Source organism: Streptomyces sp. NPDC048603 (assembly GCF_043199475.1).
In the GTDB taxonomy this organism is placed as follows: domain Bacteria; phylum Actinomycetota; class Actinomycetes; order Streptomycetales; family Streptomycetaceae; genus Streptomyces.
Window position 1 is genome coordinate 225824 of sequence record NZ_JBICVY010000005.1, and the last position, 57369, is coordinate 283192.

49 protein-coding genes and 1 pseudogene (2 of these 50 only partly in view) are annotated in these 57369 nt (G+C 73.0%); 29 read left to right on the forward strand and 21 right to left on the reverse strand.

Annotated features, from left to right (window positions below; genetic code table 11):
- The 3 genes in view from ACGFQ9_RS13810 to ACGFQ9_RS13820 are tightly spaced (at most 6 nt apart) and all read right to left on the reverse strand, a layout consistent with a single transcriptional unit that may run on beyond the window.
- Window positions 1–430, reverse strand: the 5' portion of a protein-coding gene (locus ACGFQ9_RS13810; RefSeq protein WP_393573962.1) for a hypothetical protein. The gene continues 341 nt to the left of window position 1, outside the view; 430 of the gene's 771 nt are visible here — the first part of the coding sequence; its start codon is at window positions 428–430; its stop codon lies off the left edge, out of view.
- On the reverse strand, window positions 414–1643 hold the full coding sequence (locus tag ACGFQ9_RS13815; protein ID WP_393573963.1) for a hypothetical protein: 1230 nt from the start codon (window positions 1641–1643) through the stop codon (window positions 414–416). The genes ACGFQ9_RS13810 and ACGFQ9_RS13815 overlap by 17 nt, the downstream gene beginning before the upstream one ends.
- A 6-nt stretch (window positions 1644–1649) precedes the next feature.
- Window positions 1650–2165, reverse strand: a complete 516-nt coding sequence (locus tag ACGFQ9_RS13820; protein WP_393573964.1) for a GNAT family N-acetyltransferase — start codon at window positions 2163–2165, stop codon at window positions 1650–1652.
- A 199-nt stretch (window positions 2166–2364) separates the two neighbouring features.
- On the opposite strand from ACGFQ9_RS13820, the gene ACGFQ9_RS13825 reads away from it, so the two are divergent.
- Entirely contained in the window at window positions 2365–2877 is a 513-nt protein-coding gene (locus tag ACGFQ9_RS13825; protein ID WP_393573965.1) for an SgcJ/EcaC family oxidoreductase, read from the forward strand.
- Here ACGFQ9_RS13825 and ACGFQ9_RS13830 read toward each other — a convergent pair.
- Together ACGFQ9_RS13830 and ACGFQ9_RS13835 are read right to left on the reverse strand one after the other, a co-directional pair.
- The gene (locus ACGFQ9_RS13830; RefSeq protein WP_393573966.1) at window positions 2840–4273 is read right to left on the reverse strand and encodes an ATP-binding protein; all 1434 of its coding nucleotides are present in this window, start codon (window positions 4271–4273) and stop codon (window positions 2840–2842) included. The two genes, ACGFQ9_RS13825 and ACGFQ9_RS13830, sit on opposite strands and share 38 nt — an antisense overlap.
- Window positions 4270–4953 carry a response regulator transcription factor gene (locus ACGFQ9_RS13835; RefSeq protein ID WP_393573967.1) on the reverse strand — a complete coding sequence of 228 codons (684 nt, stop codon included), beginning with the start codon at window positions 4951–4953 and terminating at the stop codon, window positions 4270–4272. Before ACGFQ9_RS13835 ends, ACGFQ9_RS13830 begins: the two co-directional genes overlap by 4 nt.
- Window positions 4954–5168: 215 nt before the next feature.
- On the opposite strand from ACGFQ9_RS13835, the gene ACGFQ9_RS13840 reads away from it, so the two are divergent.
- Window positions 5169–5675 carry a SixA phosphatase family protein gene (locus ACGFQ9_RS13840; protein WP_393573968.1) on the forward strand — a complete coding sequence of 169 codons (507 nt, stop codon included), beginning with the start codon at window positions 5169–5171 and terminating at the stop codon, window positions 5673–5675.
- A gap of 49 nt (window positions 5676–5724) precedes the next feature.
- Here the strand turns inward: ACGFQ9_RS13840 and ACGFQ9_RS13845 are convergent, their stop codons facing one another.
- The 8 genes from ACGFQ9_RS13845 to ACGFQ9_RS13880 form a co-directional block, all read right to left on the reverse strand.
- Complete coding sequence (locus ACGFQ9_RS13845) at window positions 5725–6336, reverse strand: TetR/AcrR family transcriptional regulator (RefSeq protein ID WP_393573969.1); 612 nt, start codon at window positions 6334–6336, stop codon at window positions 5725–5727.
- The gene (locus tag ACGFQ9_RS13850) at window positions 6333–7328 is read right to left on the reverse strand and encodes a 3-hydroxybutyryl-CoA dehydrogenase (RefSeq protein ID WP_393573970.1); all 996 of its coding nucleotides are present in this window, start codon (window positions 7326–7328) and stop codon (window positions 6333–6335) included. Before ACGFQ9_RS13850 ends, ACGFQ9_RS13845 begins: the two co-directional genes overlap by 4 nt.
- A complete protein-coding gene (locus tag ACGFQ9_RS13855; protein ID WP_393573971.1) occupies window positions 7325–8515 on the reverse strand; it encodes an acyl-CoA dehydrogenase family protein in 1191 nt (396 codons plus the stop codon). Before ACGFQ9_RS13855 ends, ACGFQ9_RS13850 begins: the two co-directional genes overlap by 4 nt.
- Window positions 8516–8612: 97 nt before the next feature.
- Window positions 8613–9782, reverse strand: a complete 1170-nt coding sequence (locus tag ACGFQ9_RS13860) for an acyl-CoA dehydrogenase family protein (RefSeq protein ID WP_393573972.1) — start codon at window positions 9780–9782, stop codon at window positions 8613–8615.
- Window positions 9783–9892: 110 nt separating this feature from the next.
- Window positions 9893–12019, reverse strand: a complete 2127-nt coding sequence (locus tag ACGFQ9_RS13865; RefSeq protein ID WP_393573973.1) for an acetate--CoA ligase family protein — start codon at window positions 12017–12019, stop codon at window positions 9893–9895.
- Between the two features lies 1 nt (window position 12020).
- On the reverse strand, window positions 12021–12212 hold the full coding sequence (locus ACGFQ9_RS13870; RefSeq protein WP_393573974.1) for a ferredoxin: 192 nt from the start codon (window positions 12210–12212) through the stop codon (window positions 12021–12023).
- On the reverse strand, window positions 12209–13570 hold the full coding sequence (locus tag ACGFQ9_RS13875) for an NADH-ubiquinone oxidoreductase-F iron-sulfur binding region domain-containing protein (protein ID WP_393573975.1): 1362 nt from the start codon (window positions 13568–13570) through the stop codon (window positions 12209–12211). Before ACGFQ9_RS13875 ends, ACGFQ9_RS13870 begins: the two co-directional genes overlap by 4 nt.
- A complete protein-coding gene (locus ACGFQ9_RS13880) occupies window positions 13567–14040 on the reverse strand; it encodes a hypothetical protein (protein WP_393573976.1) in 474 nt (157 codons plus the stop codon). The genes ACGFQ9_RS13875 and ACGFQ9_RS13880 overlap by 4 nt, the downstream gene beginning before the upstream one ends.
- Window positions 14041–14785: 745 nt before the next feature.
- On the opposite strand from ACGFQ9_RS13880, the gene ACGFQ9_RS13885 reads away from it, so the two are divergent.
- The 7 genes from ACGFQ9_RS13885 to ACGFQ9_RS13915 all read left to right on the forward strand — a co-directional run bounded on the left by ACGFQ9_RS13885 (window position 14786) and on the right by ACGFQ9_RS13915 (window position 22915).
- Window positions 14786–15952 carry an aromatic ring-hydroxylating dioxygenase subunit alpha gene (locus ACGFQ9_RS13885; RefSeq protein ID WP_393573977.1) on the forward strand — a complete coding sequence of 389 codons (1167 nt, stop codon included), beginning with the start codon at window positions 14786–14788 and terminating at the stop codon, window positions 15950–15952.
- 89 nt (window positions 15953–16041) lie between these two features.
- On the forward strand, window positions 16042–17172 hold the full coding sequence (locus ACGFQ9_RS13890; RefSeq protein ID WP_393573978.1) for a spermidine/putrescine ABC transporter substrate-binding protein: 1131 nt from the start codon (window positions 16042–16044) through the stop codon (window positions 17170–17172).
- Window position 17173: 1 nt separating this feature from the next.
- Window positions 17174–18160 carry an ABC transporter permease gene (locus ACGFQ9_RS13895; RefSeq protein WP_393573979.1) on the forward strand — a complete coding sequence of 329 codons (987 nt, stop codon included), beginning with the start codon at window positions 17174–17176 and terminating at the stop codon, window positions 18158–18160.
- A complete protein-coding gene (locus ACGFQ9_RS13900) occupies window positions 18157–19017 on the forward strand; it encodes an ABC transporter permease (protein ID WP_393573980.1) in 861 nt (286 codons plus the stop codon). The genes ACGFQ9_RS13895 and ACGFQ9_RS13900 overlap by 4 nt, the downstream gene beginning before the upstream one ends.
- 4 nt (window positions 19018–19021) lie before the next feature.
- Window positions 19022–20119 (forward strand): ABC transporter ATP-binding protein, encoded by a 1098-nt coding sequence (locus tag ACGFQ9_RS13905; protein ID WP_393573981.1) that lies wholly within the window; start codon window positions 19022–19024, stop codon window positions 20117–20119.
- Between the two features lie 35 nt (window positions 20120–20154).
- Entirely contained in the window at window positions 20155–21477 is a 1323-nt protein-coding gene (locus ACGFQ9_RS13910; RefSeq protein ID WP_393573982.1) for a flavin monoamine oxidase family protein, read from the forward strand.
- 1 nt (window position 21478) lies between these two features.
- Complete coding sequence (locus ACGFQ9_RS13915) at window positions 21479–22915, forward strand: aminobutyraldehyde dehydrogenase (RefSeq protein WP_393574292.1); 1437 nt, start codon at window positions 21479–21481, stop codon at window positions 22913–22915.
- A gap of 17 nt (window positions 22916–22932) precedes the next feature.
- On the opposite strand, the gene ACGFQ9_RS13920 is transcribed toward ACGFQ9_RS13915, so the two are convergent.
- Complete coding sequence (locus ACGFQ9_RS13920) at window positions 22933–23382, reverse strand: hypothetical protein (RefSeq protein ID WP_393573983.1); 450 nt, start codon at window positions 23380–23382, stop codon at window positions 22933–22935.
- 281 nt (window positions 23383–23663) lie between these two features.
- Between ACGFQ9_RS13920 and ACGFQ9_RS13925 the strand changes: the two genes are divergently transcribed.
- The 8 genes from ACGFQ9_RS13925 to ACGFQ9_RS13960 all read left to right on the forward strand — a co-directional run bounded on the left by ACGFQ9_RS13925 (window position 23664) and on the right by ACGFQ9_RS13960 (window position 35774).
- Window positions 23664–24812 carry a hypothetical protein gene (locus ACGFQ9_RS13925; protein WP_393573984.1) on the forward strand — a complete coding sequence of 383 codons (1149 nt, stop codon included), beginning with the start codon at window positions 23664–23666 and terminating at the stop codon, window positions 24810–24812.
- Window positions 24813–24957: 145 nt separating this feature from the next.
- Window positions 24958–27006: a DNA helicase RecQ gene (gene recQ, locus ACGFQ9_RS13930; RefSeq protein ID WP_393573985.1), complete on the forward strand. Its 2049-nt coding sequence runs from the start codon at window positions 24958–24960 to the stop codon at window positions 27004–27006.
- 73 nt (window positions 27007–27079) lie between these two features.
- Window positions 27080–27490, forward strand: a complete 411-nt coding sequence (locus ACGFQ9_RS13935) for a VOC family protein (RefSeq protein ID WP_393573986.1) — start codon at window positions 27080–27082, stop codon at window positions 27488–27490.
- 192 nt (window positions 27491–27682) lie between these two features.
- Window positions 27683–28927 carry a hypothetical protein gene (locus tag ACGFQ9_RS13940; protein ID WP_393573987.1) on the forward strand — a complete coding sequence of 415 codons (1245 nt, stop codon included), beginning with the start codon at window positions 27683–27685 and terminating at the stop codon, window positions 28925–28927.
- The gene (locus ACGFQ9_RS13945; RefSeq protein ID WP_393573988.1) at window positions 28924–30537 is read left to right on the forward strand and encodes a substrate-binding domain-containing protein; all 1614 of its coding nucleotides are present in this window, start codon (window positions 28924–28926) and stop codon (window positions 30535–30537) included. Before ACGFQ9_RS13940 ends, ACGFQ9_RS13945 begins: the two co-directional genes overlap by 4 nt.
- Window positions 30521–31285, forward strand: a complete 765-nt coding sequence (locus ACGFQ9_RS13950) for a hypothetical protein (protein WP_393573989.1) — start codon at window positions 30521–30523, stop codon at window positions 31283–31285. The genes ACGFQ9_RS13945 and ACGFQ9_RS13950 overlap by 17 nt, the downstream gene beginning before the upstream one ends.
- A gap of 116 nt (window positions 31286–31401) precedes the next feature.
- A complete protein-coding gene (locus ACGFQ9_RS13955) occupies window positions 31402–32343 on the forward strand; it encodes an NAD-dependent epimerase/dehydratase family protein (protein ID WP_393573990.1) in 942 nt (313 codons plus the stop codon).
- A 74-nt stretch (window positions 32344–32417) separates the two neighbouring features.
- The gene (locus tag ACGFQ9_RS13960) at window positions 32418–35774 is read left to right on the forward strand and encodes an aminotransferase class I/II-fold pyridoxal phosphate-dependent enzyme (protein ID WP_393573991.1); all 3357 of its coding nucleotides are present in this window, start codon (window positions 32418–32420) and stop codon (window positions 35772–35774) included.
- A gap of 25 nt (window positions 35775–35799) precedes the next feature.
- Here ACGFQ9_RS13960 and ACGFQ9_RS13965 read toward each other — a convergent pair whose 3' ends face one another.
- The 6 genes from ACGFQ9_RS13965 to ACGFQ9_RS13990 form a co-directional block, all read right to left on the reverse strand.
- Window positions 35800–36387 (reverse strand): ImmA/IrrE family metallo-endopeptidase, encoded by a 588-nt coding sequence (locus ACGFQ9_RS13965; RefSeq protein WP_393573992.1) that lies wholly within the window; start codon window positions 36385–36387, stop codon window positions 35800–35802.
- The gene (locus ACGFQ9_RS13970; protein WP_393573993.1) at window positions 36384–36854 is read right to left on the reverse strand and encodes a helix-turn-helix domain-containing protein; all 471 of its coding nucleotides are present in this window, start codon (window positions 36852–36854) and stop codon (window positions 36384–36386) included. Before ACGFQ9_RS13970 ends, ACGFQ9_RS13965 begins: the two co-directional genes overlap by 4 nt.
- 316 nt (window positions 36855–37170) lie before the next feature.
- Window positions 37171–38325, reverse strand: a complete 1155-nt coding sequence (locus tag ACGFQ9_RS13975; RefSeq protein WP_393573994.1) for an MAB_1171c family putative transporter — start codon at window positions 38323–38325, stop codon at window positions 37171–37173.
- Between the two features lie 56 nt (window positions 38326–38381).
- The gene (locus tag ACGFQ9_RS13980; protein ID WP_393573995.1) at window positions 38382–39110 is read right to left on the reverse strand and encodes a TetR/AcrR family transcriptional regulator; all 729 of its coding nucleotides are present in this window, start codon (window positions 39108–39110) and stop codon (window positions 38382–38384) included.
- 144 nt (window positions 39111–39254) lie between these two features.
- Window positions 39255–39506 carry an EF-hand domain-containing protein gene (locus ACGFQ9_RS13985; RefSeq protein ID WP_393573996.1) on the reverse strand — a complete coding sequence of 84 codons (252 nt, stop codon included), beginning with the start codon at window positions 39504–39506 and terminating at the stop codon, window positions 39255–39257.
- Between the two features lie 244 nt (window positions 39507–39750).
- Window positions 39751–41217 carry an amino acid permease gene (locus ACGFQ9_RS13990; RefSeq protein WP_393573997.1) on the reverse strand — a complete coding sequence of 489 codons (1467 nt, stop codon included), beginning with the start codon at window positions 41215–41217 and terminating at the stop codon, window positions 39751–39753.
- A gap of 611 nt (window positions 41218–41828) precedes the next feature.
- On the opposite strand from ACGFQ9_RS13990, the gene ACGFQ9_RS13995 reads away from it, so the two are divergent.
- The 4 genes from ACGFQ9_RS13995 (at window position 41829) to ACGFQ9_RS14010 (ending at window position 47112) form a co-directional block, all read left to right on the forward strand.
- Window positions 41829–42878: a serine/threonine-protein kinase gene (locus ACGFQ9_RS13995; protein WP_393573998.1), complete on the forward strand. Its 1050-nt coding sequence runs from the start codon at window positions 41829–41831 to the stop codon at window positions 42876–42878.
- A gap of 184 nt (window positions 42879–43062) precedes the next feature.
- Entirely contained in the window at window positions 43063–43620 is a 558-nt protein-coding gene (locus ACGFQ9_RS14000) for a PadR family transcriptional regulator (protein ID WP_393573999.1), read from the forward strand.
- 71 nt (window positions 43621–43691) lie between these two features.
- Window positions 43692–45410: an acyl-CoA dehydrogenase family protein gene (locus ACGFQ9_RS14005; RefSeq protein ID WP_393574000.1), complete on the forward strand. Its 1719-nt coding sequence runs from the start codon at window positions 43692–43694 to the stop codon at window positions 45408–45410.
- A 100-nt stretch (window positions 45411–45510) separates the two neighbouring features.
- Complete coding sequence (locus ACGFQ9_RS14010) at window positions 45511–47112, forward strand: MFS transporter (RefSeq protein ID WP_393574001.1); 1602 nt, start codon at window positions 45511–45513, stop codon at window positions 47110–47112.
- Window positions 47113–47676: 564 nt separating this feature from the next.
- Here ACGFQ9_RS14010 and ACGFQ9_RS14015 read toward each other — a convergent pair.
- A pseudogene (locus ACGFQ9_RS14015) lies at window positions 47677–48963 on the reverse strand (diacylglycerol/lipid kinase family protein); the annotation flags it as partial.
- A 529-nt stretch (window positions 48964–49492) separates the two neighbouring features.
- On the opposite strand from ACGFQ9_RS14015, the gene ACGFQ9_RS14020 reads away from it, so the two are divergent.
- From ACGFQ9_RS14020 to ACGFQ9_RS14055, 8 genes are all read left to right on the forward strand, one after another.
- Window positions 49493–52219: a LuxR C-terminal-related transcriptional regulator gene (locus ACGFQ9_RS14020; protein WP_393574002.1), complete on the forward strand. Its 2727-nt coding sequence runs from the start codon at window positions 49493–49495 to the stop codon at window positions 52217–52219.
- 114 nt (window positions 52220–52333) lie between these two features.
- Window positions 52334–52531 carry a hypothetical protein gene (locus ACGFQ9_RS14025; protein WP_393574003.1) on the forward strand — a complete coding sequence of 66 codons (198 nt, stop codon included), beginning with the start codon at window positions 52334–52336 and terminating at the stop codon, window positions 52529–52531.
- Window positions 52532–52598: 67 nt separating this feature from the next.
- A complete protein-coding gene (locus tag ACGFQ9_RS14030) occupies window positions 52599–53969 on the forward strand; it encodes a hypothetical protein (protein ID WP_393574004.1) in 1371 nt (456 codons plus the stop codon).
- A gap of 20 nt (window positions 53970–53989) precedes the next feature.
- Entirely contained in the window at window positions 53990–54775 is a 786-nt protein-coding gene (locus tag ACGFQ9_RS14035) for a YhjD/YihY/BrkB family envelope integrity protein (RefSeq protein ID WP_393574005.1), read from the forward strand.
- Window positions 54776–54851: 76 nt separating this feature from the next.
- Window positions 54852–55265: an SHOCT domain-containing protein gene (locus tag ACGFQ9_RS14040; protein WP_393574006.1), complete on the forward strand. Its 414-nt coding sequence runs from the start codon at window positions 54852–54854 to the stop codon at window positions 55263–55265.
- An 81-nt stretch (window positions 55266–55346) separates the two neighbouring features.
- Window positions 55347–55751, forward strand: coding sequence for a hypothetical protein (locus ACGFQ9_RS14045; RefSeq protein ID WP_393574007.1), 405 nt, complete (start codon window positions 55347–55349; stop codon window positions 55749–55751).
- Window positions 55752–55812: 61 nt separating this feature from the next.
- A complete protein-coding gene (locus tag ACGFQ9_RS14050) occupies window positions 55813–56223 on the forward strand; it encodes an SHOCT domain-containing protein (RefSeq protein ID WP_393574008.1) in 411 nt (136 codons plus the stop codon).
- A gap of 204 nt (window positions 56224–56427) precedes the next feature.
- Window positions 56428–57369, forward strand: the 5' portion of a protein-coding gene (locus ACGFQ9_RS14055) for a M4 family metallopeptidase (protein WP_393574009.1). Its footprint extends 111 nt past the window's final position; 942 of the gene's 1053 nt are visible here — the first part of the coding sequence; the start codon lies at window positions 56428–56430; its stop codon lies off the right edge, out of view.

Consider the following 57369-nt stretch of genomic DNA (forward strand, 5'->3'; position numbering starts at 1 on the left):
CCTTCGGTTCGAAGACCAGTGCCCTCGGCGGGCCCGCTTCGGGACGCCGGTAACAGGAGAAGACGGCGATGAACGACTCGTCGGCCAGATCGAGGGCCTGGTCGGAATGGCTTCCCATCTTCCTGTAGGCGTTCGTGTAGCTCTCGATGAGGGCATTGTTGAAGCCGGCCGGAAGTCCGGCGCGTTCCTGGATCCGCCGCGCCAGCCGTTCGTGCACCGCCCGGAAGCGCTGCGCCGGGCCGCCGTACCGGGCGGTGGTGCGCACGAGAGGCACATCACCCGCCTCGTCGATCCTGGTGAGCACGGCGCTTCGCCGGCCCTTTCCCACGTCTTCCCAGTGAGCCGACGCGGACAGCTCCGCGAAGAGGTTCTCCCCGGCCGGCAGAGCGCACGAGAGGATCTCGGACGAGACCTCAGATCCGGGGGGCAATGTAGTCTCCCGTGTTCATGCTGAAGAGGAATTCATCGCCGTAGTCGATGAAGGAGGAGGTCCTGTTCTCCTCGGCGTACAGCCTGCGCAGCTCGTCCATGCCGGTCGGTGCGGGTTCCTGCAGCTTCACCAGGCCTCCGGCCGTCCGGATGAACGTGTGGCCGTTCTTGTGGACGGCTTCGGTGCTCGAACAGCGCACCACGTACCCCAGGCGGGTCGGGAGCAGTCCGGCGTTCAGCGCCGAGGGCCGGATCTCGTGCGTGTACAGGCGGTTGGTGGACAGCGGCATGAAGAACACGGAACCGGGGTGGAGGGTCAGGGTGAACTGCGGGGGGAGCGTGACCCCGTCGCGTGCTGCGGCCGGCTCTTTGAGGCGGAAGCGGAGTCTGGTCAGTCCGCTGACACCCTTCACGCCGTGGTCGAAGGCGTCTTCGGCCAGGGGCTGGAGTCGGTCGAGCCCGTCGTAGAAGGTGCAGAAGGCCATGATGCCGTTGACGGGCATGTCCTTGGTCTTGTCGGCATGGGCCGAGATCCTGGCCTTGGACTGCTTGCGCTCGGCGGTGGCGAGGGTGTTGTGGTAGATCTGGGCGAGGACGTGATTCAACGGTGCGTGGTTCCGGAAGACGGCGGCGGCTTCCCGGTTGAGATCCTCGACGATACGCGTGTCGGTCGCGCGAAAGGTCTCGGTCGGGCCCGAGAGGTTCGTGGAGCACCGGAGCAGGCGGAAGCGAAGTTCGTCACCGTTCCGCGTGACGGGCGTCAGATAGATTCCGCTGCGGTGGGCCGTTCCGGGCTTGGTGGACTCCGTCAGGGACTGGAACGCGTGCTCGGCACGGATCCGTCCGAAGTGATCGGCGTCGAGGCCGAAGAAGCGGCGGTAGTACACGCCGACGCCGTGTACGCGGACGGGCACCCGGCCGAGGCCGACCGGAGTCCAGGGTCCGCCGACATCCCCGCGGTAGCCGTGTGACAGTTCCCGTACGACGAACACCCGGTCAGCGGCGCGCAGTTGGCGGCTGCTGATCCCCGATGTGTCGCCACACAGGTAGACGGTCTTCCGCGCGAGGTCGAACGAACCGGAATCAAGTTCCTCCGGGGTGATCACAGACCCGAAGAAGTCCCTGACCAGGGTGTTGTCTTGCAGCGTCGAAGACGCAACCAAGACGTTGTTCGCATCCTCGATGAGGGCTTCCGGCAGCTCTGCTGTGTACATCGGACGTCACCTGTCGGTCGCAGTCAGTCGGCAGGCCAACACGCGGGTGGTGCTGCCGTCCTCCTCTTTGATGTCCCGGACGTGCTCGAATCCGATTCTGCGCAGCAGAGTCATCGAGGCCTCGTTCGGCGCGGCCACGGTGGCATACACCGTGGTCAATCCGAGGGTGTCGAAGCCATGGGTGACGATCGACTCTGCCAGCTCGGTCCCCAGGCCGGATCCCCATGCCGCCGGCGCCAGAGCGTAGATGATCTCGTGGCCTCCGACGGCATCGGTGTGCTTGATCTCGGCATGCCCGACCAGGAGTCCGTTGCGGCGGACGGCCCAGACGTCGAACAGGTTCTGGGCGTAGACCTTCGTGAAGATCCGTCCGAACAGGGCCCGATCCGCTGCCTCGGAAGCAAGGCCATCACCCATCCACTGCGCCACCCTGGCGTCCTGGAACAGGGCGACGAAGTCCTCTTCGTCCTCGGGAACGTACGGCTCCAGGAGCAGCCGCTCGGTGCGCAGAGTCGGGGTCACGGTTGGCGAAGCTACCCGGGCACCATCCGAGTCGGCAAACCACTTTCGCCTGCGCGGATCGCCGGCTCCGACCGGTGTTGGCGGAGCCTTGGCCGCCTCTTTTCCCTGCCTTGTACGGGGGCTTACCCACCCCCCACAAGAGTGAGTGCATACGAACGCCCGTTCGTTCGACAGTAGTTCACTCGGACAGGGAGCCCCGATGAAGCGTACGTTCCGAACCCGCGCCACGATCGCCGCCGTCGCGGTGACCGCCGCCGGCGCCCTCACCGCCGGCATCGGCGTGGCCCAGGCGGGGGAGAAGGACGGCGGCCGCCACGACCGGACGACGAAGCGGGAGATAGCCGCGCTGTTCGACCAGTGGAACGCGGCCCTGCAGACCGGCGACGCGCGGAAGGTCGCCGACCGGTACGCCCGCGACGCCGTGCTCCTGCCCACCGCCTCGCCGCAGATCCGCACCAACCGCGCGGAGATCACCGACTACTTCGAGCACTTCCTGCAGAAGAAGCCGAAGGGCGAGAAGATCCGCTCCGTGATCAACGTCCTGGACGGCAACTCGGCGCTCGACGCCGGCGTCTACCGCTTCCACCTCACCGACCCCAAGACCGGTGTGACCAAGCCGCTCGACGCCCGCTACACCTTCGAGTACGAGAAGCGGCACGGCAAGTGGCTGATCGTCAACCACCACTCCTCGGTGCTCCCGGCCGAGGGCTGATCCACCGCGGCCCCTCCGCCGCCGCCCGCAGGGCGATCCGTACGCACAGTCCGCCGCCCGGCGCGTCCCGCAGGGTCACGCTGCCCCCGTCGTCCGTCACCAGCTGCTTGACGATGGCCAGGCCGAGACCCGAGCCCGACCGGCCGGTGAGCCCCTGGCCCCGCCAGAACCGGTCGAAGGCGCGGGACTGCTCGGCGGCGGACATGCCGGGCCCCTGGTCGAGCACCTCCAGGACCGCCTCCCCCGCACCGCCCTGCTCCAGCCGGACCGTGATGGTGCCGCCGTCCGGCGACACCTCCAGGGCGTTGGACAGCACGTTGTCCAGCACCTGGTCGAGGTTGCCGGGCCCGGCCAGTACCCGTACCCGGTCGTCCGCCTCGCCGACGAGCACGAGGGTCACCCGGCGCTCGTCGGCGGCCGGCCGCCACACCGCCAGCCGTTCCGCCACCAGCTCCCGCAGGCCCAGCGGTTCGGGCACCGACACCTTCGCCTCGGCGCGCGCCAGCACCAGCAGACCGCTGACCAGCCGGCTCATCCGCACCACCTCGGCGGTGGCATGCTCCACGTCCTCCCGCACGAACTCGTCGTCCACCCCGTCCGCGATGTTGTCCAGCGACAGCCGCAGCGCGGTCAGCGGGGTCCGCAACTGGTGCGAGGCATCCGCGACGAAGATCCGCTGCGCGGCGACCAGGGTGTCCAGCCGTTCCGCGCCCTGGTTGAGCGTCCGGGCCAGGGTCTGCGTCTCCTTCGGCCCGGTGACCGGGGACCGGGCGGTCAGGTCGCCGTCACCGAACCGGCTGGCCATCGCGTTGAGTTCGCGCAGCGGCTTGGTCAGCAGCCGGGCCACCACGGCACCCAGCCCGGCGGCGACCGCCAGCACCCCGACTGCGAGGACCGCCCGGAAGCCCCAGATCCGCCACAGCCGGTCGCTCAGGGCCGCCGTCTCGTAGCGGATCCGCACCGCGCCGGCGATCCGGTCCGTACGCACCGTCCGGTCCCGCGCGTACGCGGGCACGGTCACCGTCAACTGCGGCCCCCACACCCAGCGCGAGCCCCAGTCGACGGTGGTCCGGCCCTGCCGCAGCGCCCCTTCGAACGCCGGATCGCGCGGGTGCGCCGGCAGCGGCAGCGGCGGCAGCGCGCTCCCGTCGGCCGCCACCGCCTCCACCGTCCCCGGGGTCTCGTCGGCGTACGTCTGCGCCATCCGGGCCAGTGCCTGGCGGGCCGGGGCGTCGCCGTTCCCGAGCAGCAGCGCCATCGTCGTCGCCTCGCGCCGTACGGACTCCTCGGTGTCCCCGCGCAGCTGGGAGGTCAGGGTGAACGCCACCGGCACCGTGAACGCGGCCAGCGCCACGCCCACCAGGAGCACGTAGCTGACGATCAGCCGTCTGATCACGCGGAATCCGCCGGCGCCGGGTCGAGGACCAGCCGGAACCCGACCCCGCGCACCGTCTCGATGGCCACCGCCCCGGCGAACTTCCGGCGCAGCGCGGCCACGTGCACGTCCAGCGTCTTGGTCGGCCCGAACCAGTTGGCGTCCCAGACCGCTTCCATGATCTGCTCCCGGGACATGAGCGCCCCCGGCTCCTCGGTGAGGAAGGCCAGCAGGTCGTACTCCTTGGGTGTCAGCGCCACCTCCGCGCCGTCCAGGCGTACCCGGGCCGCCTTGCGGTCGATGGTCAGCCGGGCCCCGTACGCCTGCGGTCCCTGCGGCTCAACCGCCGGCCGCGCCCGGCGCAGCACGGCACGGATCCGGGCGATCACCTCGCGCACGCCGAACGGCTTGGAGACGTAGTCGTCCGCGCCGATCTCCAGTCCCACGACCCGGTCGGTCTCGTCACTGCGCGCACTGATCACGATGATCGGCACGTCCCCCCGCCGCCGCAGCGCGCGGCAGACGTCCAGCCCGTCGGTGTCGGGCAGCCCGAGGTCCAGCAGCACCAGGTCGTACGGGGTGCCGACGCCGAGCGCCGCCGTCCCCGTGGTCACCCACTCCACCTCGAACCCGTACCGCAGCAGGCCGCGCCGCAGCGACTCGGCGACCGGCTCGTCGTCTTCCACCAGCAATACACGCACGGCAAAACCCTAGTTGGAACCTCCAAAGCGGAGTCCGGCGGGCGGCCCCTCCGCCCGGCCGGCCCGGTGCCCCGACCCGCCCGGTACCGGGGGGCGGACAACGGGTGCCGGGCAGCGGACGACGGGGGGCCGGGCGGCGGACGACGGGGTGCCGGGCAGCGGACGACGGGTGTCGGCTGCCGGACGCGCGGGCGCGGTTCCGCTACGCTCGCCGCATGCCGGACCTGGTGATCCTGCGGCACGCCAAGAGCGCCTGGCCGCCGGGCGTGCCCGACCGCGACCGACCGCTCGGCCCGCGCGGCCTGCGGGACGCCCCCGCCGCCGGGCGCCTGCTCGCGCGGTCCGTACCGCGACCGGACCTCGTGCTGTGCTCCCCGGCCCGGCGCACCCACCAGACCTGGGAGCTGGCCGCGGCCGCATTCGCCACCCCTCCGGCCCTCCGCCTCGAACCGCGCCTCTACGCGGCCGCGGCCGAGGAGATCCTCGACCTCGTACGGGAGACCCCGGACGAGGTCGGGACCCTGCTCGTCGTCGGGCACAACCCGGGCCTGCAGGACCTGGTCCTGCTGCTCGCCGGCGGGGACGCCGGTGATGACGCCCTGGACCGCCTGGAGGAGAAGTTCCCCACCTCGGCGGTCGCCGTACTCGGCTGCTCCGGAACCTGGGCCGGCCTCGCCCCGGGCGGCGCGCGGCTGGCGGCCTTCGAGGTACCGCGCGGCTGAGGGCCGGGAGCGCGGAGGCCCCGGCCCCGGCCCCGCACCCGGCCCCGGTTCAGATCTCCGGGAACTCCGGCGGGATCCCGAGCGCCGGGGCGATGGTCCGCCAGATCACCGACCGGGCCGTGGCCAGGTCGACCCGCGGATCGTCCAGCATCACCCGGATGCCGAGCCCGTCGCACAGGGCCAGCACCAGGGTGCCGAGCGCGGCGACGTCGCACGGCCGGAACTCCCCGGAGGCGATGCCCCGTTCCACCGCTCCGGCGACCCATGCGTGCAACTGCTCGTACAGGTCGACGGCGAGGTGCCGGGCCGCCGGATCGCGCTGGGCGCGCACCCACAGCTCCTGCCAGAGCTTCCAGTCCTGCCGGAGCTCCTCGTCCGTCGGCAGCATGCTGCGCAGGATGCGGGCCAGGACGACGGCGGCCGGCACGGAGCCGGTGTCGTCCTCGGTGTCCAGGCCGGTCTGCGCGAAGGAGTGCGTCATCGCCTCGGCGAAGAGCTTCTCCCGGGTGTCGAAGTGGTAGTGCAGCAGGGCCTTCGACACGCCGGCGTGCTCGGCGACCTTGCGCATGCTGATGTTCTCGAAGCCGATGTCGGCGATCACTTCGCACGCGGCCGTGAGGATTCGCTCACGCGTCTCGAGTGCGCGCTCGGCCTTGGTCACGTCGGCTGCTCCCCGTGTCGGCGCCCGTCGGCGGCCGGTTGGATGGCCGGGTGGGTGGACGACGGTGCGGTGGCCCGGTCCGCCGCACCCGTACCCCCATCCTTGCCCATGACGTCCCCCGCACCCCCGTAGCTGTGGAAACCGCGGCCCGTCTTGCGCCCGAGCAGGCCCGCCTCCACCATCCGGGACAGCAGGGGCGGCGGGGCGTGGAGCGGCTCCCCGTGCTCCGCGTACATCGACCGAGCGATGGACCGTACGGTGTCCAGGCCGATGAGGTCGGCCAGCGCGAGCGGCCCCATCGGGTGCGCGCAGCCCAGGGTCATGGCCCGGTCGATGTCCTCGGCGGACGCCGCCCCCGACTCGGCCATCCGCACCGCGGCCAGCAGGTACGGCACCAGCAGGGCGTTCACGACGAACCCCGCCCGGTCCCGGGCGCGCACCACCTGCTTGCCCAGGACCGCCGAGGCGAAGTCCTCCGCCCGGCGTACCGTCTCCTCGCCGGTGAGCAGCGACGGAACGAGCTCCACCAGGGGGAGCACCGGCACCGGGTTGAAGAAGTGCAGGCCGATCACCTGCGCCGGCCGCGAGGTGGCGGCCGCCAGCCGGACCACGGGCAGGGACGAGGTGTTCGTCGCCAGCACGGCGTCCGGGCGCTGCACCGTCGCGTCGAGCCGGGCGAAGACGTCCAGCTTCGCCCGCTCGTCCTCGGCCACCGCCTCCACCACCAGGTCCCGGTCCGCCAGGCGCTCCATATCGGTGGTCACCGTGATCCTGGCGGCGGCGTCCTCCGCCCCGGCGGCGGTCAGCCGGCCGGCCGCCGCGGCCCGGGCCAGCGAACGGGTGATCCGCCGCCGGCCGGAGTCCGCGGCCGCCCGGCCGGTCTCCACCACCACGACCTCCCGTCCGGCGCGGGCGCAGACCTCGGCGATACCGGACCCCATCAGTCCGCAGCCCACGACCCCGATCCGGTCCGTCCCGGACCCGTCGGTCACCGGAGCCCCGTGCCCTCGTCGCTGCCCGGCATCCGCAGGACGCCCGTGCCCCGCTTGACGAGCTCACCCGCGATGATCAGGCGCTGGATCTCGGAGGTGCCCTCCCAGATGCGGTCGACGCGCAGCTCTCGGTAGAGGCGTTCGACCGGGTAGGAGCGGTCGTAGCCGCGGCCACCGAAGATCTGCAGGCAGCGGTCGACGACCCGGCCCGAGGCCTCGCTCGCCGCCAGCTTGGCGATGGCCGCCTTCGCGTGGAGCGTCTTGCGGTCGACCCCTCCCTCGTCGACCTCCCAGGCCACCTGGTGGGTGTAGGCGCGGTTCACGGCGATGTCGACGGCGCAGTCCGCGAGCATGCCCTGCACCAGCTGGAAGTCGGCGATGCGGGACCCGAACTGGCGCCGCTCCACCGCCCAGTCCCGGGCCGATTCCAGGGCCCGCTCGGCGGCGCCGATCGTGCGCGCGGCGATCATCAGCCGTTCCTCGGTGAACCAGGAGCGGGTGATGTCGTAGCCGTTGCCCACCTCCCCGAGCACGGCGTCGCCGGGGACGTGCACGTCGGTGAAGGTGAACTCGGGGTGTTCGTAGACGAACGTGTGCATCCAGCGCGGCACCCGGGTCATCTCCACCCCGGGCGTGTCCTTGTCGACGAGGAACAGGGTCGGTGCCCGCTCCTCCCCGGCCGCCGCGAGCACGATCATGAAGTCGGCGTGGTCGCCGACCGTGACGAACCACTTCTCGCCGTTCAGCACCCAGCCGTCGCCGTTCCGGGTGGCCGTGGTGCGGATGCTCTGCGGGTCGGAGCCGGCCTCGGGCTCGCTCACCGCGTAGCAGTCGCGCCGGCGGCCGCGGATCACCGGCACGAGGTACCGCTCGCGCTGCTCGGGGGTGCAGTGCGACAGGGCGTTGGCCGGCCGCCACACCATGTCCCAGAGCGCGCCGGTGAGCCGGCCGAGCTCCGCCTGGACGATGACCTGCTCCAGGATCGTGAGGCCTGCGCCGCCCCACTCCGCGGGCATGTTGACGGCCTGCAGACCGCTCTCGAGGACGGCGTCGCGGATCTCGGTGTGGGCCTGCGGGGGCAGGCCGTTGTTCTCCTCGCAGTCGGACTCGTACTTCATGACGAACCCGGTGAGTTCGCGGGCCCTGTTCTGGAGCTCCTGCTGGCGGGCGGTGAGACGGAAGTCCATGGGTGTTCCGGGTCCTTTCGGTGGCTCGCGCAGATGTGCGGCTGTGGTCGGCGGGGAAGGCGGGACGGCGGGGGCGGGTGGGGCCCTTCGCCCGGATTCAGCTCGGCAGGGCCAGCACCCGGGTGCCCCGCTTGACGAGCTCGTTGGCGATGATCAGGCGCTGGATCTCGGAGGTTCCCTCCCAGATGCGGTCGACGCGCAACTCGCGGTACATCCGCTCGACCGGGTAGGAGCGGTCGTAGCCGCGGCCGCCGAAGATCTGCACGCACCGGTCGATCACCCGCCCGGCGGCCTCGCTCGCCGCCAGCTTCGCGGTCGACGCCTTGGCGTGCAGGGTCTTGGGGTCGGTGTCCGGCCGGCCGGCCTCCCAGGCGACCTGGTGGGTGTAGGCGCGGTTGACGGCGATGTCGGCGGCACAGTCGGCGAGCATGCCCTGGACGAGCTGGAACTCGGCGATGGGGGAGCCGAACTGGCGCCGCCCGACCGCCCAGTCCCGGGCCAGTTCCAGCGCGCGTTCGGCCGCGCCCACGGTCCGGGCGGCGATCATCAGCCGCTCGTCGGTGAACCACTCCTTGGTCAGCTCGTAGCCGTTGCCGACCCCGCCGAGCACGTCCTCGTCGCCGACGAAGACGTCGGTGAAGGTGAACTCGGGGTGCCCGTTCACCGCGGAGTGCATGAAGCGCGGCACCCGGGTCATCTCCACGCCCGGTGCCTGCTTGTCCACGAAGAACAGGGTGGGTGCCCGCTCCGGGCCGGCATCGGCCTGCACCAGCAGGAAGTCGGCGATGTCACCGCAGGTCACGAACCACTTCTCGCCGTTGAGCAGCCACCCGCCGTCGGTCCGGGTCGCGGTGCTGGTGCCCGACGCGGGGTCGGAGCCGGCACCGGGCTCGGTCACCGCGAACGCGTCGAACCGCTCGCCCCGGATCACCGGCAGCAGGTACTTCTCCCGCTGTGCCTCGGTGCCGTGGGCGAGGACGTTCGCGGGCCGCCAGGGGATGTCCCAGAGGCAGTTGGTGACCTTGCCGAACTCCTCCTCGACGATGACCTGGTCCAACAGGGACAGGCCGGCCCCGCCCCATTCGGCGGGCATGTTGATGGCGTAGACGCCGGCGTCCACGGCGGCCCGGGCGAGTTCCCGGACCGTGTCGGCGGGCAGCGGGCCGCCCGCCTCCTCGGACTGGTCCTCGTAGCGCATCAGCAGCCGTGCGTAGGCGGCGGCACGGGCCTTGAGGGCGGTCTGTTCGGGTGTGTAGCGGAAGTCCATGGTGCTCTCGGTCTCCTTGCTGGGGGAGAGGGCTGGGGGAGAGGGGCAGGGCGGAGGGGACAGGGCGGAGGGGGACAGGGCAGAGGGGGACAGGGCAGAGGGGGTGGGGCTCAGCCCAGGACGGCCCGGGCGTCCAGGGCCAGTGCGCCGTCCGGTCGCACCAGCAGCGGGTTGACCTCCAGCTCGGAGATCTCCGGGTGGGCGGCGGCGACTTCGGTGATCCGCTCGATCACGTCGGCCGCGGCGGCCACGTCCACCGCCGGCCGGCCGCGTACCCCGTCCAGCAGCGCGCCGGCGCGCAGACCGCGCAGCAGGTCCGCCGCCCGCCCGGCCGGTACGGGCGCCAGGGCGAACGCCACGTCGCGCAGGGTCTCGGTGAGCACCCCGCCCAGCCCGACCATGGCCACCGGCCCGAACCGCGGGTCCCGGTCGACGCCGACGATCAGCTCGACCCCGTCCGAGAGATCGGCCATCGCCTCCACCGAGTAGGCGGCGGCACCGAGCCGGACGCGCATCTCCCGGTACGCGGCGAGCAGCGCGGCCCGGTCGGGCAGCCGCAGGGCCACCCCGCCCGCGTCGGACTTGTGCAGCAGGTGCAGCGCCTTGAGCACGTACGGGCCCTCGAACTCCGCGGCCGCAGCCAGCAGTCCGGCCTCGTCGGTGACCTCGCGGGCCGCCGGAAACGGCACCCCGGCCGCGGCCAGCAGCGCCCGTACGCCGTGGTACCCCGGGTCGCCCAGCGGCACGGCCGGGGCGGGCAGCGGCGCGATCCCGGGCGCGGGCGCCGCCGCCCGCCCGGTCATCGCGGCCAGTGCGCGGGCGGCGTCCTCGGTGGCGGCGAACACCGGCACCCCGGCCCCGGCGAGCACCCGGCAGCTCGGCGACCGCGGGTACATCGACTGGACCACCAGCGGCTTCGGCGTGACGGCGAGGTGCGCGACGATCTCCTTGGCCGCCCGGGTCTCGCCCTCCGCGAGCACGGAGCCGCCGGCCGGGCCGCTGCCCAGGCCGCCTCCGGCGGCGGCGTACCCGCCGAAGTAGCCGGTCATCAGCACGGCGTCGACGTCCTCGGCAGCGAGCAGTTCCGCGACCGTGGCGGCGTACGAGAGCGGGTTCTGCTCGCCCATCCCCGCCAGGTCGACCGGATTGCCGACCGCGGACTGCTCCCACAGCACGGTCCGCAGCCGGTCCTGCACCGCTCCGCCGAGCTCCGGTACGCCGAGCCCGGCGTCCTCGGCGGCGTCCGCGGCGACGGCGCCGTGGCCGCCGCCGTCGGTGAAGACCGCCGTCCGGCGGCCGCCCGCGGGCTGCCGCTCGTGCGCGGCGCGCCGGCCGCCGGCCGCGGCACTCAGACCGGCCAGGACCACGGTCATCTCCCGGGGCGTGCGCACGAGTTCGACCCCGGCGTCGCGGCAGGCGGCGGCCACCACATCGGCCGAGGTGGTGAGCGCCCCGGTGTGCGACCGGGCGCTCCGGGCGGAGGCGGTGCCCCGGCCGGCCGTGAGGAGCACCACCGGCTTGCCCGCCGCGGCGGCGGCCGCGGCGAAGGCCCGGCCGTCACCGAAGTCCTCCGCGTACACGGCGATCACCGAGGTGGCCTCGTGGCGGGCGCAGTCCTCGACCAGGTCGACGAGGGTGACGTCGGCCTGGTTGCCGAGCGAGACGAAACGGGAGAAGCCCAGGCCGTGCGGAGCGCCGCGGAGCTGGAGTTCGAGGGCGAGGTTGCCGCTCTGGCTGAGCAGGGCGACCCCGCCGGGAGCGAACCGGTCCGAGGCGAGGTACAGCTCCGTGGTGTTGTCGGCGATGCCCAGGCAGTTGGGTCCGACGAGGACGGCTCCGGCGGCCCGGACGCGCTCGGCGACCGCCCGTTGCCGGGCCAGTCCCGCCGGCCCGGCCTCGGCGAAGCCCGCGGTGATGCCGACGATCGCCCTCGCCCCGCAGGCCAGGGCGTCGTCGACGGCGGCCTCGAAGCCTGCTCCGGGCACGGAGATCACCACGAGGTCGACGGGTTCGCCGATCGCGGCGAGCGAGGTCGCGGCGGTCCGGCCCAGGACGGTGCCGCCGCGCCGGTTCACCAGGTGCACGGGCCGTCTGTCGGGGGCGCGCAGCGCCTGGGAGGCCACCGCGTGGCCGTACTTGGCGGGGTCGTCGCTGGCCCCGACCACGGCGACGGAGGCGGGATCGAACAGGGCGGTGAGGTCGCGGGGGGCCTCGGGGGCGTGCCGGTCACGTCCCATGTCAGCGCTCCACGCGGAGGGCGGAGTTGGGGCAGCTGTCGGCGCAGGCGCGCGCCGTGTCCTCGGCCCCGGACGGGACGGCCACGGTGAGCACCTTCGCGTACCCCCATTCGTCGAGTTCGACGAGCTCGGGCGCGTGCTCCTGGCACAGCCCGTAGCCCTGGCAGCGGGTGGAATCGAGCAGGAGTTTCACGGCTTCGTTCCTTTCGGCGGTGCGATCCGGTCCGCGCGGGCGGCTGATGAGTCCCGCGGGCCGGCGGGTTTCGTCGTCGGGGCGTCGGCCACCGGCGGGACCGGCACGGTGAGCCGGTGTCCGGCGGCAGTGGCCGAACAGGCCGGGCAGGGGGCGTCGAGATGGCCGCGGACGGCGCCGGGGAAGGCGCGCAGCAGGCTGCCGGCGATGCCGGCGGCGGCGTCGAGCAGACCGCAGGCGCCCCGCCCGGGCAGGGCCAGGGACCACCGTTCCAGGTTCCCGGCGGTGCCGGGCCCCGCGGTGCCCGCGGCGAGGGCCCGTACGGCGTCGCGGACCGCCGCCGTACCCGAGACGCAGACGCCGCACTGGCGTGCGCTCTCGGCGGCGAGGTGGTCCACGGCCTCGGCGGCCGCGGTCACCGGGCACGCGTCGGCGGCCAGGAAGCGGACGGCGCCGCAGCCGAGGGCGGTGCCGGCGGCGGCGAGGGCGTCGGGATCCAGGGGGAGGCCGAGGTCACCCGCGCCGACGAGACCGCCGAACAGGCCGCCCATCAGCGCACCGGCCGCGTCCGGGGTGCCGTGGGCCGCTGCGAGGGTGCGCAGCGGGACGCCGTACGGGACCTCGGTGAGGACCGGTGCGGCCGCACCGCCGGACAGGGTGACCAGCGTGGTGCGGGCGATGCGGTCCGCCAGGTCGGGCCGGGCCGCGGTGAGGGCGACCCGGGCGAGGGTCTCGACGTTGGAGACCAGGGTCGGCGCACCGCCGACGCCCCGTTCGTAGGGGCGGGGCGGCTTGGCGGTGGGCAGCGCCGGACCGCCGTCGATCCGGCGGACGGCCGCGGTCTCCTCACCGGCGACATATGTGCGGGGGGTCTCGACGACCTCGACGGGCAGGCCCGGTTCGTGTTCGGCGAGCGCCCGGCGGATCCGGGCACCGGCCACCGGGTCGGAGAGGTAGACGTAGCCGCGGACGGCGCCGGTGACCGCGGCGGCGCGGGCCAGGCCGTCGAGGACCAGGTGGGGACGGGCCCGCAAGAGCCAGCGGTCCTTGACCGAACCGGGCTCGCCCTCCTCGCCGTTCGCCACCACGACCGGGCCGCCGGCAGGCCTGCCCCGCCCGCCGGGCCCGCCGCGTTCGCCCAGCTCCCGTACGGAGCGCAGCTTGACGGCCACGGGGAAGCCGGCCCCGCCGCGGCCGCGCAGACCGGAGGCGGCGAGGTGGTGCAGCAGTTCGTCGGGGGCCGTGGTGGCGGCGTAACCCCCGGCGGCGCGGTAGGCCTCGGCGCATTCCGTCACGCCCGGTGCCGCGCCGAGTACGGGGCCCGGCGGCAGTGCCGTCGGGTAGCGGATCACGGTCACGGTCGGTCTCCTGTCGGGAGGTGGGCGCGCAGGATCCGTACGGCCTCTTCGAGGGCGGCGCGGTCCGCGGCGGTGCGGCCGTATCCCGCTCCGGGGAGGCCGATGAGCATGCGGTGGTGGTCGAGGACGACCTCGCCGGCGAGGAGGGCGGCGGCGGGGTCGCCGGGCCGTGATCCGGCGGCCACGGCGGTCACCAGGTCGGTGACCTCGGCGAGGTAGCGGAGCCAGCTGTGCCGGCTGCCGCGAAGGATCAGGCGTTCCACGCGGCGCCGCTCGGCGTCCGCCAGGTCGGCGGGGGGCGGGGGAGGGGGTGGGGGCGGGACCGGGCGGTGCCCCGGGTCCCCGGGGCGACCGGGATACGGGCCCGGCGGGCGTGCCGGAGCCGCGCGCAGGGCGGCGACCGCCGCCGGCAGTTCCCGTTCCGGTTCGGGCGTGAGCCCGAGCCAGTCCAGACTCCGACGACCGCTCATGCGTGCCTCCGGGGAGGGGGTTGGTGACGCCGACCGGGTGGACCGGCGAGGGGAGACAGGGGGAGGAAGAGAACCGGGAACGGGGACGGGGACGGGGACGGCGACGGCGGCGAGGACGGCGAGGACGGCGAGGACGGAGAGGACGGCGGCGGGCGGGGAGCGCGGCCTCGGCGGTTTGCCCGCTGCCGCGTGGTCGGGCGTTCCCGCGCGACCGGCGCCCCCTTCGGGGACGCATCGCGCACGGACCGGCAGGCACCGAGGTGCGGAAGAGGCCTTGCTGCGGGCGGTGCGGCCGGGCTGTGCCCGTGTCCCGTCGGGACTCGCGCGGACCGGCACGGACCGGCACGGGCCGGGGGTGCGGGCGACGCGGTGCCGGGTGGACCACCGAAGCGCCGCGCGATGCGGATCGGACCGGAGGAGCGGAGCGGATGCGTACGGCCGGACGGCGGAGGCCGGACGCCGGCTGCTTCGGACCGGCGGGTCGACCAGGAGGAACAGGGGGGTCGAACGCCGGCGCAGCGACGGAGAACTCGCTTACTGACCGATCGGTCAGCCTGAATCCAAGCTAGCTGACCGATCGGTCAGTGTACAAGTCTTGACCCGGCGGAAATCAGCCAGCAATCTGGCTGTCCAATCGGTCAGCGTAGTTCCGGTTGCCCGCCGGACCCTGCCTGTCCGCCGCCGGGACGACTCGACATCGAACGCCGACACCGATCGCCGCACCCGCGGCACGGAGGAGTCACCGATGCACTCCAGAGCACCTGCCACACCCTTCGACCAGCCGGGTCGGGAGGCCCCCGAGCCGGCCCCCGCGCTCGCGGCCCGCTACTACACCGATCCGGACACCGCCGCCGCGGAGACCTCCGCCGTCTTCGCCACGTCCTGGCAGCTCGTCTGCCACGAGTCCGACCTGCCGAACCCGGGAGCCCGGCTCGCCGCGACGGTGGCCGGCCGTGAGGTCCTCGTCGTCCGCACCGAGGACGGCGGACTGGCCGCCCACCTCAACGTCTGCCGCCACCGGGGAACCCGCCTGGTCACCACCCCCGAACCGGCCGGCAAAGCGATCCGCTGCCCCTACCACGGCTGGACCTACCGCCTCGACGGGAGCCTCGTCGGCGCCCCGGAGGCACGCCAGATCCCCTGCCTGGACAAGCCGGGCCTCGGGCTGTTCCCGGCCCGCGCCGAGTCCTTCCTCGGCTTCGTCTTCGTCAACCTCGACCTCGACGCCGTACCGCTGGCCGAGAGCTGCGCCGGGCTCGCCGAGGCGGTCGGCCACTACGCCGACGCCGACCTGGTGCCGGTCGGGCGCGACCGGATCCACGACCTGTCCCGCGCCGAGGTCCAGGAGGCCAACTGGAAGGTGGCGGTGGACAATTACCTGGAGGGCTACCACGTCCCGGTGGCCCATCCCGGGCTGATGCGGCTGCTCGACTACCAGGGCTACAGCTGCGAGATCGAGGACTCCTACGTCCTGTTCACCTCGCCGCTGCGCGACAAGCCCTCCTCGAACCGGGCCGAGCGTCTCTACCAGCGCGTCGCCGCCCCCATGCCCGGCCTCGGCGAGGCCGACCGCCGCGTCTGGCGGTACGCGGTGATCTACCCGAACACCCTCATCGACTTCTACCCCGACCACGTGCTCGCCTGGACCGCGATCCCGCGGGCGGTGGACCGGGTGGCCGTGCCCGGCGCCTTCTACACCCGCCGCGGCACCGGCCTGCGCACCCGGCTCGCCCGCCGCCTGAACATGCACATCGGCTGGATCACCAACGACGAGGACGCCGAGCTCGTCGCCCGCGTGCAGAAGGGGCTCTCCACCCCCGGGTTCGAACCCGGGCCCCTGTCCCGGCGCGAGTCGGCGGTCGGCTGGTTCGCCGACCGCATCCGGGCCGACCTCGGCGCCGCGCAGAAGTGAGCCGCCGGCGGCGACACGGTCCCCACGCCGCCGCCCCCGGCCCCGCCGTCCCCCCTCCCCCCCTGCCAGGCCCCTACGGAGAGGACCCCATGTCCCCCGAGGCACTTCCCCTGTCCCGCCGTTCCCTCCTCCGCGCCGGCGGCGCCGCGGCCCTCGGCCTCGCCACGGCCGGCTGCGGATTCGCGTCCTCCGGCGACCCGGCCGCCCGGGCGACCGCGGAGGCCCCGATCGACGTCAAGGTCGACGGCGACCTCGTCTACTTCAACTGGGCCGACTTCGTCGACCCGGCCGTCTTCACCGGCTTCGAGAAGGAGTACGGCGTCAAGGTCGTCCAGTCCAACTACGACTCCATGGAGGGCATGGCCGCCAAAATCAACGCCGGCAACCGCTACGACATCATCTTCCCCACCGCCAAATGGGCCCAGCGCCTGGCCTCGGGCGGCAGGCTCCGCCGCATCGACCACTCCCGGCTGCGCAACGCCGAGGCCGTCTTCGGCGGTTACGGCTACTTCGCCGACCCCTGGTACGACCCCCGCTCCGCCCACACCGTCCCGTTCACCATGTACAAGACCGGCATCGGCTGGCGCCGCGACCGGCTCGGCGACCTCACCGGCTCCTGGGACGACCTGTGGAACGCGAAGGCCAAGGGCAAGGTCTTCCTCCTCGACGACCGCGACGAGGTGCTCGGCATGGGGGCGCTCAAGCTCGGCCTCGACCTCACCACCGGCGACCCGGACCGGCTCGCCCGCGTCACCGACACCCTGCGCACGCTCCGCCCCCACCTGCGCGGTTTCTCCAGCGACAGCTACAACAACCTGCTCAACGGCAACGCCGACATGACCCAGGCGTGGAGCGGCGACATGGCCGCCATGCTCGCCCAGGCGGAGGACCCGTCCGTCTACGGCTTCGAAGTCGCCCGAGAGGGCGCCCCGGTCAACTCCGACTGCTACGCCATCCCGGCGGACGCACGGCACCCCGGCACCGCGATGCTCTTCATCGACTACATGCTCCGCCCGGAGAACGTGAAGCGGAACATCGAGTACATCGGCTATCCCATGCCGGTCCGCGGCACCGAGGACACCTACACCGCGCTCGTCGAGCCGTTCCCCCAGTGCCAGGTCACCGAGGCCGACCTCAAGGCCGACCTCTTCTTCCGCAACGTCACCGCACAGGGCGAACGGGCCCGCGACGCCGCCTGGACCGAAGTGAAGGCCGGCTGACATGCCCCGACCCGAGAGCCCCGCCCCTACCGGCACCCCCGGCCATACCGGCGCCCCCGGCGATACCGGCACCTCCGCCCGGTCCGAGGACTCGCCCGACCCCCACGGCACCGTCCGGCCCGCAGGCACCCGGCGGCAGTCGCAGACCCGCCTGTGGACCTGGCTGCTGCTCCCCGGCACCCTCTGGATGACCGGCTTCCTCGTCGCCTCCCTGCTGCTGGTGGCCACCCTCGCACTGGGTACCACCGACCCCCTCGGCAACCCCCGGTTCGGCCTCAACACCGACAACATCACCGCCCTCGCCGACCCGGCCTACCGCACCGTCCTGCTGCGGTCCCTCGGCTACGCGCTGATCACCTGCGTCATCTGCCTGGCCGTGGCCTACCCGGTCGCGTACGCCATCGCGCTGCACGGCGGCCGCTTCAAGAACCTTCTGATCGCCGCGATCGTCGTCCCGTTCTTCGCCAACTACCTGGTGCGGATGTACGGCTGGTCCGTGGTCCTCTCCGACGACGGACCGCTGCTGAAGGGCCTGCGCGCGATCGGCCTCGCCGACGGCGGCACCAGGATCCTCCAGACCGGGCCCGGGGTCATCGCGGGCCTCGTCTACGGCTTTGTCGTCTTCATGATCATCCCGCTGTACGCGGCCCTGGAGCGCATGGACACCTCCCTGGTCGAGGCCGGACGCGACCTCTACGGCGGCCCGCTGCGGACCTTCCTCCACGTCACCGTCCCCGCCACCCGGCAGGGAGCCGCCGCCGGCTGCGTCCTCGTCTTCCTGCCCGCCATGGGCGACTTCGTCAGCGCCCAGCTCATGGGAGGACCCGACCAGATCATGATCGGCAACCTGATCCAGGACAAGTTCTTCCAGGGCCAGAACTGGCCGCTCGGCTCCGCCCTGACCATGCTGCTGATGGCCGTGCTGTTCCTCGGGATGCTCGGCTACCTGCGGCGCGCCCGCAAGGACGAGGCGGAGGCGGTCCGATGAGCCTCCGCGGTCACCGCAGTCCCCGCAGTCCCCGCGGTCCTCGCCGCGGAGCCGAACGCCGCCCCCGCTTCGCCATCGCCGTCACCGCCGTCTTCTTCGCGCTGCTCTACCTCCCCGTCGGCGTCGTCGTCCTTTTCTCCTTCAACTCGCAGAAGTCCCTCACCGTCTTCGAGGACTTCAGCCTCCGCTGGTACACCGCCTTCCTCCACGACGACCTCCTCCTCGACTCGCTCGGCATGAGCCTGCGCGTCTCCCTGGCCGCCATGGCCGGCTCGCTGCTCCTCGGCGTCGCCCTCGCCCTCGGCCTGGTCCGCAACCGCGGCCGCCTCGGCTCCCTGGCCGGCCTGATCATGCTCGTCCCGCTGATCACCCCGGAGATCGTCACCGGCGTCGCGGCGATGCTCCTCTTCAAGGGAGCGGGCATCACCCTGTCCACCACCACCGTGACCCTCGCCGAGATCACCTTCTCCATCTCCTACGTGACGGTGATCCTGCGCTCCCGCATCGCCGCCCTCAACCCCGAGATCGAGGAGGCCGCGATGGACCTCGGCGCCACCCGCGGGCAGGCACTGCGGCTGGTGACGCTCCCCGCGCTGCTTCCCGGCATCCTCGCCTCCGCGGTGCTGGTCTTCGCCCTGGTCTTCGACGACTTCGTGCTCGCCTACTTCACCACCGGCGTCGACCCCCAGCCGCTCTCCGTGCGCATCTACTCGGCGATCCGGTTCGGCGTACAGCCCACCATCAACGCCGTCGGCACCCTGATGCTGGCCGGATCCATCGGGCTCATCGTCCTCGCGCTCGCCATCCCGCGCCTGTTCGGCCGCCGCGGCGGCCTGGACCTCCTCTCAGGGAAGTGACCCCATGCAGGACCAGCACCAGCACCGGCACCTCCACCCCGCCGTCCGGCTCGACCGGGTCGGCAAGCGGTACGACCGCACCGGCGCCTACGCCGTCCACGACCTCGAACTCGACATCGCCCCGGGCGAGTTCTTCTCCCTGCTCGGTCCCTCCGGCTGCGGCAAGACCACCCTGCTGCGGATGATCGGCGGCTTCGCCGACCCCACCGAGGGCCGTGTCCTGCTCGACGGCGAGGACGTCACCGGCCTGCCGCCGAACAAGCGCAACGTCAACACCGTCTTCCAGAGCTACGCCCTCTTCGACCACCTCTCCCTCGCCGACAACGTGGCCTTCGGCCTCAAACGCCGGGGCGTCCCCCGGCCCGAGATCCGCGAACGGGTCGGCGGCATGCTCGACCTCGTCCAGCTCGGCCACCTCGCCGACCGCAAACCGCCCACCCTCTCCGGCGGTCAGCGGCAGCGCGTCGCCCTGGCCCGCGCCCTGGTCAACCGCCCCCAGGTACTGCTGCTCGACGAACCGCTGGCCGCCCTCGACCTCACCCTCCGCCGCCGGATGCAGGTCGAGCTCAAGCAGATCCAGCGGGAGATCGGCATCACCTTCGTCTTCGTCACCCACGACCAGGACGAGGCGCTGACGATGTCCGACCGCGTCGCCGTCATGAACCGGGGCCGGATCGAGCAGTGCGGCACCCCGGAGGACGTCTACGAGCGCCCCGCCACCACCTTCGCGGCCTCCTTCATGGGCACCTCCAACCTCGTCCCCGGCACCTACCGGTCCGGCGAGGTCCTGCTCGACCAGGGCCCCGCCCTGCCCGTCGGCACCCGGGCCGGCGTGCCCGACGGCAGACGGGTCAACCTCTCCATCCGCCCCGAGAAGATCTGGCTCTCCGACTTCGAACCGGGCATGGCCCGCGCCGCCGGAACCGTCCGGGAGACCGTCTACTCCGGCCCCACCACCACCTACCTCATCGAACTGGCCCCCGGCGTGACGGTCTCCGTCCTCGAGCAGAACACCGTCCGCTCCCGCAGGGAGGACCGGTGGAGCGGCGGCGAACGCGTCGAGATCGCCTGGAAGCCCGAACACTGCCTGGTCCTGGACTGACCCGGCCCCAACCGGCCCCACCGGAGGAACACACCGTGAACCACGACGTCATCGTCCTCGGCGCCGGACTCGCCGGTCTCGCCGCCGCCCGCGACCTGGCCGCGGGCGGCGCCGACGTGCTCGTCCTGGAGGCCCGCGACCGGGTCGGCGGACGCGTCGAGCAGACCGCCCTCCCCGACGGCCGCCTGGTCCAGCTCGGCGGGGAGGTCGCCGGCCGGGCCCACACCGCCTACACCGCCCTGGCCGCCGAACTGGGCCTCACCCTCGTCCCCAGCTACGTCGCCGAGCCCGGCGCCCTCACCCGCGCCACCCCCGAAGGGGTCCATGCCGGCGACCCGCCCGCCTGGTTCGGCCCCGGCGACGACGCCCGTCACCGCAAGGCCACCGCCGCCTTCACCGCGCTCGCCCGGACCGTCGACCCCGACGACCCCTGGTCCCACCCCGACGCCGCCGCCCTCGACCGCCTCTCCGTCGCCGGCTGGCTGCGCGCCGAAGGCGCCACCCCGGCCGTCGTACGCCTGTGGGAGATCGGCCAACTCGCCCTCGCCGACGGCTCGTACGAGCGGACCTCGCTGCTCGCGGCCCTCCGCAAGCACGCCGCCGTACCCGGAACGGGCGAAGGACACTACGAGTACGAGGCGTGGGAGGGCCTGCGCGTGGCCGAGGGATCGGCCACGGTCGCCCTGCGCATGGCCGCCGGGCTCGGCGGGCGGATCCGCACCGGCGCCCCCGTCGAGGCGCTCACCGTCAGCGCCCTGGGCGGCTGCTCCGTACGCCTCGCCGGAGGCGAGACCCTCACCGCCGGGGTCCTCGTCAGCGCCCTCCCCGTCGGACCGTTCCGCCGGATCGCCGTCACCGGCGTCTCCGGGGAGCGCCTCGCCTCGCTGCACCGCCAGCGCCAGGCCGTCGCCGCCAAGTTCGCCGCCGCGTACGGGGAGCCGTTCTGGAGGGCCCGCGGCCGCAGCGGACTCTCCGAGAACGAAGGGGTCCTCGGCAGCACCTGGCCGCAGAGCGAAGGGATCCTCTCCGCCCTCGTGCCGCCCGAGCGCTACGGCGTGCTGCTCGGCATCCCCGCCCCGCTGCGCGCCCCCGAACTGCTCGGCGAGATGGCCCGCCTCTTCGGCGCGGAGGCACACCGGCCGCTCGCCACCCACATCCGCCTGTGGGGCACCGACCCGTGGACCCAGGGCTACGTCACCCAGTGGACCCCCGGCGACGTCACCGCCGTCGGCCCGCTCCACGGCACCCACGAACCGCCCTTCTACGTCTGCGGATCCGACCAGTGGGTGGCCGGATACATGGAAGGCGCGGTACGCACCGGCCGAGCGGCCGCGAAGGAGGCCCTCCGCCGTGGCTGACATCCCCGAGGACCCCACCGCGCCGGCCGGCCCCGCGCGCCCGACCGTCCTGCGGAACCACATCGGCGGCGCCGACCGGCCCGCCGCCTCCGGCGCGACCACGGAGCTGGTGGACCCGGCCACCGGCGAGGTCCACGGCCGCGCCCCCCGCTCCGGCCGCGCCGACACCGACGCCGCCTGCGCCGCGGCGGCCGCGGCGTACGGGCCCTGGTCGCGGACCACCCCGGCCGACCGGCAGCGCGCCCTGCTCGCCCTCGCCGACGCCATCGAGGAGCACGCGGACGCGCTGGTGGCCGCCGAGACCGCGGACACCGGCAAACCGGCGGAGCGGTTCCGGAACGACGAACTGCCCGCCGTCACCGACGCCGTCCGCTACTTCGCGGGAGCCGCCCGCAACCTCCCCGGGGCCGCCGCGGCCGAGTACACCGAGGGCCGCACCTCCCTGCTGCGCCGCGAACCGGTCGGCGTCTGCGCCCAGATCACCCCCTGGAACTACCCGCTGATGATGGCGGCCTGGAAGATCGCCCCGGCGCTCGCCGCCGGCAACACCGTCGTGGTCAAGCCCGCCGACACCACACCCTCCTCGACCGTGCTGCTGGCCCGGATCGCGGCCCGGCACCTGCCGCCGGGCGTGCTCAACGTGGTCTGCGGCGACCGCGACACCGGCCGGGCCCTCACCGCCCACCCGGCCGTCGCACTGATCGCGGTCACCGGCAGCGTACGGGCGGGCCGGGAGATCGCGGCCGCCGCGGCGGACGGCCTCAAACGGGTCCACCTGGAGCTCGGCGGCAACGCCCCGGTCATCGTCCACGAGGACGTGGACGTCGAGGCCACCGCCGAGACCCTCGCCGGGGTCGCCTACTACAACGCCGGCCAGGACTGCACCGCGCCCGCCCGGCTCCTGGTCCACCACCGCGTGCACGACGCGTTCCTCACCGCCTTCGCCGCCGCGGCCCGGAAGCTGCGCCCGGAGGCCGAGGTCGGTCCCCTGAACAGCGCCGACCGGCTCGCCTCGGTCCGCGGCCTGCTGGACCGGCTGCCCGCGCACGCGGAGATCGTCAGCGGCGGCGCCCGCGTCCCGCGCCCCGGGTGGTTCCACGAACCCACCGTCGTCGCCGGGGTCCGCCAGGACGACGAGATCGTGCAGGAGGAGATCTTCGGCCCGGTCGTCACCGTCCAGCCGTTCGCCGGCGAGACGGAGGCGCTCCGCCTCGCCGACGGCGTCCGGCACGGCCTGGCCGCGAGCGTGTGGACCGCCGACCACGACCGGGCGATGCGCGCGACCCGGGCCCTGCACACCGGCATCGTCTGGGTGAACACCCACGGCACCACCGTCTCCGAGATGCCCCACGGCGGCGTCAAGCACTCCGGCTACGGCAGCGACCTCTCCCTGTCCGGCCTGCTCGACTACACCCAGGTCAAGCACGTGATGCTGTGACCCGCCACGGACGGCGGTCAGCCACCCACGGGGCCGGTGGGGCCGGTGGGGCCGGTGGCTCCGGTGGGACCCGTCGCGCCGGTCACTCCGACGGGCCCGCTGTCTCCCGTGGGTCCCGTCGGGCCCGTGGTACCGGTCGGGCCCGTCGGACCGGTGGTGCCTGTGGCTCCGGTGGGCCCGGTGGGTCCAGTGGTCCCTGTCGCTCCGGTGGGCCCGGTGGGGCCGGTCGGGCCTGTGGGGCCGGTCTGGTTCCAGGTGATGGCGGTCTCGGTGAGGCGGCAGGTCTGGCCGGCCTCGGCGTCGATCACCCGGAGCCCCCCGCCGAGACGTGCGTAGCAGCCGGTGAACACGCCGTTGGCGTCGGGGATGTCGGCGGCCGCCAAGCCGCCGAGCACGGTGGCGCTGAGGCCCAGCGCCGCGGCGGCGACCGCGCCTGCCTTTTTCCTGGAAGCCGAGGAGGGGGACACGGAAACTCCTGGGAGATGCGGGACGGGACGCCTCCCAGGGTCCCGGGGCCGGCCGCCCGCGCGGGGATTCCGGCCGCTTCGCCGCCCGGGGTCCCCCGTCTGCGCGGCCGGGTCCCCCCGGAGGCACCAAGCCGCACCCGCCGATGCCGCTCGGGGCGCGCACGGACGCGGTATGGGCACACCATGGAAGTGCGGCACGCACGCCCGGGCCCCCGGACGGGACGGGCGCGGCGGTGCCACCGCGGCCGTGCCACACGGCACCGACAGATCTGGGGGACGTCATGGAACTCGGTTTTCTCAAGCCGGTCTTCAGCCGGCCGGGGCCCTGGGCCTCGGTCTACGTCGAGACCACCCGCGCCACCGAGGACGCGGCGAAGATCCAGGAACTGCGCCACCGGGCCATCGCGGGCCTGCTGGTCGACGAGGGTGCCGACGCCTACACCATCCGGGCCGTGATGGAGCACCTGGCGAGCGAGCCCGTCTCCGGGACCCCACCCGGCCGGGCCCTGTTCGCCGCGGGCGCCGAGGTCGTCCTCGACGTGCCGCTGGTGGTGCCGCCGACGGTGGGCGAGGCCACCTGGTCCCTGCTGCCGCACGTGGCGCCGCTGGCCCGGCTGCGGGGCGACGACCCGGCGTGCCTGGTCGCGTACATCGACCGCACGGGTGCCGACCTGGAGCTCCGTGACGGGTACCGGCGGGAGCCGGTCGGCCAGGCGAACGGCAGGGAGTGGCAGGACCGGGGCCACCGCGGCGTCCCCGACGACCGGAACGAATGGCACTACCGCAACAAGGTCGAGAACGCCTGGAACGAGACCGCCGACCTGATCGCCGGGGAGCTCGTCCGGCAGTGGCCGCAGAGCGGCGCCGAGCTGCTCGTCCTCACCGGTGACGCCCGTGAGCGGCGGGCCGTGTACAACCGGCTGCCCGAACGCATGCGGGCCGTGACCGTCGAGGCGGAGAACGGCAGCCGTTCCCCGGGCGCCTCGACCGCCGGGCTCGACCGGGAGATCGCGCAGGCGTGCGACCGCTTCACGCAGGACCGGCTCACCCGCACGCTGGAACGCTTCCGCGTCGGCCGGGGCAAGCCGGGGGAGCACCGCGAGTCCTCCGTCGACACCGGCCCGGGGGAGGCGGCGGAAGGCATCCCGGCCGTCGTGGACGCCGCGCGCAAGCACCAGATGGCCACCCTGCTGTTCACCCCGGAGGCGTCCGACGGAGGCCGCCCGGTCTGGATCGGCCCCGGCGCCGACGACATCGCGGTCCAGCGCGGCGAGGCGCGGGCGATGGGCGTGCCCAGGCCCGAACAGGCACGCGCGGACGACGCCGTCCTGAGGGCCGCCGCCGTCGCCGACTGCGAGCTGCTCCTGGTCCCCGCGGGAATGGGCGGCCCGGCGGGCGGCCTGGGCGCGGTGCTGCGCTGGAGCTCCTGACCGGCCTCCGACCGGCCTCCCGACCGGCCCCCCGCCCGGCATCCCGGCAGGTTTCCCGACCGCGCCCGGTCACGGCCTGCGGCGGTCGTCCACAGGTTCCGGCGGTCGGGCACGGGGTGTCCGCGGCTGCCGTTAGGCTTTTGGAATGGCCCTTCCGGACGCATCCCCCGAGATCACCGACGAGATCACCGAAGCGATCACAGGCGAGACCTCCGACGCGCTGCGGGTGCTGAACCGAGTCTTCGGATACAGCTCCTTCCGCGGCGAGCAGCAGGAGATCATCGAGCAGGTCGTCGGTGGTGGCGATGCCCTCGTGCTGATGCCGACCGGCGGCGGCAAGTCGCTCTGCTACCAGATCCCGGCGCTGGTCAGAGAAGGCACCGGGGTCGTGGTCTCACCGCTGATCGCGCTCATGCAGGACCAGGTGGACGCGCTCACCGCGCTCGGGGTGCGGGCCGGATTCCTCAACTCCACCCAGGACCCCTACGAGCGGCAGGCCGTCGAGCAGGCCTTCCTCGCGGACGGACTGGACCTGCTCTACCTGGCCCCCGAGCGGCTGCGCACCGAGGGCACGCAGCGGCTGCTCGACCGGGGCAAGGTGTCGCTCTTCGCGATCGACGAGGCGCACTGCGTCGCCCAGTGGGGCCACGACTTCCGGCCCGACTACCTCGCCCTGTCGATGCTGCACGAGCGCTGGCCGAAGGTGCCGCGGATCGCGCTGACCGCGACGGCCACCGAGGCCACCCACGCCGAGATCGCGAAGCGGCTGGGCCTGGAGGAGGCGCGGCACTTCGTCGCCAGCTTCGACCGGCCGAACATCCAGTACCGGATCGCCGCCAAGAACAACCCGCTCAAGCAGCTGCTGGAGCTGATCCGCACCGAGCACGACGGGGACGCCGGAGTCGTCTACTGCCTGTCCCGCTCCTCGGTGGAGAAGACCGCGGCGTTCCTGGCCGAGCAGGGCATCGACGCCGTGCCGTACCACGCCGGCATGGACGCCCGTACGCGCGCCGCGAACCAGGCGCGCTTCCTGCGCGAGGACGGGGTCGTGGTGGTGGCCACGATCGCCTTCGGCATGGGCATCGACAAGCCGGACGTGCGCTTCGTGGCCCACCTGGACCTGCCGAAGTCGGTCGAGGGCTACTACCAGGAGACCGGCCGGGCCGGCCGGGACGGCGAGCCGGCCACCGCCTGGCTGGCGTACGGCCTGCAGGACGTGGTCCAGCAGCGCAAGCTGATCGAGGGCTCCGAGGGCGACGAGACGCACCGCCGGTCCCTGGCCATGCACCTGGACGCCATGCTCGCGCTGTGCGAGACGACCGACTGCCGCCGGGTGCAGCTGCTGGCGTACTTCGGGCAGTCCGGCGAGCCCTGCGGCAACTGCGACACCTGCCTGACCCCGGTGGAGTCCTGGGACGGGACGGTCGCGGCGCAGAAGCTGCTGTCCACGGTGTGGCGGCTGGCCCGGGAACGGCGGCAGAAGTTCGGCGCCGGCCAGATCATCGACATCCTGCAGGGCAAGAAGACGGCCAAGGTCATCCAGTTCGACCACGACGCGCTCTCGGTGTTCGGCGTCGGGGCGGACCTGAGCACCGCGGAGTGGCGCGGGGTCGTGCGCCGGCTGCTGGCGCTGCGGCTGCTGGCCGTGGAGGGCGACTACGGGACGCTGGTGCTGACGGAGGACAGCGGCGAGGTGCTGGGCGGCCGCCGCACCGTCCGGATGCGCAAGGAGAAGGCGGCCCCCGCGGCGTCCCGCAAGGACTCCGGGTCCCGCTCCGGGAAGGGCGCCCGCGTCCCGGTCGACCTGCCGGCCGCGGCGGTGCCGGTCTTCGAGGCCCTGCGGGCCTGGCGCGCCGCGACGGCGAAGGAGCAGGGCGTGCCGGCGTACGTGGTCTTCCACGACGCCACGCTGCGCGAGATCGCGACGCTCCTCCCCACGACCGCCGCCGAGCTGGGCACCATCGGCGGTGTCGGCGAGGCGAAGCTCGCCAAGTACGCCGAGGGCGTCCTGGAAACCCTGGCGGAAAGCGGCGCCGCGCCCACCCCCGCGGCCCCCGCCGCAGCGCCCGCCCCCGCCTCGGTGCCCGCCCCCGCCGGGGCGCCCGTGCCGGCCCCCCGTCAGGAGGCCCCGTTCGAGGACGAGCCGCCGTTCGACTTCGACGAGTCGGAGCCGCCGTGGGATGACTGGGAGTAGCCCGTCCCTGCGCCATGATGGGGCCCGGCACAGGGCCCCGTCATGACCTCCCAACCTCCCAGGAGCGGCGAGCATGCAGGTAGCGGCACAACCCCAGAAGATCACCACGTTCCTGATGTTCGAGGGCAGGGCCGAGGAGGCCATGACCTTCTACACCTCCCTCTTCGACGACGGCCAGGTCATCGACGTCACGCGCCACGGCCCCGACGGGCCCGGCGCCGACGGCAGCGTGGAGCACGCCACCTTCCGGCTGGCCGGCCAGCGGTTCATGTGCATCGACAGCCCGGCCAAGCACGAGTTCGGCTTCACCCCGGCCGTCTCCCTCTTCGTCGACTGCGCGGACGAGGCGGAACTCGACCGCCTCCACGCCGCCCTCTCGGACCAGGGCGCAGAACTGATGCCCCCGGGCTCCTACGGCTTCAGCACCAAGTTCAGCTGGGTCAACGACCGCTTCGGCGTCTCCTGGCAGCTCAACCTGCCCTAGGGCGTCTCGCCGATCAGGCCGGGCTCGCGGCGCTGGGTCGGCGTATGGCCGAAAGGCGCCGCATCCGAGTCAACTCCCCCTTTTTCCCCGACAGTTGTTAACGCGGAGTTGGTCGCTCCGTGCGTGAATGGTCAGCCGGGCGGTCCATGGTGCCGCCTCAGGGCGGGTCACACGAATGGTCGGGGGGCATGCGTGACTGTTGGGGAGAGACCTGTCGTCGAGGAGCCGCGCCTGGCGGTCCGGCGCCGGGCGTCCGGCACGTGGTCACGGCGGGGGCTGCTGGTGTTCTTCCTGCCCGCGCTGGCCACCGTTCTGACGGGGTTCGCCGCTTTGGCGGTGTCGGGCAATCTGCTGCTGCCCTTCGAGAAGGTCCTCGTCCTGGAGGGCAAGATGGCCTCCAAACGTGACTTCTTCGAGGACGAGGAGGTCCAGCGGATCCTGCTGAAGCACCGCATCCAGGTGCACATCACCAGCTCGGGCTCGCGCGAGGTCGCCGTGCGGGACACCGCCTCCTTCGACTTCGTGTTCCCCTCCGGCCAGCCCGCCGGCGACCTGATCACCGGGATGCGCGCGGCGGCCGGGCAGTACGCCAAGGTCCACCGTCCGTTCGTGAGCCCCATCGTGCTCGCGACGTACCGGGAGTACGCGGAAACCCTGCGGGACGCCGGCGTCGCCACCCCTCTTCCCGCCGGGGGCTCCGACCAGCCGCTCTACTACTCGCTGGACATGAAGAAGTTCCTCGAGAGCATCAACGGGGGTCTGCGTTGGAGTGACCTCGGCATCCAGCGGCACGGGATCTCCAACACCAATCGGATCGTCGCCCAGAGCCCGGACGTGTGCGGCTCCAACTCGGCCGGGACCTATCTGGCGCTGGTCTCCTTCACCTGGCGCGGCAACGGCCCCGAAGTGCCCTCCACTGCGGAGGAGGCGACCAGCCGCGCACAGTCCGTCAAGCACCTCATGGAGCAGGGCCTGCCCGCCGCCGACGTGTTCAGGACATACATCGCGCCGGAGGGCAAGGGGATCGCCCCGGTGGTCGTGGCGTACGAGCACCAGTACCTCGCCTATCAGCTCCGGTACCGTGCCGCTTCCGGGCGGCTCGACTCGCAGCGGGTCCTGCTGTACCCCTCCAGCCAGTTCGTCACCCAGCCCCAGTTCATCGCCCTGAACGACAAGGGTGAGCGGCTCCGCGAACTGATGGCCGACGACCCGGATTTGCGCCGGCGCGCGATGGAGCTGGGCTTCCGCATCCTGGACCCGGCCGGTGAGGTCGCCGGCGACCAGCTGTCGGACTTCCTGAGCGAGCGGAACATCCCGGTGCCGGCCCTGCAGGGCAACAACACCCGCTCGCCCATGCCCCGGATCCGCCACCTGGAGCAGATGATCTCCGTCGTCGGCGGATGCCCGGCCGCCCAGCTCCCGGACGGGGCGCAGTGACGGCGCGCAGCACTCCCGGCCGACGGTCGCGCCGCCGGGTTCTGACCGCGCTCACGCTGGCCTGCCTGTGGGTGCTGTCCACGCTCCCCGCCTGCTCGCCGGGCAGGGGCGAGCCGGTGACCCTGCGGGTCCTCGCCGGCTCGGAACTCATGGACATGCAGCCCCTGTTGGACGACCTGCGCCGCGAAACCGGGATCACGCTGAGGATGGAGTACCAGGGCACCGTCGAGGCCACCGCCACCCTGGCCGCCGGCCCCTACCGGCACGACCTGGCCTGGCTCTCCTCCTCGCGCCCGCTCCAGCTCCTGCTGAAGCAGAGAGGCCGCCAGGCGGACAGCCCGCTGTCGACGAGCACCATGCGTTCCCCCGTCGTCGTCGGCCTGAAGCCCGGGGCGGCGCAGCGCCTGCGCCGGGCGATCCCCGACGGGCAGCTGTCCTGGGCGGACCTGGCGGACGCCGCCGCGGCCGGCACCCTGAAGTACGCCATGGCCGACCCCCGCAGGTCGAACAGCGGGCTCGCCGCCCTCGTGGGCGTCGCGACCGCTGCCGCGGGAACCGGCGGAGCACTGCGCCCGGAGGACGTCTCCTGCGACCGGCTGCGCGGCTTCTTCTCCGGTCACGCGCTGACCGAGGACTCCTCCGGCCGTCTCGCCGACGCGTACCTGCGGGGCGAGGACGGCCTCGACGCGCTGATCACGTACGAATCCGAGCTGCTCGCCCTCAACCGCGCGGGCACCCTCCGCACTCCCCTGGAGATCGTCTACCCGAAGGACGGCATCGTGCTGTCCGACTACCCGCTCATGCTGCTCGACCCGGCCAAGCGGGACGCGTACGACCGGCTGGCGTCCTGGCTGCGGAGCGAACCGGTCCAGCAGAAGATCATGGACCGGACGATGCGCCGGCCGGTCGACCCCGGCATCACGCGCCTCCCCGGCCTGAGCGCCCCGCTCGGCAACGCGCTGTACTTCCCGGACAGCCAGGTCGTCGTCGACCGGCTGCTGGCCGACTACGCCGACGCGAGGAGCGCCCGCCCCACGCGGGTGATCTTCCTGCTCGACTTCTCCCGGTCCATGCGCGGCGAGCGCATCGCGGGCCTGCGCGCCACGATGGCCGGACTCAGCGGCGCCGACGGCACCGCATCCGGCAAGTTCACCCGCTTCCACGTCGGCGAGACCGTCACGGTGGTGCGTTTCGGCGGCAGCGTGCTGGACGAGCAGGGCGTGACGTACAGGGGAGCCGCCGACCTGGACCGGCTGCGCGCCATGGTCGCCGACGACCGTTTCGACACGAGCACCGCCGTGTGGTCGGCCCTCGACCACACCTACCGGACGGCCGCCGAGGCCCTGGCCAAGGACCCCGGGCAGCGGGTCTCGATCGTGCTCATGACGGACGGGGAGAACAACGCCGGGATGAGCCTAGACGCGTTCCTCGCCCGGTACGCCGCCCTGCCGCCGGCCGCCCGCGCGATCCGTACGTACACGGTCCGGTACGGCGAAGCCGACCCGCAGGAGCTCGACCGGGCCGCCAGAGCCACCGGCGGGCACATGGCCGATGCCACCGGGCAGTCCCTTCTCAACGCCTTCAAGGAGATCCGTGGGTGTCACGAGTGAAGCGTGGTGGGCCGTCTGGTGGCCCTGGATGCTGGTGTGGACGGCCACCTGCGCGGGCCTCGCGGCGCTTCTCGCGCCGGCCCTGCGAGGGCTGGTCCACGCCCGGCGGGCCGCGGCCCCGGACATCACCGACGGCATCTGCTTCTACCTGCACGACAGGACGGTCATGGACCACTACCAGATGCGCGGCTACACGGCCGCCCTGCGCAAGGAGGTCGAGCAGCGCACCAGTGACAGCAAGGACGGCACCGTCCGCGCGAAGGTCTTCGGCGTCGGCGCCGACGGCGGCCGCAAGGAGAACACCGAGATCGTCAGCCGCTATCTGGAGGTCGCGGAACCGATCTCCGTGATCGGCCTGATCATGAAGGTTCTGGAGGAGAAGCGCGCCATCGTCCACGTCGACCTGCCGAGCCTGTCCGTCACCCGCAGCACCGCGCTGCTGCGGACGGCCTCCGCGGCGCAGGGCACCGTCCGGCTGCGCGACATCGAGGGCTTCGTCCTGATCCGGGGCCGGTTCCGCACGACGGGTGACGAACCGGAGGGAGCCGCCTCCACCGCCTTCCTCGCCCCCTACGGAGACCCGGCCGACCCCTCCCGGGGCCCGCGCGTCCGGGTCACCTGCGCCACGGAGGGCCTGCGCAGCCAGGTCCCCGAGGGCACCTTCTCGGCCCACTGCCTGGGCAAGGTCCAGGCATGGAACCCGGACGAAGGCGTGCTGAAGGTTCAGGCGATGGCGATCTTCCGCTAGTTCCCGGCGGTCACCGGGGCGCCGCTTCCCGAATGCCCTCCGTTGTCCGGCCATACCTTCCGCTTGTGGCCGGGACTGGTCCGAACCAAGGCGGGCCCTCGCGCTAGTGTGCGTACGTGAACCTTCATGTCGTCATAGGCTATGGACCGGCCGGGGCCGCGACCGCCCGGCTGCTCGCCCAACAGGGGCACTCCGTAAGGGTCATCACCAGGTCGGGCCGTGAACCGGAACCCGGCATCGAGCACGTCGCGCTGGACGCGACGGACAGCGCGCGGCTGACCGAAGCCGCGCGGGGCGCCACCGCCATCCACGGCTGCGCCGCGCCCCCCTACCACCGCTGGGCCACCGGATGGCCTCCGCTGGCCGCGTCCCTCTGCGCCGCGGCCGAGGCGACCGGGGCCGTGCTGGTGATGCTGGGCAACCTCTACGGCTACGGGCCGGTGGACGGCCCGCTCACCGAGGACCTGCCGCTCGCGGCGACCGGCCCCAAGGGGCGGGTGCGCGCCGCGGCCTGGGAGCAGGCGCGGGCCCTGCACGAGCAGGGCCGCATCAAGGCGGTCGAGGTGCGGGCCTCGGACTTCTTCGGGCCCGGCGTCACCGACGGCGGCCACCTCGCCGCGCGCGTCGTACCGCCGCTGCTGCGTGGCAAGCCGGTCTCCACGCTCGGCGACCCGGACGCCCCGCACAGCTGGACGTACCTCCCCGACGTGGCCCGGGCCATGGCCGAGGTCGCGGGCGAGGAGCGGGCCTGGGGCCGGGCCTGGCACGTCCCGACGGAACCCCCGCTCTCCGTCCGCGAGATGACCGGCCGGCTCGCCGCCCAGGCGGGCACGGCACCGGTCCCGGTCCGCCGGATCCCGCCGGCCGCCCTGGCCGTGGCCTCGCTGTTCTCCCCACTGATCCGCGAACTGAAGGAAATCCGCCACCAGTTCGACCGCCCCTTCGTCATCGACGCGAGCGCCTACGAGGCCGCCTTCGCCGTACGGGCCACCCCCGTCGACGAGCAGCTCAAGGCGACCGTGGAGTGGTGGCGCGAACGCCTGGCGGCCACGGCGTGACATCGGTGACGAGGCACTCCAACTCCACAGAGGACCCACGGGGAACACGGCACGAGGACATCGCCGTCGTAGGCATGGCCTGCCGGTTCCCCGGCGCCCGGAACGTGAACGAGTACTGGCGGCTCCTGACGGACCCGCGGGCACAGTTCTCCGCCGTTCCGGACTCGCGCTGGCGCAGCGCCGCCTTCCTGAGCGACGACTTCCGGGACACCGCCTCGGCGTACACGGACACCCTGGCGCTGCTCCCGGACGTCGGCCACTTCGACGCGGCCCACTACGGCATACCGCCGCGCCGGGCCCGGGCGATGGACCCCCAGCACCGGCTGCTGATCGACCTCGCCCGGGAGGCCGTCCAGGACGCGGGCTGGGAAGCCGACGGCTTCGACCGCGAGGAGACCTCGGTGATCACGGCGCTCACCGAGAGCGGCTACCGCGAGCTCAGCACCATGCGGATCCGCATGCGCCAGCTGGCCGGCGGAGAGTTCGGGGCGCGGGCGAACGGCCTGCCCTGGCAGGACACGGTTCGCGCGGTCGACGGCCTGCACGGCACCTCCGTGGCCGGTCTCCTGCTCAACATGGGCCCGAACACGATCAGTTCGGTCTTCGACCTGCACGGTGAGAGCTACGCGCTGGACTCGGCGTGCTCCGGTGGCCTGATGGCCGTCGCCAACGCCGTGCACGCCCTGCGCGCGCGGCGGACCCGTATCGCCCTCGCCGGCGGCGCCCAGCTGATCCTCGCCCCCGACCTGCTGGTGGGACTGTGCCGGATCGGCGCCCTCTCGCGCAGCGGCAGGTGCCTGCCGTTCGGCGCGGAGGCCGACGGCTTCGTGCTGGGGGAGGGCGCCGGGGTGCTCGTCCTGCGGCCCCTGGCCGACGCGCTGGCGGCCGGCGACCGGGTCTACGCCGTGATCAGGGGCGTGGGAACGGCCAACGACGGAACCGTGCAGGGCGGTCTGCATCCCCGGGCGGCCGGCCAGCTCCGGGCCCTGCGCCGGGCCTACCGCGATGCGGGCCTGCCCCCGGACGCGGTGGGCTATCTGGAGGCGCACGGGACCGGCACCACCGTCGGCGACCCCGTCGAGCTCGGCGTCCTGCGCGAGCTCCGCGGGGAAGGGGCCGCACCCGCCTTCGTCGGCGCGGTGAAAGCGGTGGTCGGGCACTCGCTCAATTCCGCGGGCATCGCCGGCCTCATCAAGTCGGTCCTGGCCGTGCAGCGGGGAGTGATCCCGCCGCAGCCGGAGTTCGCCCTCGCCGACCGTGCCGTGCTGGACGGCGCCCGGCTGACCGTCCCGACCGAGCCGACCCCCTGGCCGGAGGACGGCCGTCCGCGCCGGGCGGGGGTGAGCGCCTTCGGCTTCGGCGGCACCGGGGTGCACATGGTGGTCGAGGAGTATCCCGCCCGCCCCACGCCCCCCGCACCTCGTACGCCACCGCCGGGCGGTCCTGAAGCCGGCGGAGGAACGCGGCTGCTGGTGCTGAGCGCCCGCGACCGCGCCGGGCTGGCCCGCTACGCCGCGGACCTCGCGCGCACCCTCGCCGACGACCGGCCGCCGCTGGCAGCCGTCGCCGACACCCTGGCCCGCCGGACCCCCCTCGGCGAACGCCTCGCCGTGGTGGCGCGGGACACCGCCGAGGCCGCGGCCAGGCTGACCGAGGCGGCCGGGGCGCTGGCGGAGGGCACGTGGACCGGAGAGCCGGACGGCGCGGTGGCAGTGGCCGCACCGGCGGCGGAGCGCGTACCCCCGTGCACCCTGCCGCCGAGCCCGCTGGCCCCGCGCCTGCACTGGGTGGTGGACGAGACGGCACGTGACATCGCCGAGGCGTCGGCAGACCCGGTGGAGGCGGCCCCCGGGACGGGAGCGGATCCGGTCCCCGCGGGGGCGTCCGCGGCGTCCGTCGTCCTCGAAGAGGTGTCGCGGACCGGGGTCTTCCCGCTGTCCGACCTGAGCGAGGCGATGCGCCTGGCGGCCGATCTCGGCTTCGACTCCCTGATGCTGCACGAGCTGGAGGTCAGACTCGGCGAACGGATACCGGGCTTCCGCACCGGGGAACTCTTCTCGCCGGAGCTCACGATCGGCCGGCTGATCGAAATCGTCGATCCGGGCCGCACGGAGCCCGCGCCCGCCCCCACCGGCCCGCAGACACAGCGGGTGCGGCAGGGACGGGAGACACCGCCGGAACGGGAGACACCGCCGGAACGGGAGACACCGCCGGGCTGGGACGCGGGCACGGCGAGCGTCGACGACTTCCCGGAAGTGGCCCGCTTCGAGGAGCGCCTGCACGCGGTCACCGGCAGCGGCGCGGACTACCCGTACTTCCGGCTCCACGAGGGCACCATCCGGGACAGGACCGTGATCGGCGGCCGCCCGTACCTGTCCTTCGGAAGCTACAACTACCTGGGCCTGTCCGGCGACCCGGCGGTCAACCGGGCGGTGAAGGAGGCGGTGGACCGGTACGGGACCTCCGTCTCGGCCAGCCGCGTGCTCTCCGGCGAACGGGAACTGACGGTCCGGCTCGAACGTGCGCTGGCCGGGTTCCTCGGCGTCCCCGACTGCCTGGCGCTGGTGAGCGGACACGCCACCAACGTCACCGCGATCGGGCACCTCGTCGGCGCGGGCGACCTCGTGCTGCACGACGCGCTCGCCCACGACAGCATCCTGCAGGGGTGCGCCCTGTCGGGGGCGGCACGACGCCCGTTCGCCCACAACGACACCGGTCAGCTGGAACACCTGCTGCGGCTCAACCGTTCCCGGTTCCGCCGGGTCCTGATCGCCGTGGAAGGCGCCTACAGCATGGACGGCGACCTCGTCGACCTGCCGCCCGTGATCGAGTTGAAGAAGCGTTACGGCGCCCTGCTGATGGTCGACGAGGCGCACAGCATCGGCACCGTCGGAGAACACGGCCGCGGCGTCGGCGAGTTCTTCGGCGTCGACCGGTCCGGCGTGGACCTGTGGATGGGGACGCTCTCCAAGGCCTTCGCCAGCTGCGGCGGTTACCTCGGCGGCTCGGAGCGGATGGTGCGCTGGTTGCGCCACACGCTGCCCGGCTTCGTCTACAGCGTGGGTCTCACCCCGGCCAACGCCGCCGCGGCCCTGGCCGCCACCGAGCTGATCGGCGCGGAACCGGAGCGTGTCCGCGCCCTGCGGCGGAACGCCGACCTGTTCCGCACGCTGGCCGCCTCGGCCGGGCTGGCGACGGGCTCCAGCGCCCACACCCCGATCGTGCCCTGCGTCCTCGGCGACTCGGCGCGGACCCTGACGGTCGCCGACGGGCTGTTCCGCCGGGGGGTGATCGCCGATCCGATCTTCCACCCGGCCGTCGAGGAGGGGCTCGCCAGGCTGCGGTTCTTCCTCACCGCCGAGCACCGCGAGGACGACATCCGGCGCGCGGTGGCGATCCTCGCGGAGGAGGTGGCGGCGACCGGGCCGTAACCAGGCGTCTCCGGAACGGCGCACGTCAGATCAGGGTGCGTTCGATGCGGTGGAGCAGGGCGCTCTTCCCGGGGTCCCCGCCCTCTCCCGCTTCCGCGGCCGGGGACGCGCCGGGCGGCTGCCCGTCGTTCCCCAGCCGCTGGGAGAGCAGGTAGGCGATGATCTCCGCCTCCTGCTCCTGGACGTCGTCGTACGTCGCGCGCAGGAGCATGTCGCGTACGAGTTCGGGATCGAGGTCGGGGAACAGGAGACGGGCGGCGGCCTCGTCCAGTCCTCCGGCCCCGCGATGGCAGCAGATGATGTGGCCCAGCTCGTGCAAGATGATGTGCTCCTGATGCGCGCTGGTGGTGTTGGCGTCGTAGAAGATGAGGTCCTCCTCGCGGGCGGCGACCCACATGCCGCACGGGTGGGAGGAGGGCATCTGCATCGGGACCAGGACGATGGGGCGGTTGCGCACCTCGCCGAGGTGGCGGCACAGTTCGGCCACGTCGGCCACCTGCGGCAGGTCGAGTTCGGCGATGCGCTGCGCCCCGGCCTTCCGGAGCTTCTTCAGCCGGTTGCGCCGGTCCTGGTCGCCCGACCGCTCCTTCCTGGAGCCCCAGAGCCCGGTCATTCCGGGCCGGTGGAGCCGGAGTCGGGGACAGCGGTGTCAGGGGTGTCGGTGACCGGCGGGAGGCCCTGCATCTGCCGGTACTGGTCCATGATGGCGGTGATGGCCTGGAGGTTCTCCTTCTTCATGCCGGCCGCGCGCATCGCCACCGCGCGGACGCCGGACTGTCGCAGCGCTTCGATGGCGGCGAGCTGGCCGGCCACCGACTCGGCGACCTTGTCGTCGAAGAAGTAGGCGACGGAGACTCCGAAGAAACGGGCCAGGGCGGCCAGGAGGTCCGGTGAGGGATTGCAGCGCTTGCCCGTCCGCAGCTGCGACAAGTACACGCCGCCGACCTTGAGTTCGGGGTTGGCCCGCTTCAGTTCCTCCGCCACCTCGGCGTTGGTCCAGTGCCTGCCCTTGGGGCGGACGGTCTTGAACAGGTCGTCCAGACGCACGGCGAGCAGAGGCCGGCCCTCGGTCTCGGTCATGGTGAAGCTCCCTCCCGTCACCTCCTCGGAAATAGCCCTTGGCTATACGCCAGTTTCACAGATTAGCTGTCAGTTGACAATTGGCCTGAACTCCGCCACCGTTGGAGTCCCGCCGATAGCGGGCAGCTAACTTGGCTCACGGGGGTCGCCAAGTTGGATGGCTGTCCGTGGTGTCGGGTGATGCCGGACCGGCCCGGTCCTCGGGGGGGTGGGCCGGGCCAGTCCGGGCGGGAGCCACCCGTCCGCCCGACGCGACGCGGGGGAAACGGGGGATGCCCGCCCGGTTTGACGGGGGATGCAAACCGGGCGGGAGCTCTCAACTCGCGCTGCCGAGCTTACTGTAGGCGGAAGCGACTTTGGTGAGCCAGGCCACTTCCGCTGTGAAGTTGTCGCTATCGCGGTCCTCGAAGTCGCCCGCGTCCTTGTTGTCGTGGGGGATCGTTCCGGTGCGCTTCGCCTGCAGCGCCCGCTTGATCTGCGCGGCTTCGGTGAACGCCTGCCGCGACTCCTCGCTCGCCCCCGTGCCCGGGCCGCCCGAACCGGGTGCGGCACGGTCGATGTAGGGGCGCAAATCCCGCCACCCGTCCCGTATTTCGACCACCCGGCGGTGCAGCCGGTAGTCGAGGTCCGAGACCGAGGGCCCCGGCGGCTCCAGGGCGATGTCCGGGGACGCCTCGTAGAGGTCCCGCCAGAGCGGGTAGAGGGCCCGGTACGAGCGGTACGTACGGCTCCACTCCAGCAGACGGGCGGCCGTGGGGCCCCAGGAGGAGTTGGTCAGGCTCAGCGACAGGATGACGATGCCGGTCGCGCTGAAGAGGTTGGAGGCGAGCTTCCAGGCACCGATGTCGTACCCGGCCGCCGCGGTGAGGATGTTGACCGTCCTGGCCGTGCAGTAGAGGAACAGGACCACTGCGGCGACCGACAGCATCCGCAGGGCCTGCCGCAGCGAGGCGTTGTCCGTCATCTCGGCGTAGGGGCCGCACTGCCGGAAGATGGTCACGCACGGCACCGCCTGGGAGACGATGAACGCCAGGAGGTAGAGGAGGACCAGCGGCCGCCCGCTGCCGGTGTCGAAGTCGGAAGCCGGCCGGCCGGGGCCGTCGGCGAGGAGGAAGAGCGCCGTCAGCGCCACGTCGAGGACGATGCCGGTGACCAGCCAGTACCGCGTCCTGCGGGCGGCGTCCTCGTCGGAGGCCGCCCACCGCAGCAGGATGATCTGCGCGCTGACGCAGAAGGCGACGGCCGACAGGTGCATCAGGAGGATGGCGAGGTTGCCGACGCCCAGGAAACTCCCGCTTCCCATCGCGAGGGCACCCATGGTGAAGGTGAGGCACTGGAGCAGCAGCGTGACGATCAGTGCCCGGTAGGCGCTGTCCTTCCGGCTGCGCCGCGCCTGGGACAGCCGGTACGCGAGCGCGGCGTACGAGGACAGCGCGGCGATGCCGAAACAGAGGGTTCTGATGGTGTTCAAGTCCTGGATTTCCTACGGGTCCTGCACGCGGGTGTGGGGGGAGGGGCGGCGGAGGCTCAGCCGGTCTGCTCGTCGAGGGGGACCACGAGTCCGATGCTCTCGGCCGCCACCGCGATGGCGTAGTCGAAGAACGCGGCCTCGTCCCGGACGCTGTCGTGCGTCCGGCTGAAGACCTGGAACACCAGGAGCCCGATGAGGTTGCTCCACAGGACGATGCCGCGCTCGACGATGTCCGAGAACGGAGCCCCGGGCACGCCGCCGAACGCCTCCACGGCAGCCGGCAGGAGCAGCGGCGGACCGGGCACCGCCCGCCGCGGCGGGGTGAGTTCACCGCCCTCCAGCGCCGCCCGCACGATGCCGGCGAGCACCGCGGGGGTCCGCGCGGCGGCCGGGACCGTGTCCTGCGGGGCGTGGTAGCCCGGTACGGGGGAGCCGTAGATCAGCGTGAACTCGGCGGGGTTGGCGAAGGACCACTCCCGCAGCGCGCGGGTGACCCCGAGCAGCCGCGCACCCGCCGACGCGCCGGCCTCCCGCGCCGTCGCGTCGGCCCGCTCCATGGCGGCTGCCGAACCGTCGTAGGCATCGATGATCAGAGCGGTCAGCAGGCCGTCCCGGTCCGGGAAAGCGGCCTCCACGGCGGGGAGACCGAGCCCGCCCTCGCGCGCCACGCCGTCGAGCGACAGCCCCGCGGCCCCCGCCTTCACCAGCAACTGCCGTGCGGCGTCCTTGATCACGGTCGCCGGTGTCACGTCGTCGTCATTCGAACTGATTGCGGAAACGTTCATGCCGGAACCGTACCCGCCGCACCCACTGCCCGTGAGCGCACCGTCACGAACTCCCCACCCGCCCACCGCGATCCGGCCACACCGCCCCCACCGGCCGAGGGGCCCGGGGCCGCGCCGGAAACGAGGGGGCGGGCGGGGCGGGGATCACCAGCCGAAGCGGCGGTCGACCACGGCGGCGAACTCCTCGAAGGTCAGGAGACGGTCACCGTCCTGGTCGGCCGCGTCGAAGAGGGCGGAGGAGTCGTCGGCGCCGCCGACGCCCCAGACGGGGATCACGCCCTGTGCGGCGAGGGTGGGGCCTTTGGTCAGGAGGGCGCCGATGACCTCGGCGCGGGTCAGGGTGCCGTCCCGGTCGAGGTCGAGCGCGTCGAAGAGTATCCGTGCCTTGTCGCTCATCACGTGTCCTGTTCCCTGGAGCCGTACGCGCCGAGTCGGCCGGCGCGTCCTGTGGAGAGGGACGCCCGGTCCGCCGGGCCGGTTGCCTCCCCCGGAGGGGGAGGGGAGGGGGAAGGGGGAAGGGGAGGAAGAGGAGAGGGGGCGGGGAAAAACACGCCGACGGGGGCGTACCGGCCGGGGGAACCGGTACGCCCCCGTCAGGGAGTGCACGATGTGCTGCGGGGCGGGGCCCCGTACGGGACGGTCAGGACCGGCCCGCGGGCTCCTTCACGCTGTCGGTGCCCGCCGTGCGCGCCGCGATCTGCGGGTTGCGGGACTTCAGAACCGCCCAGCCGATCCCCAGGCAGACCGCCCAGCCGGCACCCACGTACAGGGAGACGCGGCTGTCCGGGTCGATCGCGATCATCACGGTGACCAGCAGCAGGAAGGCGACGGCGATCCAGCTGCACACGGTGCCGCCGGGAGCCGGGAAGGACGAGGCCGGGAGCTTGCCCGCGACCACCGCGCGGCGGTAGCGGATGTGGCTGACCAGGATCATCATCCAGGTCCAGATGCCCGCAGCGGTCGCCACCGACATGACGTACCCGAACGCCTTCTCCGGGACGACGTAGTTGAGGACCACGCCGATGCCCATCAGGGCGGCGGAGAGGGAGATGGCCACGGCCGGGGTCTTGGTGGCGCTCAGCCGGCCCAGCAGCTTGGGGGCCTCGGAGTTGGCCGCCAGGTCACGCAGCATGCGGCCGGTTGAGTACATGCCCGAGTTGCAGGAGGACAGGGCCGCGGTGAGGACCACGAAGTTGACGATGGCCGCACCCGCCGGGATGCCGATCTTGGCGAAGGCCGCCACGAACGGGCTGACGCCAGGCTGGAACTCGGTCCACTTCACGACCATCAGGATCACGCTGAGGGCACCGACGTAGAAGACGATGATGCGCCAGGGCAGGGTGTTGATGGCCTTGGGGAGGGTCTTCTCCGGGTTCTCCGACTCGCCCGCGGTGACGCCGACGAGCTCGACGGCCAGGTAGGCGAACATGACGCCCTGCAGGGTCATCAGGCTGGAGCCGACGCCCTTGGGGAAGATGCCGTCGAAGGCCCAGAGGTTCGACACGGCGGCGGTGTCACCGGCGGCGCTGAAGCCGAAGGTCACGACACCGATGCCGATCACGATCATGCCGATCAGGGCGGTGACCTTGACCATCGAGAACCAGAACTCGATCTCGCCGAAGATCTTCACCGAGATGAGGTTGGCGACGTACAGCACGACCAGGAAGACCAGGGCGGTGGTCCACTGGGGCACGCTCGGGAACCAGTAGTGCATGTAGATCGCCGCGGCGGTCAGCTCGGCCATGCCGGTGACGACCCACATGAGCCAGTACGTCCACCCGGTCACGAACCCGAAGAACGGGCCGAGGAACTCGCGGGCGTACTCCGCGAAGGAACCCGAGACGGGCCGGTAGAGGAGCAGCTCGCCGAGCGCCCGCATGATGAAGAAGACGATCACGCCGGCGAGGGCGTACATGAGGATGAGGCTGGGCCCGGCCTTCGCGATGTTCGCGCCCGCGCCCAGGAAGAGGCCGACGCCGATGGCGCCGCCGATGGCGATCATCTGGACCTGGCGGCTGCCGAGCCCGCGCTCGTAGCCCTCCTCGGGCGTGCCGCCCGTGGTCCCGCTGTCGTCGCCCTTGTGCATGTCGACCTGCGTCGAGGTCATGTGTGGTGCGCCTTTCCGCTCCATGCCGAACCGCGCCGTTCTCGGCTGCGGATCGGGTTCCGATCCCCCGGATGGTGATGGAGTTGCTGCCGGCGATCGGCCGGCCCCAGCGCCCCTGCTCGGACATGGGTGGTCCGGCAGGCGGTCGTGAAGATTTATCACGGCATCCGGCCGGTGACTGTGGGGCACATCACCGGCAAATCGGCCATTCGGCGGTGACCAGGCCGAAAGGCCCTTGTGCGGTGATGCGATCGTTATCCGGATCTGAGCCTCCGCTGAGCGAACACGAGATGACATCCAGGCAACACGTGCCGCTCCGGGCACGCCCCCGCTCGCTACCGCCGCGTAGCGTGATCGTTTCGGCTTCCGGGTCCTCGTGTGCGAGCGTCCCCGCGCCCCTTCGCGCGCCCTTGTGCCGCCGCCGGATGTGGACGAAGGTACGACTTCCGAAAACGCCACGGCCGGACGAACGAGCGAACGAACGAGCGAACGAACGAGGGGAACGCACGGTGACCGAACCGTCCCGGGGCGCGTCCTCTTCTTCACGGAGTGGAACTCCCACGTGGCCCGGCTGCGCGAGCTGCAGGACTGGAAACCGGTGGGCCGCTGACATGACGGTGCACCCCGGCCAGGTCCTGAACCGGCGGTACCGGCTCGACGCGCGCCTGGGCCACGGGGCGCAGGGAGCCGTCTGGCTCGGTCACGACCTGCGGCTCGACTGCCAGGTAGCGGTCAAAGTGGCCCTGCTCGACCGGGGCCCGGGCGGCCCCTCGGAGGAGCGGGACCGTGCCGTCGAGCGCTTCGGCAAGGAGGCCCGGGCCATGGCGCGGGTCCGCAAACACCCTCATGTCGCGGTCATCCACGACTACGGCGAGGACGGCGGCACCCTCTACCACGTCATGGACTACATCGATGGCACGCCCCTGTCGTCCCACACGGGACGGGGACGGCAGCTCACGCTGGAACAGACCGTGCGGTGGACCCGGCACATCTGTGCCGGACTCGCCGAGGCGCACGCCGTCGGCGTGGTCCACCGGGACATCAAGCCCGCCAACGTCGTCATCGACACCGCCGGATCGGCGCACGTGGTCGACTTCGGGCCGGCCCTCCTGCCCAGCGCCTCGCTCTCCCAGGGTCCGCCCATGGGCACCCCGCACTACACCGCCCCCGAACGCTTCGCCGGCCTGCGGGCGACCGTGCGCAGTGACCTGTACTCACTGGGCTGTGTCGTCTACGAGATGCTCACCGGCTGGTCCCCGTTCGGGCACGTCAGGGAACCCCTCCCCCTGATGTGGCATCACGCGAGCGTGCCGCCCGAGTCGCCGCGCGCGGCCCGTCCGGGCATCCCCGCCGCCCTGGACCGCCTGGTGATGAGCATGCTGGAGAAGGAGCCGGAGCGGCGTCCGCCCGACGCGCCGACCGTGGCGGAGCAGGTCGGGGAGATCGCCTATGCGTCCGACCGGAGCGCGGACCCGCACGTGGACGCGCGGCACGTGGGCGAGATCCGGGATCTGGAGCGGTTCATCCAGAGTCATGCGGAAGGGCCGCGGGCGGCGGACCCCGAGGTGCTCGACGCGCGGGCCCGGCACGCTCGGCTCACCGGAGAGTCCGGCGACCCGCGTGGCGCGGCCTCGCTCTACCAGCGGCTGGGGCAGGACTGAGTACGCCTGCTCGGGCCGGACGACGGCCGGGCCTTTGACGCGTACCGGGAGGCGTCCCGCTGGCAGGAGCGCATCGGCTGACTGCCGGTCGGCCGACTGGCAGGCCGGCGGTGTGCGGGTGAGCCGCGTCTCACCCGGGTGCGCCCGCTTGTCTATGCAACGAGTTGCATAGAGGATCGGGGGCATGGCGCTCGAGCACGCGATCCTCGTCTCCCTGCTGGAGAAGCCGGGCTCCGGCTACGAACTCGCCCGGCGGTTCGAACGGTCCATCGGCTACTTCTGGACCGCCACCCACCAGCAGATCTACCGGGTCCTCAAGCGCATGGAGGGCGAGGGACTGCTCGCCGTGCGCGAGGTGCCGCAGCAGGGCCGGCCGGACAAGAAGGAGTACTCCGTCGCCGGTCCCGGCCGCGAGGCCCTCTCCCGGTGGCTGCACGAGCCGATCGAACCCGAGAGCCTGCGCCACGACCTCGCCGTGAAGATCCGCGGAGCGGCCTTCGACGACCCGGCCGCGCTGATCCGCGAGGTGGAGCGGCACCACCGGGTGCACAGTGACCGGCTCGCCCACTACCTGGCCGGGGAGCTGCGCGACTTCACCGGCCCGCAGGCCCCCGTACCCCTGGATCCCGGCCGGGAACTCCAGCACGTCGTGCTGCGCGGTGGCATCGCCTACGAGCGCATGTCGGTCGACTGGCTCGACGACGTCCTCGCCACCCTCCGCCGGCTCGCCGCGGCCCCGTGACCGGGCCCGCGGCCGGCGCACCGTACTCCTTTTCACCCCTCATCCAGCGAACCCCGGAAAGGCGGACCTCCATGGCCGACGCCCTGCTGTTCAACCCGCACACCTACGACCCGGCGCACTTCGACCCGGAGACCCGCCGGCTGCTGCGCGCCACCGTCGACTGGTTCGAGGGCCGCGGCAAGCGCAGGCTGATCGAGGACTACCGCTCCCGGGCCTGGCTGGCGGACTTCCTCGCGTTCGCCGCCAAGGAGAACCTCTTCTCCACGTTCCTCACCCCGGCCTCCGCCGCCACCGGGGACGACCAGCGCTGGGACACCGCCCGGATCGCCGCCCTCAACGAGATATTCGGCTTCTACGGCCTGGACTACTGGTACGCCTGGCAGGTGACCATCCTCGGCCTCGGCCCGGTCTGGCAGAGCGACAACGCGGCCGCCCGCGCCCGTGCGGCCGAACTGCTCGCCCAGGGCGAGGTCTTCGCCTTCGGCCTGTCCGAGAAGACCCGCGGCGCCGACATCTACTCCACCGACATGCTGCTGGAGCCGGACGGCAACGGCGGCTTCCGGGCCACCGGCTCCAAGTACTACATCGGCAACGGCAACGCCGCCGGGCTGGTCTCCGTCTTCGGCCGCCGCACCGACATGGAGGGCCCGGACGCGTACGTCTTCTTCGCCGCCGACAGCCGCCACCCGGACTACCACCTCGTCAAGAACGTCGTGGACTCCTCCAAGTACGTCAGCGAGTTCCGCCTGGAGGGCTACCCGGTCTCCGCCGAGGACGTCCTGCACACCGGCCGTGCCGCCTTCGACGCCGCCCTCAACACCGTCAACGTCGGCAAGTTCAACCTGTGCACCGCCTCGATCGGCATCTGCGAGCACGCGATGTACGAGGCCGTGACGCATGCCCACAACCGCGTCCTCTACGGGCGCCCCGTCACCGCCTTCCCGCACGTGCGCCGCGAGCTGGCCGACGCCTACGTCCGCCTGGTCGGCATGAAGCTGTTCAGCGACCGCGCCGTGGACTACTTCCGCTCCGCCGGTCCCGAGGACCGCCGCTACCTCCTCTTCAACCCGATGACGAAGATGAAGGTGACCACGGAGGGCGAGAAGGTCATCGACCTGATGTGGGACGTCATCGCCGCCAAGGGCTTCGAGAAGGACAACTACTTCGCCCAGGCGGCCGTGGAGATCCGCGGCCTGCCCAAGCTGGAGGGCACCGTCCACGTCAACCTCGCGCTGATCCTCAAGTTCATGCGCAACCACCTGCTGGAGCCGGTCGACTACCCGGCCGTGCCGACCCGGCTGGACGCGGCCGACGACGACTTCCTGTTCCGCCAGGGCCCGGCCCGCGGCCTGGGCTCCGTACGCTTCCACGACTGGCGGCCCGCCTTCGACGCGTACGCCGGGGTCCCGAACGTGGCCCGGTTCCGCGAGCAGGCCGACGCGCTGTGCACCTTCGTCGCCACGACGGCCCCGGACGAGGCGCAGAGCCGCGACCTGGACTTCCTGCTCTCCGTCGGCCAGCTCTTCGCCCTGGTCGTGCACGGCCAGCTGATCCTGGAGCAGGCCAGCCTGACGGACCTGGACCGGGACGTCCTCGACGAGCTGTTCTCCGTCCTGGTCCGCGACTTCTCCGGCCACGCCGTCGAACTCCACGGCAAGGACTCCGCGACCGGGGAGCAGCAGGCCTGGGCGCTGGCCGCGGTCCGCCGCCCGGTCGTGGACGAGGCGCGCGCGGCCCGGGTCTGGGCCCGGGTGGAGGCCCTGTCGGGCGCGTACGAGATGGCGCCGTAGCCGCATCGAATCAGCCGGGAGACTTGCGTCCGAAATGCACGGAAATGCCGGTTCCTCTTCGTAGGGTGAACCGGCAACGGCCGGGCACGGAGGTGGCGCAGTGCGGCGATGGCGGGCTCTGGTGGTGCTCGGCACCGCGCAGTTCCTGATGGTGCTGGACACCGCGGTCATGAACGTCTCCATCAGCGCCCTGGTGGAGGACTTCGACACCGAGGTCACCGCCATCCAGGCCGTGATCACGCTCTACACCCTGGTCATGGCCGCGTTCATGATCACCGGCGGGAAGACCGGCGACATCATCGGGCGCCGCCGGGCCTTCACCGTGGGTCTCTGCGTCTACGGAGTGGGGTCCGCCCTCACGGCGCTCGCGCCCGAACTCTGGGTCCTCATGCTCGGCTGGTCGGTCATCGAGGGCCTGGGCGGGGCCCTGGTCCTGCCCGCCCTCGCGGCACTCGTCGCCGGCGCGTACCAGGGCCGGGACCGGGCCGTGGCCTACGGAGTGATCGGCGGGCTGGCGGGTGCGGGCATCGCGGTCGGCCCGCTGCTGGGCGGCTATGTGACCACGTACCTCACCTGGCGCGTGGTCTTCGCCGGTGAGGTCGTGCTCGTGCTCGCCATGCTCTGCGTGGTCCGCTGGATCCCGGAGCCGCCGCAGCCGGAGCGGACGCCCCGCCTCGACGCCGTCGGCGTGGTGCTGTCCGCCCTCGGCCTGGCCTGCGTGGTGCTCGGCATCCTGCAGAGCGCCACCTGGGGCTGGGTGCAGCCGCGCGACGTTCCGTTCACCGTGTTCGGGTTCGCCCCCACCCTGTTCGTCATCGCCGCGGGCGGCCTCCTGCTCTGGCTGTTCCGCACCTGGGAACGGCGCCGGGAGCGCCAGGGCCAGGACCCGCTGGTCAGCTTCTCCCTGCTGCGCATCCCGCCCATGCGGGCCGGGCTCACCCTGCTGCTGGGTCAGAACCTCGTCCTGCTGGGCCTGTTCTTCGTCATCCCCCTGTACCTCCAGATCGTGCAGGGCCTCAACGCCTTCGAGACGGGTCTGCGGCTGCTGCCGGTGTCGGTGACGATGTTCCTCTCCGCGCTCAGCGGCCCCCTCCTGGGCCGTCTGGCCGGTCCCCGCACGGTGGTGCGGGCAGGGCTGGGCGTCCTCCTCGCCGCCATCGCCTGGCTGCTCTCGACGATCCGGCCGGAGCTCGACGACGCCTCGTTCGCCTGGGCCATGGCCGTGCTCGGCGTCGGCATGGGCCTGCTGGCCTCCCAGCTGGGCAACGTGGTGCAGTCCAGCGTCGAGGAGGGACGGCGCAGTGAGGCCGGCGGACTCCAGTACACCGCCCAGAACCTGGGTTCCTCGGTGGGCACCGCGCTCATCGGATCGGTGCTGATCGTCGCGCTCGCGGGTGTGTTCGTCCAGCAGATCGAAGAGAACCCGGCCATCTCGGACGCCGTGCGGGAACAGACCGGCATCGCGGTCGAGAAGGGCATCAGCTTCGTCTCCACCGACCAGGTACGGGCGGCCGCCGAGCAGGCCGGCGTACCGCCGGCGGAGGCCGACGCGTACGTGGCCGAGTACGCGGAGGCGCAGCTCGCCGGCCTCAAGGCGGCCATCCTCGCCGCCGGGGGCGTCACCCTCTGCTGCCTCCCCTTCACCCGCCGGCTGCCCGTCGAAGCGCTGGGCGGCACCGGCGGCACGCCGGCGGCGTCCTGACGGCGCGTCGCCCGCCCGTGCTCAGTGGGACAGGGCCGTCTTCAGGGCCACGATCACCGCACCGAGCAGCAGGTTGACCACCGCCGCCAGGATGACCAGACGGCGTGGCGCACCCGCCCGCACCGCCCCGGTGACCGCCCAGCCGATCTGCCCGGTGAGGGCGACGGCGAGCGCGAACCACGCCGTCCCCTGGGGGCCGAGGCCGAGCGGCTGGCTCAGGGCGACCGCGGCGGCCGGCGGTACGGCCGCTTTGACGAGGGGGTTCTCGTCCGCGCACACCGTGCGGAACTCGTGCCAGGTCAGCGGCTCGTTGGCCAGGGACGCCCCGAACAGGTGGGCGAAGACGTGCGCGGCCCAGAACACCACGCCCGTGCCGAGCAGCAGCACGATCAGCTCCACCTTCGGGAACTTGCCGAGCTCGCCGGCGCCCACGACCACGGAGGCGGCGAGCATCGATCCGTACACGGCGCCGGAGTAGTCGAACCGCCTCCGGTCGGCCGGACTCCGCCGCCAGTGCCGGTGCGTGTGCGGGTGGTCCCGCGTCCCGCCCTGCACGGGCTGCCCGCCCACGGCCGCCCGTCCCATCGTCAGGGCGAGCCTGCGCACCGCGGCCCAGTTCATCGGCACCCCCGCCCGGACGCCGGGCCGGTGGCGGGGGAGCAGCACCCGCAGGGCGCCGGGCTCCACCCGGCAGCGCACCGGTGCGGGCATCGTGAGCGACTCGCCGTCCACACCGACCCGGACGAACGCGGCGTCCGAGTCCACCTCGACCTCACGGGCGGTCAGCGCGGTCAGGCCGGCCGCCTGCCCGCCCCGCAGGATGCCCGCCGCCTGCGCGGCGTTGTTCACCTTCACCCCGAGGACGCCGAGGGTGCCGGTGTCCAGCCGGGTGCGCCGGCCCAGTCCCGCCGGGTCGCCCCGGCCGTACGGATTGTTGCTCACCAGCACCGCCTGCGGAGCCTCGACGGTCGTGCCGTCCGCGCGCAGGGTCAGCCGGGGGCCGCTCTGCTGCGCCAGGAGGTCCGGCAGCAGCGCCAGGGTCGTACGCAGCTTGTCGTCGCGGTAGGCCGGGCTCTGGACCACCTCCGCGTACGTGCCGAAGGAGGCGTTGTTGACGAAGGCGCGGTCCTCGATCCGGCCGAGGTCCACCCGTACCTCCACCCCGTCGGTCAGCGCGTCCAGGCAGGTCGACGGGTCGTCGCGGTCCAGCCCGAGGTCCATCGCGAAGTGGTTGCGGGTGCCGGCGCTGACGACCAGGAACCGTACGCCGCGTTCCGCGGCCACCCCGGCCACCAGGGCCTGCGTCCCGTCGCCTCCGGCCACGCCCACCAGGTCGGCGCCCCGGTCCACCGCCCGCCGGGCGAGTTCGGCGACGTCCTGGGGATGGTCGGGGTCGAGGAGCGCCACCTCGGCACCCAGGGCCTCGGCCTTCTCCCGCAGGTGGAAGGCGCCCACCTTCCCGCCCCCGGACCGCGGGTTCATGATGATGAACGGCCGTTTCGGCGGTACCGCCCGGTGCTCGGGCATGGCGAAGGCGCCCTCGTCGGCGAGGGCCGCCCGGCCGGCCGCCACCGCCAGCGCCCACAGGAGGGCCGCGCACAGCACGACCCAGAGCAGCCCGGCGCGCGCGTACCAGACGATCACGGCGGCGGGCGCCGCCACGAAGAACAGCAGCGCGAGCCACCGGACCGGGCCGCGGTGGGCCAGTACCAGCCAGGCGGCGGCAGCCGTGGCGGCCACCCCGGCCAGCCCCACCACCAGCAGGACGATGCTGCGGAATCCGGCGAACACCAGCATGACGACCAGAGCCGCCGCGCCGGACAGCAGCGCCAGCCGTGCCTTGGCGTGCATGCTCACCTGGTGGACCTCCGCTCGGCCGGTTCCCGTACGTGACTCCATTGAGCGCCGGACCGGCCCGCCCCGCATCGCCCACCCCGGGCGACCCTCCGCCCCCCGGCACCCTCCGCCCCCGGCACCCCTCTGCCCCGGCCGCCCTTCCGCCCCGGCCGCCCTTCCGGCTCGGGCGCCCTCCGGCTCGGCGCCCCTTCGGCCCGGGGTGACTCCTCGGCCCCGGCCGACCTCCGGCCCGGGCACCCGGCTGGCTTCAGTGCCCGTGCCCGCGCGACCCGCGTGCCCGGGCGCCTCCTGCCCCGGGCGTTCCGCCCGGATCGGGATGCCGCGCGGGTCCGGGGCGCCCCGCGGGTCCCCGAGTCGTGCCCTGCCGGGGTGCCCCGGCCCGGGTGTCTTCCGCCCCGGGGCGTTCCGCCCGGCCGGGATGCCCCGCCGCTCCGGCGTTGGCGATCACCGGCAGGGGCCGTGACCATGGAACGAGCCGGGCTCCCGACCAGGCCGGCTCCGCCTCCCCACGGGGGATACCTCCATGACCCTGCCTCTCACCCGCCTCCGAACCCCGCGCGTGGACACCCCGGACGTCCGCGGAGGGCAGCTTCCCCCGTATCCCGGCCCGGAGGCCGCCCCGTACCCCGGCACCGAGCCGCCGCGCCGGGGCCCGGAGCCGGACGCCCCGCCCGACCCACTGCTCGCCACCAAGCTCGCGGTGCCCTTCCCGGACCCCGGCCTGGTCCGCCGCCGGCGGCTGCTGGACCGGCTCACCCGGGGGACCCGGGGCCCGCTGACGGTCATCACGGGCGGCGCGGGCACCGGCAAGACGGCCCTCGTGGCTTCCTGGGTCCGCTCCGGGGGGCCGGCGGGCCCGGTGGTCTGGCTGACCCTCGACGAGGACGACGCACCCGGCGCGTTCTGGGCCTACGTCCTCGAAGGGCTCCGGCGCCAGGGGCTCCTCACCGACGACGCCGTCGGCACCCCCGCCTGCCCCGACGGCGTCGACCGAGCCCTGCTGGTCCGGCTGGCCGCCGCACTCGAACGCCTGACCAGGCCCCTGGTACTCGTCCTCGACGACCTCGACAAGCTGCCCGGCAGGGACGTCTACGCCGGTCTGCGCTTCGTCGCCGAACACGCCGGCCCGGCCCTCCGGCTGGTCCTCGTGGGCCGTGAGGACCCGCCGCTGCCGCTCCACCGCCACCGCACCGAGGGCAGCATCCACGAGATACGCGAGCGGGACCTGGCGTTCACCCGGCGCGAGGCGGCATCGCTGCTGCGGGGCACCGGCCCCGCCCCCGACCAGGAGGTCGTGGAGCTGCTGCACGCCCGCACCGAGGGCTGGGCCGCGGGACTGCGCCTGTGCGCCCTGGCGATGGCCGGGGCCGAGGACCCGGCCGCCTTCGCCCGGTCGTTCACCGCCACGGAACAGGCCGTGGCCGCGTACCTCCTCACCGAAGTCCTCGCCGCCCAGCCGGTCCCCTCCCGGCGGCTGCTGCTGCGGACCGGCATCCTGCCCCGGGTCCACCCCGACCTCGCCGCCTTCCTGACCGGACAGGCCGACGCCGAGCGGATCCTGCGCGGCCTGGCCCGGGCGCACGCCTTCGTCGAGCCCGTCAACGGCACCCGGTGGTACCGCTTCCACCCCTTGTTCTCGGAAGTCCTGCGGGCCCACCTGCGCAGTGAGCAGCCCGAGCTGGAACCCCTGATGCACCGCCGCGCGGCCCGCTGGTTCGCGGACCGCGGACGGACCGCCGAGGCGGTGGACCAGGCCGCCGCCGGAGGCGACTGGCGCTACGCCTCCACCCTGGCCGTGCGGCACCTGATGGTCGGCCCGCTGCTCGCCGGCCCCGGCGCCGTCCCGTCGGCCGAGACCTTCTCGCACATGCCCGACGACACCCCCGGAACCGCGGCCGCCCTGGTCGCCGCGGCCTGCCGGCTGGCCCGCGAGGACACGGCCGGCTGCCGCGCCCGGCTGGCCCGGGCCGAACGCCGCATGATCCGCGACGCACCCCGGACCGGCCCGGCCGAGCTGCTCACCGCGGCCCTGCTGAGGCTCCTGTGCGCCCCCGACCACCTCGCCGCCGAGGAGGCGGCGCACCGCGTCGCCGGACTGATGGCGCACGTGCCGCCGGAGGAACGCGTCCGGCACCCCGAGATCGAGCCGCTGCGGCTCTACGGCCTGGCCGGCGCCCTGCTGCGCGCCGGACACCTGCGCCGGGCCCGCGCCGTACTGGAGGAGACCGTCCGGGCCGGCGCCGACGACACCACCGCACTGCTGCGCCACCGGTCCCTGGGACGGCTCGCGCTGGCCGAGGCCGTCCAGGGAGACCTGACGGACGCAACCGAGCACGCCACGGCCTCGCTGGAGGTCGCGGACCGGCACGGCATCCTCCCGGAGCACCGCTCCGCGGCGGCGGCCCTGGCCCTGGCCTCGGTGGCCGTCGACCGGGGCGAGCCGCACGCCGCCGCCGTACAGCTCGACCGGGCGGAGCTGCTGCCGGACAGCTCCTCCGACCCGGTCCTGCGGGCGGAACGCGCGGTGCTCCGCGCGGAGGCCGACCTGGCCCTGGGACACCGGCAGGACGCCCTCACCGCCCTCGGCGAGCCGGCCCCGGCCGGTGCGCCCGGCCCGGCGGCGCGCCTCGCGGTCACCCGCGCCGCCGCCGCCCTGGCCCACGGGGACCCCGACACGGCCGTCGCCGCCCTGGAACGCGTCACGGACGGACCGCCCAGCTGCGCGGTCGCCCTCGCACGGGCCCACCTCGCCGCCGGGCGCCCCGGCCTCGCCCTGCCGCTGATCCGGGACGCCGAGGACGCCGCCGAGACGACCACCCCGGACCGGGTGCGCCTCGCCCTGCTGCGCTCCCACCACGCCCTGCTGGCAGGGGACGAGGGCACGGCACGCGACCGGCTGGTGGAGGCCCTGGACACCGCGCGCCCCGAGCGCCTGGTCCGCCCGTTCACCGAGGCGGGCCCCTGGGTACGGCACCTGGCCGGCGGGCTCGACGGGCGCCGCGAGGCCTGCAACTGGCTCGACGCCGCCCCGCCGGACCGCGCCGGACCCGCCGTGGTCGAGGCGCTGAGCCCGCGGGAGCGGGAGGTGCTCGCCAAGGTCGCACGGATGATGTCGACCGAGGAGATCGCCGCCGAACTGCAGCTGTCCGTCAACACCGTGAAGACCCATCTGCGGGGCATCTACCGCAAGCTGTGCGTCTCGCGGCGGCGCGACGCCGTGGAACGCGCCCGGGAGCTGCACATCCTCTGAACCACTCCTCACCTCCCACGGGTGAAGCGGGCGGCCCGGCCGCCAGGCCAGCATGGTGGAGGCCCCGACCCGGGGCGTCGGCAGGCTCCGGCAGGGACGGAAGGACTGCTGCCCATGCGCTACGAATTCCGGATCACCGGTCTCGTGTCCGAGCCGCTGTCCCACGCCTTCCCGGAGCTCGACACGGCACCCGTGTACCGGCAGACCCTCTTCTTCGGCACCGTCACGGACGAGGCCCATCTCTACGGCCTGCTCAGCCGGTTCCGGGACCTGGGCCTGCGCGTCGAGGAGATGCGGCGCCTTCCGGACTGAACCCTTCCGGACCGACCCCTTCCGATGTGCCCGGCGGCCGACGCCGCCCGGCCCGTGAGGAGGAAGCATGGACCCCACCGCCCCGGCCCCGGACAACCGAGGGGGCCGTGCCGAGGACCGCCCGCTGACCGCGGAGGAGCGCGCGGAGTACGAACGGCTGCGCAAGTCCGCTTCCGTACGCCACCGGCGGCTGCGCTACGGCGCCGCCTCGGTGCTGCTCCTGCTGGCCCTCCTGCTGTCCCCGGTCGCCGTCCTCTCCGCCTGGCTGCACAACACGATCTCCGACCAGGACCGGTACGTGCAGACGGTCGCCCCGCTCGCGGAGAACCCCGCGGTGCAGGGCGCCGTCACCGACAAGCTGACCAACCGCATCGTCTCCAACATCGACGTGAAGGCCATCACCGAAGCCCTCCAGCGGGCCCTGCAGCAGGCGGACGCGCCGCCGCTGATCGTGGAGAAGTCCGAGGCGCTCGAAGGCCCCCTGAAGGGCGCGATCTCCTCCGCGGTGCGCTCGGTGGTGTCCAAGCTGGTGACGAGCGAGCAGTTCGAGACGGTGTGGACCGAGGCCAACAAGCGCGCCCAGGCCGCCGTGGAGAAGGTGCTCACCGGTGAGGGCTCCAGTGCCGTCCAGGCCAGCGGCGACACCGTCGTCCTGAACATCGGCACCCTGACCGACGAACTCAAACAGCGCCTCGTCGACGCGGGCTTCGAGAAGGCCTCCGCCATCCCCGAGGTGGACAAGCAGATACCGCTGCTCCAGACCGAGAAGCTCAACAAGGCCCAGGACGCGATGCGGCTGCTGAACGTGGTGGGCGTGTGGCTGCCGATCCTGGTGCTCGTCCTGGCCGCCCTGGCCATCTGGGCCGCCCCCGCCCACCGGGTGTGGCTGCTGGCCACCGCGATCGGACTGTTCGTCATGATGCTCGTGCTGCTCGTCGCCCTGGCAGTGGCGCGGCGCATCTACCTCGACTCGGTCCCCCCGGCCACCCTGCCCCCGGACGCGGCCGCCGCCGTCTACGACACGCTGGTGCGCTTCCTGCGGCAGAGCACCCGTACGCTCCTCGTGCTCTCCGTGATCACGGGGCTCGCGGCGTACCTCTACGGTCCCGGACGCGGTGCCCGGTTCGTGCGCAAGGCCGCCACCCGGGCCACCGGTGCCACCGGGCGCTCCCTCGAACGCATCGGCCTGCGCACCGGACTGACCGGGCACTGGCTGCAGGAGCACCGGAAGTGGACCACTGGCCTGGTGATCGGAGCGGGTGCACTCGTCCTGCTGCTCTGGAACTACCCCACTCCGGGAGTCGTGGCCCTGGTCTTCGGGATCGTCGTCGTCCTGCTGTTCGTCCTGGGCGTCCTCGCGGCGGCCCCGGGTGACGCCGGGCGGCACGGTGCCGGCGGGGACGGGCCGAAGCACGGACCCGGCGTCAGCACCGGATGAACCTGCGCGGAGCGCGGGCCGTGGCCGAGCGCCTCACGGCGCCCCTGGAGCACCTCACGGCCCGCCTCCTCGAAGTCAACCTCGTGGAGAGCGCGATCAGGCTGGCCGCCCAGACCTTCCTGGCCGCGCTCCCCCTTCTCATCGTGGTGGCCGCGTTCGCGCCCCCGGACCTGCAGGACCTGATGGCCGACTCGCTGAGCGCGGTCCTCGGCATCCGCGGCGAGACCCTCCAGGAGGTGCGCACGGCGTACCAGGCGGAGGGATCGGTGCGGGACGCCTCCGGGGCCGTCGGCATCCTCGTCGCGCTGCTCTCGGCGACGGCACTGAGCCGGGCCCTCCAGCGGGTGTGCGAACGCATCTGGCGCCTGCCCAAGGCGAGTCTCCGCAACGCCGCCTGGCGCTGGCTGGCCTGGCTGGTGGTGTGGCTGGTGGTGCTCTTCTGCCAGGCCCCGATCCGCGACGGCTTCGGCACCGGCTCCGCACTGGGCGTGGTGCTCGCACTGATCGTGTCCGTCCTGCTGTGGTGGTGGACGCCGCACCTGATGCTGTGCGGGCGGATCGGCTGGGCCCCGCTGCTGCCCGGAGCCCTGCTCACCGGCCTCGCGATGGTCCTGGTCGGGTACGCGTCGGAACTCCTCATGCCGGGGGCCATGCAGCGCGGCTACCAGGAGTTCGGCCCGCTCGGCCCCGTCTTCACCCTGCTCACCTGGCTGATCACGGTGTTCGTGGTGGCCGTGGTGGGCCTGACCCTCGGGCAGTGGGCCGGCACCTCGGCCTGGTACGGGCGGTTCACCCGCCGGGGGTGATCCGGGACGGTCCGCCTCCGGGGCACAGTCGGGATCAGGCACCCGTGTGCGGTGCCGAGCCCTCAAGGAGGACGAGATGGACGGTCTCATGCCGCTGGCGTACGACTATCCGCTGCTCGGGGTGTTCTGGACCACCCTCATCATCTTTCTCTGGGTCCTGTGGTTCTTCCTGCTGTTCAAGATCATCGTGGACATCTTCCGCGACCACGAGATGGGCGGCTGGGGCAAGGCCGGCTGGCTGATCTTCGTGATCATCCTGCCGTTCCTCGGCGTCTTCGTGTACCTGCTGGCCAGGGGGAAGGGCATGGCCCAGCGCGACATGAGGGACATGAAGGAACAGCAGCAGATGATGGACTCCTACATCCGGGAGACCGCCGGAACGGCCGGCGCGAGCCAGGTGGACCAGCTCGCCAAGCTGTCCGAGATCCGCGCCAAGGGCGACATCACGGACGAGGAGTTCCAGGCGGCGAAGAAGCGCATCCTGCAGTGAGGCACCGCACCTCCCGCCGACGGGGCCGGCGCGCCCCCGCTCCGTGAACCCGCGCGCCACCGAACCGGAAAGCCGAAAGCCATGACCTCAACGCACAGCCGTGCCGACGCGCACCCCTTCGCCAGCGGTCTGGTCGTGTTCGCGTCCGTGATGCTGATCGTCTTCGGTGCCCTGGACTTCTGCCGCGGCATCATGGGGATCGCCCGCGACGAAGTCTTCGTCACCACGGCCAACTACGTGTTCAAGTTCGACCTGACGACCTGGGGCTGGCTCCACCTCGTCTTCGGGGCCTTCGCGGTCGTCGTCGGCATCGGGCTGATGACCCCCTCGACGTGGGCGCGGGTCGGCGGGATCGGCCTGTCGGCCGTCCTGATCATCATCAACTTCCTGTCCCTCCCGTACTTCCCGCTGTGGTCCCTCGTGGCCATCGCGGTGTACGGCGTCATCATCTGGGCGCTGTGCGTCGTGAAGAGCCCGGAGACCTGAGGCGGCCCGGAGACCCGAGGCGGGCCCGGACGGCCCGTGCGAGCGCGCCACGGAGGCGGCGATGGACGACTACCCCCTGTTCCAGGCCTTCCTGACCATGCTGTGGTTCTTCCTCTGGATCCTCTGGCTGTTCCTGCTGTTCCGGATCCTCGGGGACATCTTCCGGGACGACACCATGGGCGGCTGGGGGAAGGCCGGCTGGACGGTCTTCGTGTGCGTGCTGCCCTTCCTGGGCTGCTTCGTCTACCTGATCGCCCGCGGGCGCGGCATGGGGCAGCGTGAGGTCCGGCGGGCACGGGACCGGGAACACGCGTTCCGGGCCTACGTACGGCAGACGGCCGCCGAGGACCCCGAGGCACGCGCCACCGCCAAGGCGGACCAGCTGGCCACCCTCGCCGGACTGCACAACCACGGCGAGCTCACCGACTCCGAGTACGAACGGGTCAAGGAGAGGATCCAGGCAGCCCGCTGAACCAGGAAGAGGCGCCGAGAACGGGCAGCGGTACCACGACGCCGCCGGCGGAAGCCGGCGGCGTCGTGGTACCGCTGCCCGGGACGGAGCGAACGGGATCGTCACGGAGCGAACGGGATCCGTCCCGACCCTGGTCCGCAGGGGTCGGGATGCGCGAGGATCACGCCCGCACCTGCCACCGCGCTTCATCTCGGGAGAATGCTTATGGCCCGCCGCACACCCCGCGGCCTCGTCGCCGCGGCCACCGCCACCGTGGCGCTCCTCGCCCTGGCCGGCCCGGTCTCCGCCCAGCCCGCGGGAACCGGATCCGCCGCCGCGCCGCCCCCGGCGCGGCTCTTCATGGTCAACCCCGTCCAGTCGTCCGGCGACCAGTCCCTGGCCGACGGCAAGGACGCGGCCGGCGCCGTACCCGCCTCGGCGTACACCGTGGCCGCGCTGCGCAACCTGGACGGCAGCGGCACGCTGTCGGGCACCTGGGCGTACGTACGCTCGGACACCGGGTCCTCGGCGCGCCTCGCCGAGGCGGCCGGATACGACCGCCACGACGACCAGTTCGAGCAGGTCATGGCGTACTTCTGGGTCAACGAGGCACAGGAGTACCTGCAGGGCCTGGGCTTCGGCAGCGAGCTGCCCGGCGCCAACGACCGGGCGCAGCCGGTCCGGATCAACCAGTGGGGATCGGACAACTCCTTCTTCACCGACAAGAAGGCCGAGATCCGCTTCGGCAAGGGCGGGGTGGACGACGCCGAGGACGCCGAGGTCATCGTCCACGAGTACGGCCACGCGGTGCACCACGCGCAGGTGCCCGGCTTCGGCACCACCCCGGAGGCCGGTGCGATCGGCGAGGCGTTCGGGGACTACCTGGCCGTCGCCGTCGGCACGCACGCCGCGGCACGGTACGGATGGCCGGTCCGGGCCGACGCCGCGTGCGTCGCCGACTGGGACTCGGTGCCCTACAGCGCGGCCCCCCACTGCCTGCGGCGCATCGACGGGGACAAGACGTACGCCGACCGGACCGGGGAGGTCCACGCGGACGGCGAGATCTGGTCCCGGGCGCTGTTCGACATCCGGGGCGCACTGGGTGCCCGCACCGCCGACCGCATCATCGTGAACGCACAGTTCGGTTTCCGCCCCGACACCGACTTC

What these genes read in the sequence shown, in the direction of transcription:
- ACGFQ9_RS13815 (WP_393573963.1), bottom strand. Translation starts at nt 1,643, where the DNA reads ATGTACACAGCAGAGCTGCCGGAAGCCCTCATCGAGGATGCGAACAAC.
- ACGFQ9_RS13825 (WP_393573965.1), top strand. Translation starts at nt 2,365, where the DNA reads ATGAAGCGTACGTTCCGAACCCGCGCCACGATCGCCGCCGTCGCGGTG.
- ACGFQ9_RS13840 (WP_393573968.1), top strand. Translation starts at nt 5,169, where the DNA reads ATGCCGGACCTGGTGATCCTGCGGCACGCCAAGAGCGCCTGGCCGCCG.
- ACGFQ9_RS13855 (WP_393573971.1), bottom strand. Translation starts at nt 8,515, where the DNA reads ATGGACTTCCGTCTCACCGCCCGCCAGCAGGAGCTCCAGAACAGGGCC.
- ACGFQ9_RS13860 (WP_393573972.1), bottom strand. Translation starts at nt 9,782, where the DNA reads ATGGACTTCCGCTACACACCCGAACAGACCGCCCTCAAGGCCCGTGCC.
- ACGFQ9_RS13865 (WP_393573973.1), bottom strand. Translation starts at nt 12,019, where the DNA reads ATGGGACGTGACCGGCACGCCCCCGAGGCCCCCCGCGACCTCACCGCC.
- ACGFQ9_RS13880 (WP_393573976.1), bottom strand. Translation starts at nt 14,040, where the DNA reads ATGAGCGGTCGTCGGAGTCTGGACTGGCTCGGGCTCACGCCCGAACCG.
- ACGFQ9_RS13885 (WP_393573977.1), top strand. Translation starts at nt 14,786, where the DNA reads ATGCACTCCAGAGCACCTGCCACACCCTTCGACCAGCCGGGTCGGGAG.
- ACGFQ9_RS13890 (WP_393573978.1), top strand. Translation starts at nt 16,042, where the DNA reads ATGTCCCCCGAGGCACTTCCCCTGTCCCGCCGTTCCCTCCTCCGCGCC.
- ACGFQ9_RS13895 (WP_393573979.1), top strand. Translation starts at nt 17,174, where the DNA reads ATGCCCCGACCCGAGAGCCCCGCCCCTACCGGCACCCCCGGCCATACC.
- ACGFQ9_RS13900 (WP_393573980.1), top strand. Translation starts at nt 18,157, where the DNA reads ATGAGCCTCCGCGGTCACCGCAGTCCCCGCAGTCCCCGCGGTCCTCGC.
- ACGFQ9_RS13905 (WP_393573981.1), top strand. Translation starts at nt 19,022, where the DNA reads ATGCAGGACCAGCACCAGCACCGGCACCTCCACCCCGCCGTCCGGCTC.
- ACGFQ9_RS13925 (WP_393573984.1), top strand. Translation starts at nt 23,664, where the DNA reads ATGGAACTCGGTTTTCTCAAGCCGGTCTTCAGCCGGCCGGGGCCCTGG.
- recQ (WP_393573985.1), top strand. Translation starts at nt 24,958, where the DNA reads ATGGCCCTTCCGGACGCATCCCCCGAGATCACCGACGAGATCACCGAA.
- ACGFQ9_RS13935 (WP_393573986.1), top strand. Translation starts at nt 27,080, where the DNA reads ATGCAGGTAGCGGCACAACCCCAGAAGATCACCACGTTCCTGATGTTC.
- ACGFQ9_RS13960 (WP_393573991.1), top strand. Translation starts at nt 32,418, where the DNA reads ATGGCCTGCCGGTTCCCCGGCGCCCGGAACGTGAACGAGTACTGGCGG.
- ACGFQ9_RS13965 (WP_393573992.1), bottom strand. Translation starts at nt 36,387, where the DNA reads ATGACCGGGCTCTGGGGCTCCAGGAAGGAGCGGTCGGGCGACCAGGAC.
- ACGFQ9_RS13970 (WP_393573993.1), bottom strand. Translation starts at nt 36,854, where the DNA reads ATGACCGAGACCGAGGGCCGGCCTCTGCTCGCCGTGCGTCTGGACGAC.
- ACGFQ9_RS13980 (WP_393573995.1), bottom strand. Translation starts at nt 39,110, where the DNA reads ATGAACGTTTCCGCAATCAGTTCGAATGACGACGACGTGACACCGGCG.
- ACGFQ9_RS13985 (WP_393573996.1), bottom strand. Translation starts at nt 39,506, where the DNA reads ATGAGCGACAAGGCACGGATACTCTTCGACGCGCTCGACCTCGACCGG.
- ACGFQ9_RS13990 (WP_393573997.1), bottom strand. Translation starts at nt 41,217, where the DNA reads ATGACCTCGACGCAGGTCGACATGCACAAGGGCGACGACAGCGGGACC.
- ACGFQ9_RS13995 (WP_393573998.1), top strand. Translation starts at nt 41,829, where the DNA reads ATGACGGTGCACCCCGGCCAGGTCCTGAACCGGCGGTACCGGCTCGAC.
- ACGFQ9_RS14000 (WP_393573999.1), top strand. Translation starts at nt 43,063, where the DNA reads ATGGCGCTCGAGCACGCGATCCTCGTCTCCCTGCTGGAGAAGCCGGGC.
- ACGFQ9_RS14005 (WP_393574000.1), top strand. Translation starts at nt 43,692, where the DNA reads ATGGCCGACGCCCTGCTGTTCAACCCGCACACCTACGACCCGGCGCAC.
- ACGFQ9_RS14020 (WP_393574002.1), top strand. Translation starts at nt 49,493, where the DNA reads ATGACCCTGCCTCTCACCCGCCTCCGAACCCCGCGCGTGGACACCCCG.
- ACGFQ9_RS14025 (WP_393574003.1), top strand. Translation starts at nt 52,334, where the DNA reads ATGCGCTACGAATTCCGGATCACCGGTCTCGTGTCCGAGCCGCTGTCC.
- ACGFQ9_RS14030 (WP_393574004.1), top strand. Translation starts at nt 52,599, where the DNA reads ATGGACCCCACCGCCCCGGCCCCGGACAACCGAGGGGGCCGTGCCGAG.
- ACGFQ9_RS14040 (WP_393574006.1), top strand. Translation starts at nt 54,852, where the DNA reads ATGGACGGTCTCATGCCGCTGGCGTACGACTATCCGCTGCTCGGGGTG.
- ACGFQ9_RS14045 (WP_393574007.1), top strand. Translation starts at nt 55,347, where the DNA reads ATGACCTCAACGCACAGCCGTGCCGACGCGCACCCCTTCGCCAGCGGT.
- ACGFQ9_RS14050 (WP_393574008.1), top strand. Translation starts at nt 55,813, where the DNA reads ATGGACGACTACCCCCTGTTCCAGGCCTTCCTGACCATGCTGTGGTTC.